Source organism: Clostridium sp. Marseille-Q7071 (genome assembly GCF_965112025.1).
Map to the genome: position 1 here is coordinate 4,592,135 of NZ_CBCOPR010000001.1, position 57,671 is coordinate 4,649,805.

The window sequence follows — 57,671 nt, forward strand, 5'->3', positions numbered from 1 at the left end:
ATCTGCTTTCCTGGAACTGATTCTTGTATAACACGCTGTATATTTCTATCGAAAAAATCTCCCATAAGCTTTACCTTCCATCTTATAATCTATTTGAAAATCATTTAGTGACGGATTACTTTTACAGGTAAATCGTATTTTTTAATCCATCCTTCTATTCTATCTAAATCCTCATTTTTCAAACTTGGGTCGCCTTCTATAGGATATTCCATTCCTAGCTGGTTATATTTATTTACCCCCATCTTATGATATGGAAGTAAATCAATTCCTTTAAAGTTTTTATAATCTTTATATGGTGTTAAAAATTCCATAGTCTTTTCTATTTCATCTTGAGAATCATTTATACCTTTAAGTAAAGGCATACGAATCTTAACGTTGTATTTTTTGCGAAGTAATTCTTGAAGATTTTCTAAAATCTGCTCATTTCTCACTCCTGTTAACTGAAAATGTCTATCAGAATTAATATGTTTAACATCAAACAGGAACAAGTCTGTGAACTCCGCAACTTTAAGTATTGTTTCTAGGCTTGCATAACCACAAGTTTCAATTGCAGTGTTTATCCCTTCTTGCTTACAAGCCATCAAAAGGTTGCAAGCTGCTTCAGGCTGCATTAAAACTTCACCACCACCTAATGTAACTCCTCCGCCAGACATTTCATAGAAAGTTCTATCTTCTTCTATAATCTTTAATAGTTCAGAGATAGTTTTTTCTTCTCCAACTATTGATATAGCAGATTTAAGACAAGCTTCCTCGCACTTACCGCATCCAATACAATCTATATCACGATTAACTTCATGTTTTAGAGTTTCCTTAGAGATGGTATGTATGGAAACAGGGCAAACAGAAACACAAGCGCCACAATTAACACATAAATTACTCTTTAACATAACTCTATGTTTTTTCATCATTCCTTCAGGGTTTGCACACCATTTACATCGAAGTGGACAACCTTGAAAAAATACTAAAGTTCTTATTCCTTCTCCATCATACATATTATATTTTTGTATATTAAAAATCGTCGCTTTTCGTTCGATTATACCTAAATTTCCATTACTCATATTCTTCATTCTCCAGTTTCATTTACTTTTATTTTTAATGTATATCTAACTTTAATCTGTAATCTACAGAACATTTCTGTAGATTACAGACCTTAGAGAATTTTTTTAAAAATTCTCAAGTTACATATTGTTTTTAATTAAAAATGTGTAAGCATAGTTCTACTGATGATCTCATCTTGAACATCTTTGCATAACTCAACAAAGAATGCACTGTATCCAGCAACACGAACTATTAAATCACGATATTGCTCTGGATGTTTTTGAGCTTCTATTAAAGTCTTGTTATCTAAGTAGTTAAACTGTACTTCTCCAAGTTGAAGGGCACATGCACTACGTAATAATGTAATGATTCCTTGCTCTCCTTCTGGTGTATCAAGAAGACCAGATATTAACTTGAAGTTATGAACCATACCTATATTCATATCTTCACAAGACATTTTAGAAACAGATTTTATTATAGAAGTAGGTCCTTTAAAGTCAGCTCCTTGTGATGGACTTATACCATCTGATAAAGGTAACCATGCTCTACGTCCATTTGCTGTAGCTCCAGTCATTTGTCCAAATGGAGTGTTATTTGAGATTGATAGTGTACCATGGCTAAGCACTGAATATAATGTCTTATATTTACGATGCTCTTGTTCAGTAAAGTTAATTAGCTCAGCAGCAATTAAATCTGCATAATCATCATCGTTACCATACTTAGGTGCTTCTAAACAATCTTTTCTTAACTTTTCATATCCAACGAAATCAGCTTTTAAAGCTTCGTTCATTTCTTGTAGAGTATATTTTTTCTCTTCAAATACTAATTTCTTTATAGCTGCCATAGAATCTGTATAAGTAGCAAGACCACTCCATACTACTCCAGGTCCAAAGTTATACATAGCTCCGCCTGCTTCTACACCTCTACCATTTTCCATACATCCTTCATACATCATAGACATAAGTGGTTTTGGTGCAAGTTCTCTGTGAACACGTTGAGAAATTACTGTAGCAACACTTGTCCATTTAGTAATGAATTTAATTTGCTCTTTAACAGCAGCTTCGAATTGTTCATAAGTTTTAAACTGACTTAAGTCTCCCATATCTGGGCATACTTGCTTACCATACCATAGTGGCACACCATGGTTAAGAACAAGTTCTATACATATAGGCCATTGAGTGTATCCTGTAGAAGTCCATTGATATAGTCTTCCTGATTTTTGTGGCTCAACGCATCCCATTAAGCAGTAATCTCTTGCATCTTCTATAGAAACACCTTTAGCTAACATCATTTTTATATGAACATCATCAAAGTGACATGCTGGGAATCCCATACCTGCACGGATAACGTCAACTATCTTTTTAAGATATTTTTGTGGTGATCCTTTGTGTATACGGCAAGCTAAAGATGGTTGATATATCTTAACGTGACGAACTGCGTCCATTAAAAGATATGTTAAGTCATTTGTAGCATCACGACCCTCTCTAGTAACACCACCTACACACATGTTAACGAATGGTTGATAACCTGCGAAGAATTTAGAACCACCTTCACTTGTTATCCACATCATTTCAGACATTTTTATAAGCATACAACCTGATAATTCAAATGCTTCAAAATCAGTCATACGTCCAGCTTCAATATCAGCTTTATATAATGGATACATGTATTGGTCAACACGTCCTATGGACATACCTGTTTGATTTTCCTCAACTACAAGTAATGATTCTATAGTCCAAACTGCTTGAATTGCTTCCCAGTAAGTACTTGGCTTATGTGCTGGAACCTTAGCATTTATTTCAGAAATCTTTAATAATTCTGCTTTACGCTTAGGGTTAGTTTCTTTTGCAGCAAGTTCTGCAGCATAGTCTGACATACGTTTAGCATATATCATAACACCCTCAGCAGTATCAATTAATGATTTATAGAAATATATTTTATCTATATCTTCTGGTTTTTCATAGCTAAGTTCAGCTAATTTTTCTTCTGCTTCTCTTTTTATATCAAGCATACCTTTTTTCATTAATACAACGTCATATCCTGGGTTAGAGTCTCCTCCACCATTTATTGCGTGATATGAACAGTCAGAAACGAAAGATTCCCCTGAAAGCTCCCATACTCCAGCTTCACGATACTGATCTTCGCAGTATTCATCAACTGATTTACCCTGCCAATATGGGAATAACTCTTCACGCATAACTTTCTTATCTTCTTCTGAAATGTAGAATGGATCTTGTGGACGATTTCCTATTGTATCTATTTCATCAACCATCCATCTCCAAGCTATATCAGGAGAAAATGCGCCTGCACGAGGTTGTCCATTTGGAGCTCCAACTATAAGCTCATTGTCTTGAATTACTAGTGGTGCAGTTTCACAGCAGTGTTTAAAACATTTACCACGTAAAACTGATTTAGGTATACCAGGGTTTTCTTTAGCTATTTTAGTGATAGCTCTTGCTCTATGAGTTGTTATTGCTGGAACATGCTTTAAGTAAGTTTCCTTTAACTTAACTAGACGCTCTGTTATTCCATCAGGAATTTGACCGTTATTGTCATGTGCAACATTTAAAGTAGCTGTCTCCTCTTTTGTTATTTCTTTAGAAACACTCTCAAACATTTTCATTAGACTAGCGCGTTCTTCATCAGACATGTTTTTAGTAGCTTCCATAAATATATTTGAAAATTCACGAATATCCAAATTTATTACCCCTCAATCTTTAATGTATTTCATATTTTAAATATGATTTTCTTATTTTAAGTTATCTAGAACTTTTTTCAAAATACTCTCTAACAGTTTATAGTTATCTATTTCATTTGCATTTAATTTGTTATTTGAAACTGTAAAAGTAGAATTTTCTTCATGGCCTACTGCTTTAACAATTTCATCTACTGTACGAACTCCATATCCAACTTTACGGATATATATTAAATTTTTAGGTGAGACATTATCTGAAGTCATCCCTTCACCTGCAGAGCCACTACCTAAAGTCATTGAAGGAAATAAGTTTGTAGTTGCTCCCATACTTCCAAAAGTTCCTGGAGTATTAACAAGTATTCTCCCAACTGGTTTCTTAAGTGCAAATTGATTAATAACTTCTTCATCTTTTGAATGTATAATAAGTGTATGTCCATATCGCTCGCTAAGTAACAATTCTATACATTTCTCACAAGCATGCATCCAGTCTTCTTCTATATAAAAGGCTAAAACAGGGCAAAGCTTTTCTCTTGAATAAGGGTTATTTTTAGAAACATACTTTTGCTCTGAAATAAGAACTTTTACATCCTGTGAAACATCAAATCCAGCATATTTAGCTAAGAATTGTGGCGATTTACCAATCAGTTCTTCTTCAAAACTTCCATCCTTATTAAAAAAGATAGATCCCAGCTTTTCAGCTTCCTCTTTTGTCATAAAGTATCCACCATTTTTAATAAATTCTTGTTTTACTTCAGTAGCAACACAGCTATCAACAACAACTGATTGTTCAGCTGCAGATACAACTCCATAATCAAAGTTCTTACTATCAATAATGTCTTTAACTGCTTGAGGTATATTAGCTGTACGCTCTATGAAAGCTGGACCATTTCCATTGCCACCATAGATTACTGGCTTGCCAGACTTATAGGCTGCATCAAGCATTTCTGCAACTCCTGTATTCATTATAAGAGAAGTATCTTTATGATTCATAAGTTCTAATGAACCACCTGGTGTTACTATATGCAAATATGCAAGAGCACCTTCCGGAAGTCCTACTCTTTCTGCAGCTCTAATCAAAATATCAAGTGTTTTGCAAATTGCGTTTTTAGCTCTTGGATGAGGTGAAAATACAATTGCATTTCCTGATTTAATTGCAATTAGTGCCTTATATATGGTTGTAGATACAGGACTTGTTGATGGACAAAAGGCTATAATAACCCCCATTGGCACTCCAACATCTCTTGTCCTATTTATTTTATCCTCATCAATTGCGCCTACACATTTCATGCCTTTAAGTCTATCTTTTAGATACTTGCATACAAATTGATTTTTGATATATTTATCTTCCCACTTTCCATACTCAGTTTCTTCATTAGATATCTTTGCAAGTTCCTTTAAATGTTTTTCAATTTCTTCAGTCATACATGCAACTATTTCATCAAGTTTTTCTTGTGGGAAGGTTGCTAATTTTCTTTGTGCTTCACGAGCATTTTCAATAAGAATCCTAGCTTCCTGCATGGAGAGTAAATCATTATCAATAATATTCATTTTTCTCTCTCCTTTTATTTATTACTTAGAAAAAATTTTTATTTCCTATTCTGTTATAGGATTTGGAATTGCATATCGTTTTATTATCTTATCAAGATCTTGATGTGGTCTTGGTATAACTATTGAACTATAAAGGTTTCCACCTTCCATGCTTTCAACTGCTGCAACACCAGCTTCTACTGCTGTTCTACAAGCACCAACATCACCACGAACTAATACAGATATATAACCTGATGCAACATTTTCATATCCTATAAGTTCAACATTTGCTGATTTGCACATAGCGTCTGCTGCTTCTAAAGCAAAAACTAGACCAAAAGTTTCGATTAATCCTAAAGCTTCATATCTTGCCATATGTATATCCTTCCCCTTCTATGCATCAATATCGTGTACTGACACAATATCTCCAACTTCTCTAATAGGACGTGGCATAACATTGTGTGCTGTTAATTTTCCAATAGCAGCAGCTGCTTCAGCACCTGCTTCTACAGCAGCTTTTACTGCACCAACATCACCTTTTATCATAATTGTTACAAGAGTTGAACCAATATTTTCATACGAAATTAATTCAACATTAGCTGCTTTAAGCATTTTATCAGCAGCTTCAAGTGCAGGGACTAATCCAATTGTTTCTACAAGACCTAAAGCCTCTTCCCCATAATATCTCATTGATAATTTCTCCTTCCTATTCTTAGCTCAGTATACTTTTTACAACTACATAACTTTTATAATTATGTACATGTCTTCATAATTTTAAATTTATTATATTTTTCCTTTTCAGAAAAGTAAAAATATTCCTTATATTGAAAATCTTCAAATAATTTTACTATCTGGCATGTTACTTCAAGTAAAATTAGCTTATAAAATATACACTAAAAATAATTATTTATGGGATTTACTCTATCTAATTAATCATTGATATATTTATTAATTGTAGCTGCACCTTCTTCATGAGCACGATAATAAACCTTCAACTCTTTATTCTTATCTAATTCAAATCTTGTTTCTTCAATAAGGCCATTTGCTTCTGCTGTCATTAAAGCATTAACTACAGCGTTCTTTTTTAGTGCCTTAAAATTTCCATATTCTCCTTTTAGCTCTTCTATAACATCATTAGCGCAAGCTTCTTTAACTCTAGTAAAATATTTTAAAATTGCATAGTTAAGCGGTTTCATCTATTCTACCTCCATCTTTTTTCTTCTTAATAAATCAAGTGGATTCATAGATATTGTAAGGATACCAAGCATCATTATTACAGCTCCAATCCAAGCTACAGAAGGTAGTGCCCATCCGTCTATTCCACCATATACGCCTAATACTAATAAGCAGAATAGTGGCCCAAAGAAGGAATATGTAGCATTACATGAAGTACCAAGTCCTGCTCCACACATACTGTTTCCAGCATACCATGTCATAAATGTAATGAATGATAACAAACCACTTAAAGCAAACCAAGCCATTGCAGGGCCACTTGTAAATGCTTGTACAACAAGATCAGTAGAAATATTAATTCCACCAGCCATCATTCCAAAAATCGGAACTAAGATGAATAAATTTGCTATACCTGATGTTACTTGACGTATACAAATACCAATTTCAGGGTCAATCATTGCTGAACCATATCCAGCTACACAACCTTCAAATCCCCATCCAAGAGCAGCAATAATAGCTATTAAAATTCCAATTAAAGTGCTTGTTGAAGCACCACCACTAATTCCTGTACTACCAATTAAGAAACTAGCAAATACACATATAGCAATACCAAAAGCCATACGTTTATTTAATTCTTGTTTATATAAAATCTTACCTAATATAGCAGCAATAGCAGGGCAAAGAGCTGAAATTGGAACTACTATTGAACCAGCCATTTGAATAGCTATAACATAAGCAGTACCAGCTATAGGTCCTCCTATAAGAGCTGCCAATATCATAATACGTCCTGGCTTAGTGTTAATACATCTTACAAAATCTCCAAACTTTCCTTTAACTCCTGAGTATAAAAGAGCCCAGATAGCACTACATGTATCGTTTATTGCATTACCAATTGCAGCAAGTAAATATGCTACCACAAATGCTGATAAACCAGCAGTATTAGCGCCATACCAGTCTGCCCAAACTCCTTTAGTCATTCCCATAGTTAGAAATGCCGTATATAATCCATAGGCAAGTCCTGAAAATAAAGCTAGGGATATACCCCTCTTGAAGAAATTGCTTGTTAATTTCTTTTTCGCAGCGATTGCTTCTAAATTTACTGCTTTTGAAACTCCATTCATAAATTAAAACTCCTTTCGCTTATGCGATTAATAATTTTTAAATTTATATTATTAAATATTAAATAAAAATTTACGATGAGTATACTTTAGTGTGATTTAAGTAATATGATTTAAGATTGTTATAATTTGGTACATTCTATTTTCAAACTATTGAACACCTTTTCATTTGTATCTTGTAGGTATTTATTCTTTAATTAGATTATATCCCTTTCCCTTTGGGGCAGAGTCAACATGTATTTTGCAAGAATATTTAAGCAGATTTAAAATCTTATAATCATACTTTCACCTAAAAATTAATCAATAATTAAGAATAATTCGTCAATTTCAAAGCATGCGTTTGTTAAGTAACAAACACAATTAGGCTTGAATTGCAATTAATATAAATTTGCTTTTAAACTCAACGGATAATCTTTATTTATTAATATTGAATCTCCACAAGCCTAGTATTATCAAGCTTTTAGACCTTACCCTACGGTTAATGTTTTCGACATAATAAAACTATTTTTTTCTTCTGACCTTAATCAAAACTTCTGTTACAAATTTATCAAAATTTTTAGTAGTCCAATAATCTGTTACATATCTTTCATAAGATTCTTTAGCACATACATAACCATGTTCTTCAGTCCACTTCTTTATTTTTTTATATGTTTCATCAATTGTTTCATGAGCTCCTATATGATAACAAGCGGCTGCCATCCAACCACCAAATTCAACACATTCTTCTTCTTTACACTTTAAAATAGTCTCTTGCATTATCTTCATTTTATTGCATTTTCCATTAATTTTATCCTCAAAGGATGGGAAATATATAATTACAGGGCCTGTTATTGCATTATTTATATTATCTATATAATTGTTAAACTCTATATTGATTATTGAATCCATATAATCATATTTAAAATCTTGATTTAAAAAAATTAATCTTCGATTATCTATATATTTTATAGCTACATCAGAGACATCGTTTTCAATTACCATCTGTGCCTCAACTATAAGATCATCCCAATCTTTAACGGATCTTAGTTTTAAATTTATTTCATTCTGAAGCTCTTTTAATTCATTAATTTTTCTTCCAAAGCTTTTATGAATAGAATCATAGGTAGTACCTTCTAAAAAAGTTCTCATTTCATCAAGGGTAAATCCACTTTGCTTATAATATTTTATTACTGGTACAGATAATAAAGTTTTCTTACTATAATATCTATAACCGTTTTCATCAGATACTTTATCAGGAGATAAGATCTTCTTTTCATCATAAAATCTCAGTGCTTTTTTAGTTATTTTGCATATTTCTCCAACTTTCCCTATTGAGTATAGTTCTTCTTTCATATTTTAACCCCCTATTTTCTTCATAATTTAAATTATACTTTAAATTATATTTTATCATATTTATTTTTTCAACTTTTCTGAAAAATTAACCATAAAAAAACCACCCATAAATAGGTGGTTTATAGTATAATATTTTATTCAAAAATTTTATCTAAAATTATTGATAAATCTTCTTTTGAGGCTTCTCTAGGATTTACTGTTGTACATACATCCTTAAGAGCTGCATTAATAATTTCTTCTCTTGATGCTTGAGCCAACTCCATATCAGCACCTTGTTCTTTTAATGTTGTTGGAATCATCAATGTTTTTTGAAGTTCTACAATGCTTCTAATTAAATTATTAACACCAATATTTACATTTGGTGCATGTAATTTCAATAATTTGGCAAGCCTTTGGTATTTCTTAGCTGCTATGCTATATTCTGCACGGAAGGTCTCTTTATTTAAATTAGCATTATACTCAATTACATGAGGAAGTATAATTGCATTGCTTCTTCCATGAGAAATATGTAGTTTTCCACCTACAGCGTGAGCTAAACTATGAGTAATTCCAAGTCCAGCTGCATTAAATGCCATACCAGCAAGGCATGATGCATTATGAAGCTTTTCTCTTGCTACTATATCATTTCCATCAGCATAAGCTTGTGGTAAAAATCTAAAGGCTAAAGTAAAAGCCTTTTCCGCAAGAGCATCTGAAAAATCAGTAGCATTTTTTGAAACATAAGCCTCCATAGCATGTGTAATTACATCCATTCCTGTATCAGCAGTTATAGCTTTAGGTACAGATTTAACCAGCTCAGGATCAAGAATAGCAACTGTTGGAAGAAGAGATTTATCTGTAAGAGCATATTTTAATCCTTCTTGTTTATTTGTAATTACTGCATATTCAGTTACTTCAGAACCTGTACCACTTGTAGTAGGTATAGCATAAAATTCTTCTATAGAAGAAACCCCTCCAGTAATTCTTTTGGCATATTCTTTAATTGCCTTAGCTCCATCAATTGATGAACCTCCACCAAGGGCTATTATAATCTGTGCATTACAACTTTGTAACTTTTTAATACCAGCAGCAACAATTTCTACAGATGGATCAGGTACAATATCACTATATATAGCTACTTCACAATTAACAAGTTTTTCTTGTACTTTTGCAGCCATACCTGAAACTTCCATAAATTTATCACATACTATAAGTACTCTTTTATTATTAATTTCATTTAGTCTATCTAAAGACCCTTCTCCAAAATACACATTTGTGCTAATACTAAATTCTTTCATATACATTTCTCCTATTTCAAAAAGTATCAAGATATGAATGAATTAGCTATTCTTTAGTTTAAAAATAAAATTAACCCACAATTATAACAATGAGTAAAGCTTATCATAGGCTTTACTCATTTTATTATAGCAATATTAAATTGATAATACAATACCATTCAATTTTTGAGCTTTACATATTGCCTTTATCTATTATATAAAAATAATAGATAATTACAATAATATCAACGTTTCTAAATAAAAATTCAAGAAAATATTGGATTTTTTACCTTGAAAATATAATGGAATATTAACATAAACTTTATTCAATTGAAAATTGACTATTGGCACTGAAAAATTATCGATACTTCTCTTTTATAAGAGAAGTTTAAAACCTATTCTTTTAAAGTAATACAGTCACTTTTATTAAAAAATTAGCAGATGTAGTTCTCCATAGTATTAGTCAAATTTATTAGTGATCTTCCGAACTATACTGCACCTCAGGGGAACCCTAACGGGCTTCACTACTGTTCCCCAGAGGTGGAAAAACTAGCAATTGTATTGCTAGTTAAAAAAATCTATTCAAAGAAATTATTTTTCCTAAAAATAATTTCCTCCTTAATTGTGAACTGTGAATTGTGCATTGTGCATTGAATTATTGGTTATGAATTAACTTTTTATGTGGTTTATCTATGAATATAATAAAATAAAAGTATAAAATAATTTGTAAAAACAAACCATTTTATACTTTTATTTGTAACATAATACTTAAATTTCTTAAACTTTTATTTTATAACATAATTTCTAAACTTCTTAAATTTTATGGAATATATTGCTGCTCTATTTTTGTTATTTTATTATCTTCAGTATATATCCAGCATAATAGTCCTCTTTCATAATCATCAACCGCTTTCTTTAAAGTTTCATAAGATACAGGCTCTACTTCCGAAGCATTAGATACATCTCTAAGCAAATATTTGCATATCTCAAAAACTGTATTCTCATCAATGGTATAAGTTGCTATTTCATCACTATTATTTCTTATATAATAACTATCTGAAACGTATAACTTTCCAGTATCATCATCACGAATTACCTTCTTACTATTGTCCTTTATTGCTTCATTTAATGCCTCATCATGCATATAAAATTCTACTTCATCTAACGATATATAGTTATCGTTTACCTCTTTAATCCATCCTATTTTCTTTTCTATAACTATAGGATTTATATTTAATTCTAAATTAACAACTCTTCCATATTGTTCAATAGTACCTTGATAGTAAAAACTACCTGGTATACTCGTATCAACATTATTATCCCACTTAATAATTCCATTTACATCTTTACCGTTTATATTTATCATTATATCTTTAGGTAATTCATAGCGATTATTTTTCTTTACTGAATCTTCAAGATTAATTTCCTCAAAGTTTTCTTTTATGCCCTCTAGAATATTTTTCATATTATCAATATCCACATTATTTTCTATAGCCAATTTTATTATATAATAAGCATCATCAAATCTGTTTTTCTCAATATACTTATCTTTTATCTTAAGATAAGTATCTTTATTATTTATCTCCGCAGAAATTGATTCTTCATAAGCTTTTATAGCTTTTTCATAATCACCTTCATTCAGATACTTATTTCCAAGTTCCATACTTTGTTTTACTTTATTTTCTTCTGCTTTAGCCTGTACCCTAACATCGGAGGCTATTGCTACCTCTTTTTCTTTTGGTTCACATGCTATCAAAAATAAGGCAACAGTTAATAATAAAAATAATGACAATAATTTTTTTATAGTATTCTTTTGCATAAATACTCTCTCCTTGCTATATTTAGTCATATTTAAAAATATCAGTTCAGTATGGCTTTGACCTGTTATTTTATCTCCTATGCTTTAAATATTATCACTATGTTTTTACCAACTTTTACAGATTTATTACCAAGTTGTTGCCAACAGAGATAATTTTTATTCTTACCTTAATTAATTGTCCATTATATATATATATTCATTATGCTCTTTTAATATTTCACTTCATATATATACTCCAGATTCTCTACAATTGTGAATTATAACTTGTCTAAATTCTCCGTTGATAAACTTCCACCCCTGGGGTCTATATGAAAACTTTAAATTTTAAACAAAATTAAAATAGCTACAAAAATCCAATCTATAGCTACTTTTTATATAGGCCCCTGGGGTGCAGTATGATATGGTACAGTATCTGCAACATTAAACAATATTTTAATAACATCGCAAATCTCCATAAATTTAGCATAACCTCACTAATTCTTGCTCCAAACTATACTGCATCTCAGGGGAATCCTTATACAATTGAGAATTCACGATGCACAATGCACAATTATGGATATTTCTCAGTAAAAACTGAGAAATTTAGAATTGATTTTCTTTAAAGTTACGCAGTAATTTTTTATAATTAATTTCCTAATCATGACTACGAACAGTGTTCGCCACACAACTAGCAACTGCGCTGCTAGTTAAAAATCTATTAAAGAAATTATTCTGATCAAAAATAATTTCCGTCACAATTATGAATTTTACATTGTGAATTGTAAATTAAAATACCATAGAGATATACATTAAATTTTAAGATAGTTTATCTATAATATAGATATCATCTCAAAGTTAAAAATATGTTACTTTATATATTCAATAATTTTATCAATAAACAATATACCATCTAAATGATCAATTTCATGGCATAAACATTTTGCTAAATCTTTTGTGCCTGTTATTGTGATTTCTTCACCATTTTCATTTAATGCTTTTACAGTTACCTTATATGGTCTTAAAACATAGCCCCATTTATTAGGAATACTTAAGCATCCCTCAATAACTTTTTGGGAGCCTTCCTCCTTAATTATTTTAGGATTGACTAGCTTTATAAGCCCTTTCCCCATGTCAATTACTACAAGTTTCTTAAGAATTCCAACTTGACAGGCAGCTAGCCCACCGCCATTTTCTGTATTATACATAGTATCAGCCATATCATTAAGTATTTGTCTTACTCTATCATCTACTACTTCAACTTCTTTACACTTTTTTCTTAAGACGTCGTCTCCTAACTGTCTAATATTTCTCAAAGCCATTTCTCAAATCTCCTTTATTTTATGTTTTATGATTTTCTTTCACTTTGTTCAAAAAGGAATATCTCCTCAATAGAGCTATTATACAATTTTGCAATATCATAAGCTAGCCAAATAGATGGCTCAAATTTTTCTGTTTCAATTGCGTTAATAGCTTGCCTTGACACACCTACAAATTTTCCTAGTTGCTCCTGAGTAAGCCCAAGAGCTTCTCTAAATTCTCTTACTCTATTTTTCATTTTTCACTTCTCCTATGTAATGTTAACCTTACATCACAACTATATATCTATATAATTTCCATGTCAAGTAAACCTTACATAATATATATATGCCACTCCTAAATTTACTCTATCCCTGAAAATAATTAACACTTGCTGGTATCATCCCTAAAACTACTAAATTCAAAATTCACAGTTCACAATTCACAATTTTAAATTTCTCAGTAAAAGTTGAGAAATTTAAAATTGATTAACTGTAGCGGAGAACATCGTTCTCCATAAAACCCAAATCCATTCCCATTACCAAATATTGAACATATAAAAAATGGCGAACAATGTTCGCCGCTACAAAAATCTATTTAAAGAAATTAATTCATAAAGAATTAGTTTCCACCATAATTTTGAATTGTGAATTAAAATACTTAAGGACGTAGTTATATTCAACTATACATTAAGTTTAAAGGCAATTTATCTATATATACTCTCACGTATTTGTATAAACAATACATAAAATTTTTCTATTGGAAAACCCAATTAGACTGCATATAATGCCCATGCTATAATTTGTGTGAGTTTAGAATAAATTTAAACAAAAAGGGGTTAATTTTTATGGTAGACAAAATAAGTATTAAAAAAGTAAAAGCAGATGCTGAAGAGCACTTTTTTAAAGGAGAATTTTACTGCTCAGAAGCAATAGTAGCTTCTATTAAAAACAATTTTCAAATTGATATGCCAGATGAAATGATTGCTATGGCATCAGGTTTTCCAGTAGGTATTGGCAAATCAAAATGTACTTGTGGAGCAGTTAATGGAGCTGTATTATGCCTTGGATATTTCTTTGGAAGGACTAAAGGAAGCAATCCTCAAGATCCTAGAAGTGTAAAAGCATTGGAATTAGCTTATGAACTTCAAGATTCTTTTAGACAAAAACATAAATGTTTATGCTGTAGTGTTCACACAAAAGGAATGGACATGGCATCTGGCGAACATAAAGCCCAATGTATAAAATTCACAGGTGAAATGGCAGAAAAAGCTGCTGAAATTATAGTTAGAGAATTAAATATTGAAAATATTGATGAATAAGGTGGGGTAACTCTATGGCTCAATTTATAAAGAAAATTCCATTACCTCTAGCTGGAGTCATGTTATCTTTAGCAGCGTTAGGAAATCTTTTATCTTCCTATGGACCTGCATATAAAAATCTTCTTGGAGTATTATCTGCAGCAATTTTGCTATTAATAACTCTTAAAATTTTATTTTATATTAAAGCTGTAATAGAAGATTTGAATAATCCTGTAATTGCCAGTGTAATACCTACTTATTCTATGGGTATTATGCTATTATCTGTATATATTAAAGATATGTCTTTTAATGTTGGACGGGCTATATGGATTATTGGTGTCTTAATTCATATTGGACTTATACTATTCTATACAATAAAATTTGTATGCAATTTTAACATTAAAAAATTATTTCCAAGTACCTTTGTTGTATACGTAGGAATAGGTGCAGCTGGAATAACCGCTCCAGCATTTAAATTAGCTAATATAGGACAGTTTTTCTTCTGGTTTGCCTTTATATCTTTTATTATTCTACTACCTATTTTAATTTATAGAACAGTATTTATTAAAGAGATTCCTGAACCAGCACTTCCTACTATAGCAATTTTTGCTGCTCCTGCTAGCCTTTGCTTGGCAGCATATTTAAATTCTTTTAGTGATAAAAATATGTTCATTGTTGGAATTTTAGCTGTGCTATCATTTATATTATATCTAGTAGTATTAGTAAATTTCCCCAAGCTTTTAAAACTAAAGTTTTATCCAAGCTTTGCTGCTTTCACTTTCCCAATGGTAATTAGTGCAGTAGCACTAAAAGGCACTAATGGATTTTTGATAAAAGCAGAAAAAGGAATAGGATTTTTAAAATATATTATAAAGTTTCAAGAAATAGTAGCAGTATTAATTGTATTCTATGTATTAATAAAATATATAGGATTCTTAACGCAGAAAAAATCAGTTCAATCCAATACAACTATTTCAAAATAAAACTAAGTACCCAAAAATAATATTTTTGGGTACTTTTTTATATATAATTTAATTTTTATTCAAGAACTATTTCTTTCTTATAGAATATCCACTATCTGTCGAATACCTAATAATGAGAATCAATTTGGATCTTATGGCGAACACTGTTCGCCGCTACACAAAATGCATTTATAGTTACAAAGTAATATTATTTATAATAGCAATCCTCATGCCATTTCAATGGATTTTCATCTATGTATTGACATATTTTTTCATATTCTTGTTGATTGCGGATAATATGATCGTGATATGATTTTTGTCAAATTGAAAAACCAATTTGTTTTGTAGCATATTCTTTCATATGTTTTATTATCCTTGATATTGTAGGGGCGAACAGTGTTCGCCAGTTTTCATTAGTATATATAGCATTATCAAATTGTAGCACCATAATTATATGAATATGATTTGGCATAATAATATATTTATCAATTTTAGCATTAGGATAATATTTCGAAATATTATTTATTGAAATATCAACTATATTTCCAATATATGATAATAGAAATCGATTTGGAACTTTTGGAGAACACTGTTCTCCGCTACATAAAATACACTTATTATTTTCAATACATATAGTTATAAAATAATATCCTTCTTGTGAATAATCATAATCCCCTAACCTATTTTGCTTTCTTTTAATCAATTTCCTTAGCCACCTCATCATTTAGATAATAATTCATTAACTAAAATTTTGCCTTCAATTATAAATTTATACATTAAAAAATTAATTTATTTTATAGCATATTCTTTCATGTGTTTTATTATCCGTAATATTGTAGGGGCGAACAGTGTTCGCCAGTTTTCATCAGTATGTCTAACATCATCAAATTCTATCACTATAATTATATGAATATGGTTTAACATAATAATATATTTACCAATTTTAGCACTAGGATAATATTTTGAAATATTATTTACTGAAATATCAGCTATATTTCCAATATTTGATAATGGGAATCGATTTGGATATTATGGAGAACACTGTTCTCCGCTACATTTAATCAATTCTAAATTTCTCAGCTTCTGCTGATAAATATCCACAATTGTGAATTTTGCATTGTGAATTTTGAATTGAATATATCTATATATTTCTAATTTCACAGTGCATATGTTCTTCAGCTTCATGCCCTTCCACCACATAACCTTGTCCTTTGGAACAAAATATAGAGTTAGAGGTATAGTCACTATCCCTATCTTTGTTGTATGCTATTTTCTTAACTACTTCTTCAGTATTATGGCATATATCATACCCCTCAAAAATAAAGCTATAGCTACCTTTTCCTTTAGTTAGAGCTACAAATTCTAGAGGATAATCCATAAAGGTAGATACTGGACCTCTCCCTTTTATTACTGCTCTTTCATTGAGGCTTTCTGGTCCACTGAAAGTACCATGTAATCTTTGTATGTCTGATATAACTTTTCCTACCTCATCTAAATTAATCTCAAACTTAAAATTATAATAAGGTTCTAAAAGTATGTTTTCTGCTTTTTCTAGCCCCTGTCTTAAAGCTCTGTATGTAGCTTCTCTAAAATCTCCTCCACTGGTATGCTTGTTATGGGCCTTTCCTGTTAGCAGTGTGATTTTTAAATCAGTTATTGGAGAGCCTGTAAGTACTCCGTTATGATCTCTTTCAAATATATGAGATGAAACAAGATTTTGATGCCCTAATGATAAATCATCTGCATGACATAAATTTTCAAAAACTATGCCACTATTCCTATCTCCTGGTTCTAACTTAAGATGTACTTCTGTATAGTGTCCTAGCGGCTCAAAATGCCCACAACCTATAACTCCATTATCTATAGTTTCCTTATAGAGAATTTCACAGGGACCAAAATCTATTTCTATTTTAAATCTATCCTCTACATTCTTTTTTAAAATTTCTAATTGAATAGTTCCCATAATATGAATATGTATTTCTTTTAGTTTTTCATGCCATATAACATTTAAAGCTGGATCTTCTTCCTCTAACATCCTAAAACATTGTAATACTTCCTTTACATTTAATTTTTCAGAAAATATTACCTTAGACTTTAATGTTGGTAAGATTTTATAGCTTGTCTTTGTTTTTAACTCTCCAAGGCCTTCTCCAACTTTAGCCTTCGTTAATCCAGTTACTGCAAAAATCTCTCCTGCATATACCTCTTCTACCGACTTAAATTTATTTCCACTATACTTTCTTATCTGACTAACCTTCTCATTAATTTTATAGTCCTCATTTTCATAACATACTTCATCTCTTACCTTTAAAATTCCTTTTAAAGCTTTGATATAAGTAATTCTCACACCTTTTTCATCGTGACGTATTTTATATACAATACCACTAAAATTTTCTTTACTTTCATATTCTGTATAAGTAAGAGTATGCAGGTCTTCTATAAAATCTTCTATTCCAATATCTAAAAGTGCAGAACCACTAAAACAAGTAAATATTTCACTTCGTTTTATTAAATCCCTCATGGTATTTAACCATAAATTAGGATTATAGCCTTCTTCTAAATATATATTAAAAAGCTTCTCATCTCTTTCAGCAATGAACTCAATAAGATCTTCTTTCATATCTCCATTAGCTAAGGATTCATCAATAAAACATGTTTCCATTGATAGTTTTTCTTTTATCTCACTTACTACTCTCTCAATGCTTGCTCCTTGTCTATCAGTTTTATTAATAAAAAGGAAAGTAGGTACTTTATATTTTCTAAGAAGCTGCCAAACCGTTTCCGTATGTCCTTGTACTCCTTCCACTGCACTTATTACTATAACTGCATAATCCATAATTCCTATGGCTCTTTCCATCTCACAAGAAAAATCTATATGACCAGGAGTATCAACTAAAAAATAATTATCATCTTTATAAGTAAAGCTTCCCTCATCTGAAAATATAGTTATTCCTCTTTCTCTTTCTATATCATGGCTATCTAAAAAAGCATTTTTATGGTCTACTCTTCCTCTTTCTTTTATACTGTGAGTATGATAAAGTATCTGCTCTGAAAATGTAGTTTTCCCTGCATCTACATGAGCTAATATTCCAATAGTCTTATTCATAAAAACACTCCTGTCTAAAAATCTATAGTTTTACTTCTATTAATCTATTATTATTTAATCTCTTATAAGTTTCCATATAGCATAGATTATTAGCTGAACTATAGTAATATACAACATAAAATAAAAAAACTCTGATGAAAATACAGAAGTCATTTGTTTTATGGTATCAAAAGGATAGATAATTAAGTCAAGTGTATGCAATCTTAGAAATCTCCCAATATAAATAGCATAACTTGATAAAATAGCTACTACTACAATAAACATATTGCTGCTTATTTTTTTAGTTATATCTCTAATAGATTTATATACAAGTTTTAAAGATAATAACCCCATACCTATACCAAATATAATACCTGTAGAAAGATAACAAAAATATTTCCATACATAAGGATCTGATGTAAATATATAGTCTCTCATAGGGTCAATGTAATCTAACCTTGCTAAATGAAAAAAATCAGTAATCAGATATGGAGCATTAGGATAAAAGAACAACCACAATAAAAATACTACCCAATATAGTAATCTATTGCTCTTTTTTTCTTTATATTTCATGTTACTGATTATCACTGAAAGTTCAAATGGTATGTATACTAATGATAAATTTAAAATCATAAAATTAAATCTATCAATAAATAAAAGACTGACTAGTATATAGCCCCAAAATAATACTCTAAAGGCATATATATTGAGCTTTTCTCTATTCTTTGTCTTAAAATTCTTTAATATTTCCATAGATATTCTCCTAATTAATTTTTTTAAAGTTGTAACTTTTTATTTCTAACCACTAAATTAGTTAACTTTATTGATTTCTATTTATAACTATACTGCACCTCTCAAACTGTTATAAGATTGAGAATTGACTATTGACAATGAAGAATTACTGATACTTATTTTTTATAAGAGAAGTTCTGAATTTATTTTTTTTTAAAGTGACATAGTCACTTTTATTAAAAAATCTATTTGAAGAAATTAATTTAAAAAATTAATTTCAACCATAATTGTCAATTTTCCATTTTCAATTCTCCATTGGTTAAACTGTTCCCCAGAGGTGAAAGAATATATTTAAACATTTAAATAGTTACAAAATAAACTTTTACCATTTATTATTATATTAACATTTTATTTGAAAACTGTATAATACTATTCTCTAATCACTGTTATATTAAAGATATTAAACTAAATTCTCACATAAAAAAATTCACCATATTTCTATGATGAATCTTTATTCTATAAGTCTGTACTTTTTTAACCTAAGAACTACATTTTCTTTAATTCCATTACCTCTTCTTCTGTAAGGTTACGCCACTTACCAGTATCTATTCCATCAATTTTTATATTAATAATTCGAATACGTTCTAGACGTACAACTGTATATCCAAAAGTTTTGGTCATTCTGCGAATTTGTTTATTAATACCCTGTGTGAGAATGATGCGGAAAGTATCTTCTGTAATTCTACTCACTTTGCAAGGTCTTGTTTTAAATCCACAAATTTCAACCCCTTCAGACATTCCTTTTATGAAAAAATCATCAAAAGCTTTATCAACAGTTACTATGTATTCCTTCTCATGTTCATTTTCTGATTCTAAAATTTTATTTGCAAGCTCTCCATCATTTGTCATTAATATCAGTCCTTGAGACGCTTTGTCCAATCTACCCACAGGAAAAATATATTCTTTATAATCCATAAAATCAATTATATTATCCTTCACTTCTTTTGCCGCAGTACAGGTTATTCCTACTGGTTTGTTTAAGGCAATATATACTTTATTTTTTACTGGAATAGGCTCATTATCAATGAGGATAATATCCTCCTCTTCCACCCACTGACCTGGCTTACAAAGTTGACCATTCACTATTATTCTATTTTCTTCAATAAGTCTATTAGCTTCTCTCCTTGAGCAAATACCATAATTGCTAAGAAGTTTATTTATTCTCATTTTAAAATCCTTATCCTTTCACTTTTGCTTATTATATGAACTCTATTTTTTTCTTTAGTTCATATCAATTTTTTTATAACACTTTTATAAAGATACCTTATATTCATTTAGTTCACAATAAAATAATACTACCATTTAATTAGTTTATTAATCTATTTATAATCAATTAATTTTCCACCTATTTTCTCTAAAATAGGTATTAGAATCAATAATAATGTACCAACTGCAATGGTAGATATAATTACTTCATTTAAATTAATAATACTGTTATTTAATGAAGAAATTATAATTAAACTATTAAAGGGCATTATAAGAAGAACTCCTGTAATTAATCCTGGAGAATACTTCTTTAATATAATAGTTAAAATCAAATGAGGAAAAACAACATTAAATATCATTGCTCCCATAAAACCAAAGAAAAAATATTTTAATATTAAATTCTGAGGAAAAAATATAAATAAGCCTGTTGCTAAATATGCTAATATTGTAATTACCAATACAGCAAAATGAAATTCATCACCACTAACTTGCTTACCAAACTTTTCTGTATATCTTGACCACCGTGGTATCCAAAGTGCTTCTTCTATATTATGCAATGTTATTGAAAAAATAAAAAGTAAATATATACTTGGTGTATTCATTATATTTTATACTCCTTTGACCCATATTTTCGTAAGTTAAATATTTTTTATATCTAATTCATATTACTTTTCATAAGTTTTTTATTATTTTATTACCTATTTATTTTAATCACTATGATAATATTTTTAAATATTATTTATTGAAATATTAACTATCTGTTCAATATTTGATAATAGAAATCGATTTGGATTTTATGGCGAATACTGTTCGCCGCTACAATTAGCTAATGGGAAATGAGCAATTATTAAAAATTTTATATCAATATTTAATACGTTACCACGGCTTTTTTGCTTCAAGCCAGCCTTGCTCTTTCCAATAGTTCTTATCGGCCTCATTCCAGCTATTCTTTTTTTGCATACCTTTCATAGCAGTAAATATAATTTTTGTGAACAATCTAGGCTTCAAAGTATTTGATTTTGCCACAGTTTTAGAAATTTTGTCAGCAAGAATTCTAATTTCCTTTATAATTTGATCTTTATTCTTACTATTTACCTCTTCCCAGCTCATAGCTCCAACATTCTTTTTAAATGAAAAGACTCTTTTTAATCCCCAAAAATCCAAAGATTTTTTCATAGTTTTATTAGTGTGTGAGGTGCCAGCACCTGCTGCCGTTGATAAAACTAATCCTATTTTATTGAACATTAAAGATTCAGGTCTATGAGACATCCATATATAGCCAAAATGATCTAACAAGGCTTTCATTTGACCACTAACATCACATACATACACTGGTGATGCTAAAATAATTAAATTTGCTTCAAGCATCGATTGTTTAATATTATTAACTGGCGCATAATGAGGGCAAGTATTTTCTCCTTTTAAAAAACAAGAAAAGCAGCTATTGCAAAAATACGGCATATCCCTTGGTAAGAAAAATTCTGTTACTTGTACATCTGTAAAATTTTTCAAAAGTTCCTGAACACAATTATATGTACTACCTTTATGCATTGTTCCATAAATGACAGTTACTTTCATGATATTATCCCCCTTATTTTATTTTCCCACTATTTTTCTAATAAATATTGTTTAAAATTTACCTAGCAAGTTGAAATATTTTCTTTCCTCTTCCTTGTTATTCTTCATTATAGAAATCATTCCTTTTAAGATTTACTTTATATTAAAATTATAAAATTGAAACTACTATCTTAATAAATTGATATATATTCTAATAACTAAATATTCTTAATTATATATAAAAACTACAATAAGGCTTATTTTTCTGAATCTTACTATAGTATCATTGTCCTTATCAGATTTATAGTTAAATTATGTTATAATAATGTGATGATGTAATTTAATTATAACGAAAGAAGGGGTATGATATGAAAATGTATAAATGTACTATTTGTGGTTATATCTATGATGAATCAAATAATGAAAAATCATTTGCAGAATTAGATGAAAGCTGGACATGTCCTTTGTGTACTGCTCCAAAGAGTATGTTTGAACAAATTAATAATGATAAGTCCGAAGTGAACACATCTATTGGAAGTGAAAACAAGATGGACTCATTAGATTATTTAGGGGAATATACAAGAAATAGTGATGATATAGAAACACATATGGCTATTATACATGAGATGGCTAAAACAGGGAAATCAGTTATATCTCCTATGAGAACACAATTACCTATTATTTCTTGGGATGATATTTTAATCTTAGGGGCACAATTAAATCCATTTCCTTTAAATGAACATGACTCTGTAAATACACAAACTATTATAGGTAAAAAAGCAAAGAAACCTATGGTAATTGAAAGTCCTGTTTATATTACACATATGTCTTTTGGTGCATTATCTAAGGAACTAAAAATAGCATTAGCAAAAGGTTCAGCAGAAAATAAAACTGCTATGTGTAGTGGCGAAGGTGGTATTTTACCTGAAGAAATAGATGCTTCTTATAAATACATATTTGAATATGTACCTAATAAATACAGCGTTACAGCAGAAAACTTAAAAAGAGCAGATGCTATAGAAATAAAAATTGGACAAGGAACTAAGCCAGGAATGGGCGGACATCTTCCTGGAGAAAAAGTAACAGAAGAAATTGCTAAAATCAGAAATAAGCCTATGGGAGAAGATATAATAAGTCCTTCTCGCTTTGAAGAGATTAACTCAAAAAAAGACTTAAAAAAATTAGTGGATGATTTAAGAGAGTTATCTGGTGGAAGACCAATTGGAATAAAGATTGCAGCAGGTCATATTGAAAGAGATATGGAATTTATAACTTATGCAAAACCAGATTTTGTGACAATTGATGGACGTGGAGGAGCAACAGGAGCCAGTCCTAAATTACTTAGAGATGCAACTTCAGTACCAACTATTTTTGCGTTATATAGAGCTAAAAAATATATAGACAAGCATAATCTTGACATTGATTTAGTAATTACAGGAGGACTTAGAGTTTCTTCAGATTTTGCAAAAGCAATTGCAATGGGAGCTGATGCTGTAGCAATTGGTAGTTCTGCTATGATGGCAGCTGCTTGTCAGCAATATCGTATTTGTAATGGTGGAAAATGTCCAGTAGGATGTGCAACTCAAGATGAGAATTTAAGAAGTAGATTTAAAATAGAGAAAAGTGCTAAACGTGTAGCTAATTTCTTAAATGCAAGCTTAGAAGAACTAAAAACATTTGCTAGAATATCTGGTCATAGTGATATTCATGATTTAAGCGTAGAAGATTTATGTACAGCTAATTCAGAAATATCAAAGTATACAAATATTCCTCATGTTTGATATTGAATATAGGGTTCCTTAATGAAAATTTAATTTATGCACGATTTTAATTTCCATAATGAAATTTTTACAATGAATTAAAAATTAAGAATGAATAATGAAGAATTATGGTTAAAACTCCACCGTCAAAGCCTTTGGAGTTTCTTAAAATAAACTTAATTTTAGAAATTCACTAACAGTGAATTTCATCCTAAATTTTTCATTTTTAATTATTAATCCTTAATTTCTAAGGGATTAATCTGTTTTTATACAAAATTTATTTTCCAGGCATATATTAAGTTTTCACATTGTATCCTTATAAAACAAACCCTATGAAAATCATTAATTATATAGATTTTCATAGGGTTTTAATTCTAATATATATTTAATTAATAATTTTTAGCTTCCATAGCAAAATAAGCTTGTGGATGAGCACATACAGGACACATTTGTGGAGCTTCTTCTCCTTCATAGATGAATCCACAGTTTGAACATTTCCATATAGCTTTTTCTTCTTTTTTAAATACTTTTCCTTCTTCTAAATTTTTAAGAAGGGCAAGATATCTTGCTTCATGTTCTTTTTCTATTTTGCCAACTTCTTCGAAAAGAAATGCTATTTTCTCGAAGCCTTCTTCTTTAGCTTCCTTTGCAAATTTAGCATACATATCTGTCCACTCATAATTTTCTCCAGCAGCAGCATCTTTTAAATTTGCAGCTGTATCTCCAATACCATCATGTAACAGCTTGTACCAAATCTTAGCATGCTCTTTCTCATTTCTAGCAGTTTCTTCAAATATTTCTGCTATTTGAACATATCCTTCTTTTTTTGCTTTTGAAGCATAATAAGTATATTTATTTCTTGCTTGTGACTCCCCAGCAAATGCTTCCATCAAATTTTTCTCTGTCTTTGTTCCTTTTAAGTTACTCATAAGTAATACCTCCTACCATCTTTAAAATACATTTGTATAGCAAAGTTTTCCTTTACGTAGATTATAACAAATATATGCTTTTGCTACAACAGTGTGGAGGTTAAAGGTAATTTAATTCACGATGCACAGCTTATAATTAATAAAGAAAATTTGAGTATAATTAAAATGAAAATCCATAATTTTGAAGATTGTAATTTTTTTCTTATGAGTCTAACTTGTGCAAGCTTCTCCCCATATTTTTCAAGTAAATATTTAAATATAAAAAGTAAAGATATTAGTCTAAAAAAGACCCAACTACTACTGTTGAGTCTTTCTTAAAAATTTATTTCAAATTTATTGTGGCGGTATAACTGTTGCAACACCTTCTATTACTACTTCATCTTTCTGATTGAAGCAAGTTGTCTTTATCTTAGCTATATAAAACTTACCCTTATCTGTCATTTCCATTATCTCAGCTTCAGCAGTTATTGTATCTCCTATTCTTGTAGGTTTCTTAAATTTTAATTCTTGACCTAAATATATAGCTCCTGGTCCTGGAAGCCTCATTCCAAGAACTGCTGATATTAAGCCTGCACCTAACATTCCATGAGCTATACGTCCATTGAATTGAGTATCTTTTGCATAAACTTCATTTACATGTGCTGGATTTAGATCTCCTGTAATCCCTGCGAAGCCATATACATCATATTCACTAATGGTTTTACTTATAGATGCCTTATCTCCTATTTTAATCTCCTCTGCTCGCTTTCCTATGAGCCTCTCTTTATTGCATCCCATTTATGACACTCCTCTCCTGTATTTAGTTATTTAAAAACTCTCTAACCTTATCCTCAAAGAGATGGGTATCTAAAACTCCACCCATGTGTCCCTTTTTGCTTTCTATAGTATACAACTCTGCATTTCCACCTAATTCATTAATTCTATCTACAGTTATTTGATTAAACTTATGATACTGTAATAGGTCTTGTTTACAAGGAATCATAAGTACCTTTGCAGTTATTCTTTTTAATGCTTCATCTAATGATTCATATCCTCTTGCTATATCCTGATTCATAGTAGTCTTGCAGGTATATAACCAGCTATTAGCATCTCTAAGTTTAGCTGCATTAATTGAAGCATCATATAGTGCTTTCTCATAGCTAGATAGGTTATTAACTCTCATAAATGGAGCATCTTCTTTACTATTTCTAGGATATGTGTCTTCAAAGAATTCTGGAGTAAATGCTCCCACAACCATCATTTGACCAGCAAGTGCTAATCCTTCCAGTGGTTCTTCCTTGCCATAATAATCTCCGTTATTAAAATTAGTATCTAGTTGTATAGCTCTCATTGCCTGTTGAAGAACACTAAAAGAAGTTATTATCGGATTTTGAACATTAGTTATTACTCCAATACATTTTTCAACCATTTCTGGATAATTTACTGCCCATTGGAAAGCTATCATACCACCTGCTGATGGCCCCATAACAGCCTTAAGTTTTTTTACTCCCATAGAATCAATTAATGCTTTTTCTGCATTGGCAATATCTTTAAAAGATGTACTTGGAAAGCTCATACCATAAGGTTTATTAGTTTTTGAATTAATAGAAGCAGGTCCTATTGTAGTAACCATTGGGTCATTAGGCTGAACATTACAAATATTATCTGTACATATAACAAAATATTTATTTGTATCTACAGCTTTTCCTGGGCCTATAAGTCCATCCCACCATCCAGCAACTACATCACTTTCACTGTACTTTCCCGCTGCATGGCTAGTTGCTGAGAAAAAGTGAGCAACTAATATTACATTATCTTTCTTTTCATTTAATCTACCATAGGTTTCATATCCCATTTTTAGTGGCATTGTATCTCCACACTCAAAAGTAAATGACTCCATTTCGAATATTTTCTTTTCTACTAACATAACCATTATCTCCTCTACATATCTAAATTATTTATTTATATCAGCACCTGTTTCAGGTAGCAGGAATCCACATATTACAAAAGTTAATGAACAAGCTATTGATAAATACATTGCTGGTTGGAAGCCTGAACTATTTACAACCTTAGTTATTATTGTATATAAAATAGTTTCCACTATATATGAAATTGACCAAAACATCCCCATAACCACTGTTAATCTTTGAGGAGTCATTCCCTTTAATTGTTGTGGTATAGTTACAAAGGTTGTCATTGGTAAAAATATCAGAAAACCTAATATAAAGGAACTTACTATAGCTATAGTTGAAGAATTAGTTAAAACCATTAATAAAGCAACTGCTGGAGTTAGAATTCCACAAATCTTAACTACTGGCAATTTCTTTTTACTCTTCTTAGCTAACATTATTCCAAATGGAGTAGCAACAACTCCAGCTACAGCTAAAAGTGTAGATAATAAAGATGGATTTACTGAAACAGCATCATTTAGTGGGAATAAGTTTAACATAACTATGTAAAGTGTTAACCATCCTGAGTAAGCAAAAGCAAATATATAATTAAACTTATCTTTTAACCCCTCTTTATACCCATAAGACTTCTCATTTGTAGATGATTTTGAAGCTATCACGAAATCTTTACCAATTATCATCCATAATATAAATAGTAATAAACTAATTCCTGCAAAAACTAATACTACTGCTTTCCAATTTCCTAGTGCTTTTATTATTGGATCTACCATAAGTAATGCAACTATATTACCTATATTATTTGCTACAGAGTTTAATCCGTTTAACAGTGGTCTTTTTTCAGGCTCAAAATAATGCATAACTATTGGTCCAAAGTATACTACTAGTAATGCTCCTCCAAAGCCCATTATAAATCTCGTTATAATAAAGAATGGAAAGTTTGTTGCAAAGGCCCCTAATCCAACTACTGATATTAACAGTGTAGATAATCCTATAGCTTTTTTCGGTCCTAATTTCATTAAAAACCACGCAGCTACTAAATTACCTATTATTTTAGATATAGTTATTGCATTAGTTACTGCTGATGGTAATGAATCTAAATTAAAAGCTTTCATTATTTCTGGCGTTACCTTTGATCCTGCTAGCCAGGATACGCTGAAAAACATATAAGATAAAAATATTATTGCTTCTATAGCATAGGCTCTTGCTTGACTGGTTTTAACTTCTTGTGTCATTTTTTATTCCCCCTAATTTTTTATGTTTTATTTATAAATAATTTTAAAATATTAGTTTCATTGGTTCATCTTTAAATATTCTCTCATCCATAAGTGCTAAATTTTCATCAATTATAGGCTTAAAATTCATATGTTTTAAGATATCTTTTTCTAAGTCTATACCTGGAGCTATTTCTATAAGTGTTAATCCCTTATCTCTTAATTCAAATACTGCTCTCTCTGTAATGTATGTAACTTTACTTTTATTCTTAATAGCTCTATTGCCATTAAAAGTAATTTGCTCTACCTCATCTATGAACTTATTGGATTTTCCCTCTTGAAGTATTTTAAGTTGTCCATCTACGATCTCAATCTTTAAACCACCAGCAGTAAAAGATCCACAAAATACTACTTCTCTAGAATTTTGAGTTATATTAATAAATCCTCCACAGCCTGCAATTTTGGCACCAAATTTAGATACATTTATATTTCCATACTGGTCACATTGCGCTAGTCCTAAAAATGCCATATCTATACCTCCACCATCATAGAAGTCAAACATATAGGGTTGATCTATAACAGCATCTGGAGTTATGGAAGCGCCAAAATCAAGTCCTCCAACTGGTGTTCCTCCTATAGCCCCTGGTTCTATGGTTGGTGTAAATAGATATTCTTGCTTTTCTTCTCTTAAAACTTCTGCTATAACTTCTGGAACTCCAATACCAAAATTAAGCACATTTTTACTATTATCTAAAAGCATAGCTGCTCTTCTAGCAATAACCTTTCTCTCATTTAATGGATACCTGTCGTTACTCTCATTTATCTTAATATCATTTCTAATGAAGACTTCATTGAATTGAGTTCCAAAGGTTTGCATATGATTTTCCGCATTTTCAGCAACAACCACATAATCTACCAATATGTGTGGTATCTTTACATCTTTAGGACTTAGTGCACCACTTTTAACCACCTTTTCTACCTGTACAATTACTATTCCACCACTATTTTTTGCATTCATTGCCATTGATAGAGATTCTAGAGTTAATGGCTCTTTAGAAAATCCTATATTTCCTTTTTCATCTGCTTCAGTTCCTTTTATTATTGCCACATCAATATTTTGAGTTTTGTAAGCTAAGTATTCTTTATCATCAAAGATTATCTTATCTACTAATTCCTCTTTAGTTATATCATTAAGCTTTCCTCCATCAAAATCTGGATCTACAAAAGTTTCAAGCCCTACCTGACTTATAGTTCTTGGTTTGCCTGCAGCACTGTCTCTTAAAAGTTGAGCAATAACTCCTTGCGGAAAATTATATGCTTCTATTTTATTAGACACTACCAATGGCTGTAGTTTAGGTACTAATCCCCAATGTCCTCCAATTGCCCTTTTAATTAGCCCTTCATGAGCGTAGTGATTTAACCCTTTACCTTTGCCGTCTCCTACGCCTCCAGAGTATATTATTGTTAAATCCTTAGGAAGTAAAGTTTCCAAAAAATTCTTTTCTATTTCTATATGGATTTCTTCTGCAACTCCTGTGCCAATAAATCCACCTATTCCCACATAAGCTCCATTATGTATTAAACTGGCTACATCTTTTGCCTTTATGAATTTTAATTCTTTACTCATTTTTTCCTCCCACAAAATTTAAAACATATTTTTTACATATGTTTTATTCCTTCACCTTGAAATCATTTGAATCTTTATTCTTTTTACTATCAGTATAGTTTTTATTTGAAAATTTTGAAAATACATTTTATTTATATCTGCTATGAAATAAAGTTATCGTTCGTATATTTGTAAAGTTTTCTTAAATAAATAAAAGGCATATTAGAGCTCATTTTAATCTCTAATATGCCTAATTTAACTATTTTACTTCTCTCTTAACAAAATCTATAAAGGTTCTCATCGCATATGATATATATTTATTCTTTTTAATTATCATTCCAATATTCCAAGGTAGCTCTGGGTCCACTATAGATACGCTCCTTATTTCATTAGATTTAAATACCTTTATAATGGATGCAGGTAGTATTGTAATCCCTTCGTTTATAGAAACCATCTCAGCTAAAAAATCCCATTGAGTACTCTTAAATATTATTTTAGGTTCAAATCCTTTAAGTTTGCAGGCTGATATAATTTGATTATATAGCATATACTCTTCACTGAGTATCACAAAATTTTCATTTTTTATTTCTTCTAGTCTTACGGTTTCTCTATCTGCAAATTTATGACTCTTATGGACAACTAACTTGCTTTCCGAATAAATCATAGGAATAGCATGAAATTGTTCTGATTGAAAAGGTAGCATTACTACCCCTATATCTACTTCACCTTCCTCTATCATATCCTTTATTATATTCGCTCCGCCCTCTATTAATATAATCTCTATATCAGGATATGTCTTTTTAAAATTAGATAATAGGGTAGGAAAAATTGCAGTACCTATTACTGGTGGTATACCAACTATTATCTTACCTTTTTGAAAATTAACACTATCGTATAGCTTCTCCAATTCTTTATTAATAGTTTCTAATGCAGTTTCACAGTTATTATAAAAAATTTCACCCGCATCTGTTAGTTTAAATTGTTTACCTTGTCTATCTATCAATTGTACTTTTAAGTCATTTTCCAGATTTTTAATAACCTTGCTCAGTGCCGGTTGAGATAAATGTAAATTATTTGCCGCCCTTGTGAAATTCTTTTCTTTAGCAACCTCAACAAAATATGTTAAATTTCTAATACTCATTTGCTACCCCTTTCTCCAAAATTTTAAGATAACCTAATATTATAACTATTCTTATTACATTCTATCATATCTGTCATAGAGTTATTTATATCTTTCTGTTTTTACTTACTCTAGTAGTGGATCTATGCCAATATTTTAATTATTCATTTTACAATATTTCTTGCCTCCTCCCAAAATACTATTTATAATTAAACCATACTAATTTTTAGGAGGTATTGAAGTGAAAGTTTATAATAAATTAGTAAGAGATAACATACCTGAAATAATAGAAAATACAGGTAAGAAATTTGATATACATTATGCTAAAGCTGAAGAACTTGTTTCACTACTTGAGGCAAAATTACAAGAAGAAGCCTTAGAATTTTCTCAAGATAAAAATTTAGAAGAACTTGCAGATTTAATGGAAGTTATATTTGGGCTTTCTTCTGCTTTAGGATATTCCGAAGAAGATCTTCTAAAGAAAAGAGAGGAAAAGAAGCTTGAGAGAGGCGGATTTAAAGAAGGAATTGTTCTTGAGAGAGTTTATGAGGATTAATAATAAACAACAAAGCACATGATATCTTTTCCTAAATTGTAGGAGTTAGATACATGTGCTTTTATAGTATAATCATATTTCTGAATAATATTTTTATCTACATTGGTTATTTTTATTCATATTTAAAACTATATTCTATACTTTAGCCTTCTTCCTTTTTCTCTAATCTCTCTTTATAGAATCTACTAGTCCTATAATCTATAACACCCTTAAAATGTTCTATGAATATTTTGTTATTTTCAAATTCCTTTAACTCTTCACTTATTGAATAACTGTCCTCATTATCTCTAAAGAATTCTCCTGCAGAGTTTACAAAGGCATCTCTTGGATTTTTAGCTATTTTTAAATACTCTTTTTTCCCCCAAGTCTTATAATCCTTACTAGACTTGTCCTTTAATAAATCTACACTATTTGAAGGTTTGCTATAAAATTCTTTGAAGCTTATGTATATTTCATCTTCTGTTATAGTAAGTTTAAAATCTCCTTCATTATAAAATGCTAAAAGTAAAGGCATTTTATAGGTTTTACTCATAGATGTACTTTCAATTTTCTTTATAAATTCATAAGCTGGAGTGTTTATAAGCTCCTTTTCACCTTCTGTAAGCTCATTTATACTATTTAAAAATCCTAAGTAATCATTGAAAATATTTATTTTAGCATTTGAACGCATATTGTTATAAATATCATCATCCATGTATTTATACATTTGAAGCCTCGTTTGTCTTCCCCCTACTTCAAATTTTACTCTATAAAATTCTTCTATTATCATATCTGTTATTTTCTTTTGTTCCTCTTCCATTTTCTTAAATAAATCTGCTAACCTAAAATCAAAATTTACAATGCAATCTTCTGGATATTCTTCTGCTCTTTGAATATATCTATCTTTACCTTTTGAGTCTATATTTTTTATATCTCCACTTAGAAAAAATGGTATTAAATTAGCTTTTTTATAGTTGCCTATAAAGTCTAATACATTAACATACTTTTTATTTTTATGTCTTCTAAGCCCTCTACCAAGCTGCTGCAAAAATATTGTAGAAGACTCAGTTGGTCTTAAAAACATAACCATATCTACAGAAGTAATATCTAATCCCTCATTAAACATGTCTACAGAAAATAGAACTTTTATTTCTCCATTTTTTAATTTGTTTATAGCTTCTTCTCTTTCCATAGAATATTCCATCTTTTCTCCACTGAGTACAGCATATGCCTCTACTCCATTTTCGGAAAAATACTTCGCCATATAATTTGCATGATTTCTACTAGAACAAAAACCTAAAGCTCTTTTGCTATTATATCTTTTATAATGATTTAATATTAAATCTGCTCTTTTTTCTATCATTAAAGATTTTTCTAACTCTGAATCATCATACTTACCATTTTTAAAACTTATCTTTTTATAATCTGTTTCATCATAAATACCATAATATCTAAAAGGTACTAACCATCCCTTATTGATTGCCTCTTTAAGCCTTACTTCATAAACCACTTCATGATTGCATATTTCAAATACGTCCCTATTATCCATTCTCTCTGGAGTAGCTGTTAATCCAAGTAAAAATTTTGGTGTAAAATACTCTAATATATTGCTATAGTTTTTAGATACAGCATGGTGAAATTCATCTATAATTATGTAATCAAAATAATCTTTTTTAAAGTATTGATGGCTTAAATATTCCTTACGCCCCAAAGTTTGTACCGTAGCAAATAGAATATTTACATCCTTACTCTTTTCCTCACCCGTAAAAAATCCCATATTAGTATTAGGTCTAACACAAGTAAAAGATTCTTTAGCCTGTTTTAGTATTTCTTCTCTATGAGCTATAAATAATACCCTTGAAAAATCTTTTGAATCAAAGGCTGCTAAATAAGTTTTTCCGATACCTGTAGCTGCTACAACTATACCCCTATCGAATCCTTCTTCTCTAAACTTTTTTAGTTTATATAGTGCTTCTATTTGAGCTCCTTTAGGAGTAGGATAATTTATTATTTTATTTTCTTCCTCATTATCCTCAGCTTTTTCTAAATCTAAAAAAAGCTTTGGTCTTTTCCACTTCTTTGAATATCTATCTAATTCATTATCATCTACTATAATAGAATAATTGTTAAAAAGATTTTCAAAGGTGCCCTTATATTTCTTAAAATCTCTCTTATTACCATTCTTAGAAATTCTATAATTCCATTCTATACCACTTGTTAAAGCGGATTTTGAAATATTTGAAGATCCAATAAATATCTCCCCATCCTCTTCATATTCAAATATATAAGCCTTAGGATGAAAGGATTTGTTAGTTACATTATAAAATCTTAAGTCCACTTTGTCAGAAAGTGCATCTTTTAAAAGAAAAAGCGCCTGAGGCTGAGTTATGTTAAGATAGTTTCCTGTAAGTATTCTTATACTCGCACTTCTTTCTATAGCTTCTTTTAAATCCTCTGCTATAAGCTTTACTCCCGATTCCATCAAAAAAGCGACTATTATATCAATATATTTAGCCTTTTTAAAAGCCTCCCTAAGTCTTGGTAAAAGAAAATCACTATCTCCAGTAATACAATTGCTTAAAGTATCTATTTCTTTATGTGCTAAGCTTTCTAAATTAATTGAAGTATCTTTTGTTTTTTCCATAATATAAGTTTCTTTATTAAATTCTTCTATTTTATCTATCCCCATAACTTTACCTTCTATTTAGCAAATTTATAATCATAACTTACTTAATGTTAATTTTATAGTTATTCAATCATCTAAGCTTCTTAATATTTACTTCGCTAATCATTCTTTCTATTCAGATTATTACTATTATTCTACCATAAATAGATAATATTTCATAATATTAGTATGTTTTAGAATGAATATCCTTGTCTAAGCCAAATGATTTACAATCAACTGAACCACCATAATGCTTGCATTTTTATTCATAAACAGTACAACATTAATATCAAATTCATTATATAGTAAATTTAAGGTCAATTTTTTTATTAACATCATTGCAAGACTGAATTATGAAATTTCATATTCATATAAGAATATATCAATTCCTGTTAAAGCACCTTAACTCATACTACTATTAAATCTGTAATAATGTAAATTATGGTATAATGTGAATATCAACAAAATTATTTATACATAAAATAGTATTAATATTAAATTGTGAGGTAAATATGAGTACTCTAACTAAAACGGGCATAAATACTATAGAATCAAATATTGCCTTTAAAACTATTGATATAGTTAATGAAAATTCACTAAAAAATGAAATTCTTAAAGCTAGTGAAACTGGTTTAGTAGATAACTTAATTGATTCAAATTTAGCCTTAATACCAAAGCTAATAATAAATGACTACTCTAAAGGAAACAAAGTTTTAAATGAAATAATCTCTGAATTAACTAAATGTAAGGAATTTCTTATATCAGTTGCTTTTATTACAAGTAGTGGTATAATGCCACTTCTAGAAACCTTAAAATACTTAAGCCAAAAGGGAATTAAAGGTAAAATCTTAACTACAGATTACCTAAATTTTAGTGAGCCTAAAGCCTTAAAAAAACTACTTGAATTTTCAAACATTGAAATTAAATTATATAGCAAAGAGAATTTTCATACTAAAGGTTATATCTTTAAGTATGATGATCACTATAAACTAATCGTAGGTAGCTCAAATCTAACCCAAGCGGCCTTAACTAAAAATAAAGAATGGAATTTAAAAATTTCTTCTTTAGAGAAAGGCTCTTTAACTGAAAATGTTATTAATGAATTTTATCAACTTTGGAGTGAAGCTGATGATCTAACTTTAGATTGGATAGAAACTTATGAAGATATTTATAGAAAGCAAATTGAATATACCAGAAAAAGTACTATTCCTAGACTAGCACAATATAAGCTTAAACCAAATAAAATGCAGATAGCTGCCATACATGGGTTAAATAAGATCAGGGAAGCTGGTGGAGATAAAGCTCTATTAATTTCTGCTACTGGTACTGGTAAAACTTATTTATCTGCTTTCGAATTAAGAAATTATAACCCTAAAAGAGCTTTATTTATAGTACATCGAGAGCAAATAGCTAAACAGGCATTAAATAGCTTTAGAAATGTATTCGGCGATACTAGAAGCATGGGAATTTTATCTGGGAACAAAAAAGATATTGATAAGGATTTTATTTTTTGTACAATTCAAACATTGTCAAAGCCTGAGGTATTTCAGAACTTTAATAAAGATGAATTTGATTATATCATAATTGATGAAGTCCATAGAGCTGGAGCTGATAGTTATCAAAAAGTAACTGAATACTTCACTCCTAAATTTCTATTTGGTATGACAGCTACCCCTGAAAGAAATGATGACTTTGATATATTTAAAATGTTCAACTATAATATTGCACACGAAATCCGTCTTCAGCAAGCTCTAGAAGAAGATTTACTTTGTCCATTTCATTATTTTGGTTTATCTGATATTAATGTTAATGGTACGGGATTAGATGAAAAATCAGATTTCAGCTGCCTAGTAGCAGAGGAAAGAGTAAATCATATTATTGATAAAATTAATTTCTATGGATATTCTGGTGAAAGAGTAAAGGGTTTAATATTCTGCAGTACTAAAAAGGAAGCTATTGAGCTTTCAAATTTATTTAACTCACGTGGATATAGAACAGTAGCTTTAACTGGAGATCATACTGATGCAGAAAGGGAAGCTGCAATTCTACGTTTAGAGCAAAGTGAAATAGACAATTGTTTAAATTATATTTTCACTGTTGATATCTTTAATGAAGGTGTAGATATACCTGCTGTTAATCAAATTGTTATGCTAAGACCAACTAAATCAGCTATTATCTTTGTTCAACAATTAGGTAGAGGTCTCAGAAAAAATGAATTTAAAGAATATGTTGTCATTTTAGACTTTATAGGAAATTATAATAATAACTTTTTAATTCCAATTGCTTTATCTGGTGATAGAACCTTTAATAAAGATACTCTTAGAAAATATATTATGGAGGGTAATAGAATAATACCTGGCTGTTCTACTATTAATTTTGATGAAATATCTAAAAAACGAATATTTGAATCCATTGACGAGGCTAATTTTAATGATATTAAACTTATCAAGGAAAGCTACAATATTCTTAAACAAAAGATCGGCAGAATACCAAGTTTAAGTGATTTTGATACCTATGAATCTATTGACCCTTTAAGAATCTTTGACAATAAAAGTCTTGGTTCTTATTATAAATTCTTAAAGAAATATGAAAGTGAATACAAAATCGAACTTAATGATTCTGAAGAACTATTCGTTGAGTTTATTTCAAAAAAATTGGCTAATGGTAAGAGAATCCATGAACTTATTATTCTCAAATACGCTATTAAATACAAGGTAAATTTAATACATAAATTAGAAGAAGAGTTAAAAGAAAATTATAATATAGACTTTAAAGATAGTACTGAAACTAATGTGGTTAATGTTCTTACAAATGAATTTCTAACTGGAAGTGGAAAAAAGACTTATGCAGAATGTGTCTTCTTAGAAAAAGTGGATTCCGATTATAAAATCTCTAAGTCATTTAAGGCTCATCTTGAAAATGATAACTTTAAATCTATTGTTGAGGAATTAATTAATTTTGGAATAGATAGATACAAAAAATTTTATAGTAATAGATATATGAATACTAGTTTTCAGTTATATCAAAAATATACCTATGAAGATGTCTGTAGATTATTAGAATGGGACAAGGGTGAAGTTCCTCTTAACATTGGTGGATATAAATTTGATAAGACTACAAAAACTTATCCCGTCTTTATTAACTACGACAAATCTAAAGATATTACTGACACTATTAATTATGAGGATAGGTTTGAGTCACCTTCCCAATTAATTGCTATATCAAAGTCAGGCAGAACAGTAACTTCTGATGATATTGTTCGTGCTTATAATACTGAGAATGAAGGTATTGAAATGAGTTTATTTGTCAGAAAAAATAAAGATGATAAAATTTCAAAAGAATTCTATTTCCTTGGAAAAATCAAAGCTGTAGGAAAACCTACTGAATTTGTTATGAGAAATACTAATAAAACAGCGGTAAAAATTAGATACCAATTAGTTACCCCTGTAAGAGAAGATATTTATGAATACATTACTTCATAAAATTACTATAAATTAAAAGTGATAACTACTCATTGCTTAAATGAATTATTATCACTTTTTTCTTATATATTTTTCAATGCGTCAATAACCAAAATATCAGCTGGAACCCACTTTTGATTATCTAATTCATCAAAGGTAATCCATTTAGCATCATTATGGACATTTAGATTTAATTCTCCACCAGAAATTTGGCAAGTAAAACAATGCATAGTAAGATGAAAATTTGGATAATCATAATCTATCGTTGTTAAAAAATCTGATATATTTATATCTAATTCTAATTCTTCCTTTATTTCACGAATAAGTGCTTCTTCTTGAGATTCCCCACTTTCTATTTTTCCTCCGGGAAATTCCCACATATCAACAAAATTACCGTATCCTCTACGTGTAATAAATATTCTATCATCATCTTTGATTATTGCTGCTACTACTTCAATTGTTTTCATATGTTTCTCCCTGTATTACTATTTCTTTAATTAGTTCATATCTTTATTATACAGTCTTTAGAATGTTTCTACAAAATCTTTTTAAGCTTTAATGCTATTTAAATAACCTTTTACCTAGGCGCCTCTATTCTTTCGACTATTTTACTAATGCTTAGCATACTATCTAAATTTTATAAAGTGAAGGCAAAACTAAATTTATTTTCCATATAGACCTTAGATCAGAATAGTTATACTTCTAAACAATTTTCGTAGCGTCACCAAGTACAGCAAATCAGCCAACATAACCAAGGCTGGTTAGTTGTTGACGTTAGAAAGTTACTTTAAGATTAGCTTTTGGAAGTATCTATTTCTGCGACATCCATAATGAAAAATAAATTTAATAGAGCCGTAGCTTTACCATGTGTCATATGACTCAAGCATCATAGGTATAAAATAAAAAATTCACCATATTTCTATGATGAATTTTTATTTTACTGTTCACATTTATCCTATAACCTTTATACTGTATAGAAATTAAAGAACTTCTCTTTCTTTTCTAGTAATTCTTGAAGGTTTCCACTTTCAACTATTTGTCCATTTTCCATATATATTATCTCGTCATATAAGCTTAATAACTCTTCACTCATTTTATGAGTAATTGTAATTAATGTTAGATCTTTTATATTTAAAAGCTTACTTTCTATATCATAGGCTGTTTGCATATCTATAGCTGAAGTACCTTCGTCTAGTACAAGTATTGGTGTTTGTTGAATTAGCGCTCTGGCAATTGCAATTCTTTGCCTTTGCCCTCCAGAAAGATTACTGCCATTTTCACCAACCAAATAATTTAATCCATTGGATGTTTCTTCTATAAATTTATTTGCACCACTTAATTTTAAAACGTTATTTATTTGTTCTTCTGAGAATTCTTTATATAGGCAGATATTATCTTTTATATTTTTATCAAACATATAAACATTTTGATGTATAATAGAAATCATTTTATTTAATTGTTCTATATTTAAATTCTTGATACTATTTCCATCAAATTTTATATTTCCGCTAAAATCAGAATAATATCCAAGCATTAGCTTTATTAAAGTAGATTTACCACATCCACTTCCCCCTACTATTGCATATTTCTTGTTTTTGTCTATCTTCAAACTTATATCATTAATAATAGATCTCCCGTTACCATAGCTAAAAGACAGGTTTGACACCTCTAAATTATTATTAAAGTATGGTTTATCCTTGCCTATAAAATCATTATCTTTATAGGTAGAAAATTCATCAATTCTTTTAATTATAGGTTTAACACTATTAAGCTTAGGAAGATTGCTCATTATCATTATTACTGGATGCACAAAGGTACCTGAAAGTTGAACAATGGCAATAAGCATTCCCATGGTTAAGTGACCCTTTATAACTAAATATGATGATAAAAATATAGCTACAAATTGTGTTCCCATACCCAATGTTTGAGATAGGGATTCATTTATTACAAATATTTTATCAGCTGCAAATTTTGTATTAGCTAAATTATTATTTTCTTCTTCAAATTCTTTACCTATACTCTCTTTTAAATTATATGACCTAATAACATCATATCCAGAAAATATATCCTTAAGTTTAGATGTAAAAAATGATAGTCTATTTGAAAGTTCCAACTGTTTCTCTTCTAATGCTTTTCCAAAGAAACTTGGTACTATAAAAATTAATAGCATACTTATGAATATTCCTAATGTAACCAATGGACTTAAATATAGTAAGAGAATAACTGTTACTACAAACATAACACCATATTGAAAGATTAAAAGCAACGGAACAATATAATTCTCTTCTATTAATTTCATATCATTTGTTAATACTGAAATATAATCCGCTGTATTTTTAGAATTAAAATCCTTATAGTTTCTTCTAAGTATCCCAAAGAATGCCTTGTTTCTTAGCATTTTTAGTAAATTTCTGATAAACATTTTACTTAAAATATCATATATAAAATATAGTAATCCTATTAGAATACCATATCCTACTGAATATATTAATATCCTTTTAAAACCTTCCATATTTCCAGCAGTAACATAATCTATAGTAGTTTGGATAAATAATGATAATCCTACCATAGCTACTGATGATATTAGGCTGAATATAACCGTTAATACTAATAGTAGCTTATTTTTCTTAATACATTCCCTCATAGCACTTCTCCTAATTTAAATAAACTTAATTATATAACCATCTAATTAATTAGATGGTTATATAATTCGTATTATTATCATATTATTAAATTAGATGTTTGTCAAATAAATTATATGATTATCTAATTTATTTAAAATAAAAGCTACGTTAATGAAGTCTGCTGATATTTGATAAAACAAGTAAATATTCTATAATAAAATAAAGAATATTTGTTTGGAGATATTTATATGTCATTAAGAGAATCGCTAACAGAAGCTAATAAATTAAATTCAGTAGATCTACATTGTTTAAAAATTTTTATCAATTCACTTTCGTTATTGTCAGTTAGGAAAAATGAGTATTTAAAATTGTTTATTTCTAATTAATGAAACTTTTACTCATTAAAATATATCAATTTTAGTAAACCTATTATTAACTGACATTGAAAGCTTTACCGAAGAATATATTACTAACATTAAAAATATAAAATTCATAAAGAAATGAGGTGAAACATTTGGCTTTACATTATCAAGAGTACGGTGATAAGAATGCTCCCCTGATGCTATTTTTACATGGTGGTGGAGTAAGTGATTGGATGTGGGATAAACAAATTCAATACTTCACTCATTATCATTGCATTGTTCCAATCTTACCTGAACATGGGTTAAACAATTATGAAATTAATTTTTCTATAAAAGGTAGTGCAGAAGAATTAATTAAATTAATCGAAGAAAAAGCAAATGGAAAGAAAGTAATTCTAATTGGTTTTTCATTAGGTTCTCAAGTAATTATTCAAATACTCAGTATGAAACCAGATTTAATTGATTTTGCAATAATAAATAGTGCTTTGGTCAGACCAACTTTATTCACCAAAAAATTAATAAAACCTACTATTAAATTATCCTTTCCATTAATTAAAAATAGGTGGTTTTCCAAGCTCCAAGCAAAAACATTGTATGTAAGTGAAGACTACTTTGAGAAATATTATGAAGAAAGTTGTCAAATAAAGCCTGACACTCTTGTTAGAGTATTAGAAGAAAACATGTCCTTTGAAATACCTAAAGATTTTAAAAAAGCAAGCGGAAAGATATTGGTTACTGTTGGTGAAAAAGAAAAAGCTATTATGAAAAATTCTGCAAAAGATATTGTAGAAGCTAATTCAAATTGTATAGGAGTGATTATACCTAAAATTGGACATGGAGTTTCTTTAGCAATGCCCAACTTCTTTAATCATATGATAGAAGCATGGATACATGAAGATAGTTTACCAAAGGAGTGTAAAGTGATAAATTGATATTTGTCGTTATTACTGATGTGAGTTTTAATCGAACCAAAAAAACAAAAGGACTTCATAATTATGAGTCCTTTTATTTTAAGTGAAAATCAAAAATATTATTTAACATAGCCAAAATAAAAAAATCTCCCAGTTATACTGAGAGACTCTATTATAATAATGTACTATTAAGTTCATCTATAAATTTTTTTAATCCAATTTTATTTAAATTGTAGTATACCTTACCTTGCTTTTTTTCAACAACAACCATACTACGCTCTAATAATGATCCCATATGGTATGAAACTGTAGCTGGAGTAAGATTTAAAGCTTCAGCTATCTCTAAACTATATTTAGGTCCAGCTTTTAAAAGAGCTATTATTTCTAATTTACTTTTATCACTTAATGCTTTTAATTTTAAAATAAGTTCTCCTTTGTTTCCCATAGAATTAATGCACTCATTGTATGTAAGTTCAAATAATACCCCCACAAAATATGTATTTTTAAATTCAAATAATGAAGTTCCAAATGCTAATGTAGGAATTATATTAATTTTGCTATTATTATTTTTTATAATATTATTTAATACTTCACATTTATCTAAGTTAACATATTTAATATAATTACTTATTAATTTAGATAATGGTTTTTCAACAGCTTTATAAGCTTCATTATAAGCATTTATATTGTCTTCTATTGTTTTAATTAATGATTTATAATACTTCTTAGGATCATTTAAAATAATCATTAACTTCCATTTAGTATTTTCTTTAAGGTCTAATTCTTTTATAAACTCTATTATATTATTTAATGTACTAATAGAATCTATAGTTCTATCTTGTTCAAATTGCTCATTATAAACATCTAAAATTATGGCTTTAAGCTCTTCATTTGTCATATTATCTATGGAATTTATTAAATCTTTATTATTAATTAGAGTAAATGCAATTAACAAGAAAATATCTGTATCATCTTCATCAAAAAAGAATACTTCACTTTCATTAACAACCTTATGTTTATTAAACGTCTCTATATATTTATCAATAATCTTAAGATTTTTCTTTATAAATAGTTCTCCATTAATTCCATTATTATTAAGATCTTTTATTAATAGATTGGTAACTTCATCGTAGTTCTGGCTCATATAAATCAATCCAAATATTTCACAAATGGGATCTAATTTATCAAGTATTTTAATTCCCATATTAATCACTCCCATAAATTAGTTTACTAGAATATCCATATTATATCACAAAAGTTAATTTAATATATCTATCTATAATATTTATAACATTGACCTGTGTAATAACCCCTTTTTCCATTATTTATGGTGTATAATAAACTTTGGGGTTATTTTTTACTACATATGGATGCATGCTTAAATCTTAACTTATTAACCTAATAATTGAAAATTAAGAATTGGGTATTGAAAATTAGAAATGGATTTTTAGTTTCTAACTAATTATGTAGTTTGCGAAGTTGCTTCCAATACTTAATACTTAGAGTTCAAAACTTGTATAGTTATAAAGGTATAAGTCATATAAAAAACACTAGCCTTTATAGTGTTTTATTATTTATTTAAGTATATCTAAGTTAAAAATGTAGTTTATACCTCTAAAATATATCTTTAGGAGGTAGGTAATGAAACGAAAAAATGATTTTACTAAAGGAAGTGTGCCAAAAAGTATACTAAGCTTAGCATTACCAATGACTTTAGCTCAATTAATCAATATACTTTATAACATAGTTGATCGTATGTATATTGGTAGACTTCCAAATGCATCAACTTTAGCTCTTACTGGTATTGGAGTTACATTTCCTATTATTACAATTATAATGGCATTTGCGAATCTCTTTGGTATGGGTGGAGCACCACTTTGTTCTATTGCGCGAGGCAGAGGAGATAATGAAGAAGCTGAAAAAATTATGGGTAATTCCTTTGCTCTTTTGATTATATCTGGCATAGCACTTACAGTATTAGGATTAATTTTTAAAAAACCACTGCTTTTTCTTTTTGGTGCTAGTGATGCTACATTTTCCTATGCTAATGATTATATTAGTATTTATCTACTAGGAACTATCTTTGTTATGATTAGTCTTGGAATGAATAGCTTTATTAACTCTCAAGGCTTTGGCAGAATGGGTATGATGACTATTCTTTTAGGTGCTATTGTAAATATTGTCTTAGACCCTATTTTTATCTTTGTATTTAATATGGGAGTTAAGGGTGCAGCATTTGCTACCATAATATCACAGTTTTTATCATCACTTTGGGTATTAAAGTTTTTAACAGGAAAAAATACAATATTAAAACTCAAATTTAAAAACTTTAAAATAGACTTATCCATATTGAAAAGAATTGTTTCTCTTGGATTATCTACCTTTATTATGGCACTTACTAATAGTACCGTTCAAATTATTTGTAATATTACTTTACAATCTTACGGTGGAGACTTATATGTAGGTATTATGACAGTCATTAATTCAATTCGTGAAATTATTATGATGCCAGTAAGTGGTATTACTAATGGTTCTCAACCAGTCTTAGGATTCAATTATGGTGCAAAAGAATATAAAAGGGTACGAAGTGGAATTAAATTTATGTCTATAGTTTGTATTCTATATACAACTTTAATCTGGCTTGTTTTAAGAATGTTTCCAGAATTCTTTATACGAATATTCAATAGCGAACCTGAACTAATTCAAAAGGGGATTCCTTCAATGAATATCTATTTCTTTGGCTTCTTTGCTATGTCATTACAATTTGCAGGACAATCTACCTATGTTGCCTTAGGTAAATCTAAACAAGCAGTATTCTTTTCACTACTTCGTAAAATAATTATTGTAGTTCCTCTTACTTTAATTTTGCCAAGAATGTTCAATTTGGGAACTACAGGAGTATTTTTAGCAGAACCAATTTCAAACTTCTTAGGAGGAACAGCTTGTTATGTAACAATGTTATTTACAGTTTGGCCATCTCTAAAAGAAGAGAAAAGTGATTGTGTAAATCTATAAAATAACTTTCATTTAAGTAAATAATTTAAAATTAATTTCTTTAATATATTTTTGTAGCGGCGAACATTGTTCGCCATTTTTTATATTTAATATTATTAAATTTTTCTACTTGATTCTATGAATATGACTTACCATAATAATATATTTATCAATTTTAGTATTAAGATGATATTTAAAAATATTATTTATTGAAATATCAACTCTCTATAAAACATCTGATAATAAAACTCAATTTGGATTTTCTGGAGAACACTGTTCTCCGCTACAGTTAAGTAATTGACAATTGTCAATTGTGGAGGAAATTAATTTTTTAAGAATTAATTTCTTTAATGTATTTTTGTAGCAGCGAGCACTGTTCTCCTCTACAGTTAATCAATTCTAAATTTCTCAACAGTTGCTGAGAAATATTCATAATTGTGCATTGTACATTGTGAATTGAGTTAAATGCTTAAATCATGTCCAGCAAATCCTTTATTCTTCCACTTACCTCTCTTAAAGAAAATTGTGGTTATAATAGCTCCCATTGTCCAAGAAACAAGTAATGAAATAAAAGTAGATTCTGGTCTACCTGTAGGATAAGCTGCACTACGGGTTAAATAAGCAATGCCATATGCAACTGGTACACGTAGAACTACTGTAGTAATTATTGAAATCCACATAGGCGTCATTGTATCTCCAGCACCTCTCATTACTCCTAATAAGCTCTGTGTTACTGCCATTGCAATGTAACCTACTGCAAGGATTTTCATCATATGCATACTCAAATCAACTAGTTCTTTAGTATCTGTAAATATTCCCATAAGGTATTTACCAAAAACTAGTATTAATATTGTTATCACAGTAGAAACACTAACAGCAATTATGGTACCATCTTTAGTTCCTTTTTCAACTCTATCCATTTTTCTTGCGCCAATATTTTGTCCAGAATAAGTTGTCATGGCATTACCAAAAGTAAAGTTAGGCATCATAGCAAAAGCATCCACGCGCATAACAATTACATTACATGCAATAACCATTTCTCCAAAGCTGTTAGTTAGTGATTGTACAGCTATCATTGCAATAGAAAATATTCCCTGTGTGAGGCCAGATGGTAGTCCGAGTTTTATAAGCTTACTAGAATACTCCTTTTTTGGTTTTAGCATCTTAAGGCTAAAATCAAAAGTATTTTTCATTCTTGCTAATTTAATAACACAAAGGACTGCTGATATTCCTTGGGCAATAACGGTAGCAAGAGCAACACCTGGAACTCCTAGTCCCAGTCCTGCAACGAACCAAAGATCAAGTCCTACATTTAAAACTGTAGCAATAAGTAAAAAAACAAGAGCTGATAAAGAATCACCAAGTCCACGAAGAACTCCTGCTAAGATATTATAATAAGCAAATCCTGCAATACCAACATAATAAATAATAAGATATTCTGCACACCAATCTATTATAGAATCTGGCGTATTAAGAAAAGAAAGTAATGGACGCGTTACAATAGGACCAATAATCATTATTATTATTGATGCAATAGCAGTAAGTGTTATACAAACACCAATAGTGTGTGATAAATGCTCACGCTCTTTTGCACCAAAATATTGAGCAACCATGATACCTGCACCTGTTGCAATTCCAACAAAAAGTACAAGTAGAAGATTTAATATTGGAGCTGCACTACCAACAGCAGCAAGTGCATTATCACCTACATATCTACCTACAATAATAGAATCTGCAGTATTATAAAATTGCTGAGCTATATTACCTATTAACATTGGTAATGCAAATTCAACAATTCGTTTCCAAGGTGTACCCTCAGTCATATCTTTTGGAGCAAATAGCCCTGAAATTCTCCCCATATCTCTACCCCCTAAGCAAGTCTAATATATAATAATAATTACATTTGACTTAATATTCTGATATTTACATAGTTATTTCGAATATAAATTAAAGTTAGTGTATATTAGATACATTTATCAATTTGAAAAACACTTCTAAATCTTAATATATTTTATAAATTTATTCATTAATCCTCTCCAATCATCTAGAATTTTTTTAAAAGCTATTTTTATAATATTCGTCATAAAAATACTCATTCCTGCAATAATTTATTATATAAATTACTTACAACAATTAGTACTTTTAATTCATTTTACACAAACTTTTTTTACAATCATATTATATTTAACTTAAATGTGTGAAATTCTCTCATCTTCTATAAGTGGGAGATGAATAGCACTTGCCTATATAGGCAACAACTATAATAAACTATAATCAGTTACATTAACTAAAAGGTAGAGTTCCTATGGACATAGTAAGGAAATATATGTAGAATCAAGGAATGAAGTGAGGTGACATTGTGCTAAAAGCTTATAAATATAGAATATATCCTAATGAAGAACAAAAAATATATTTAGCTAAAACCTTTGGATGCAGTAGATTTATCTATAATAAAATGTTAGCAGATAGAATTAAATCCTACGAAGAAAACAAAAATTTAGATATTAAAAAATTTAAATATCCTACACCTGCACAATACAAGACTGAATTTCGTTGGTTAAAAGAAGTTGATAGTTTAGCACTGGCTAATGAACAATTAAATTTAGACAAGGCTTATAAGAATTTTTTTAGAGATAAGTCAGTAGGATTTCCTAAATTCAAAAGTAAGAAAAGTAATTATCATAGTTATACAACTAATAATCAAAAAAATACTGTATACTATTGAAAGTAATAAAATAAAAATACCAAAATTAAAGACTATGATTAAAATAAAACAGCATAGACAATTTGATGGATTAATTAAGAGTTGTACTATATCTAAAACAGCAAGCAATAAATACTATGTTTCTATATTAGTTGATACAGTAAATATTAAATTACCTAAAATTGATAAAAAAATAGGTGTAGATATGGGCTTGAAAGAATTTGCCATATGTTCAGATGAATATAGAGAGCCTAATCCAAAGTATCTTAGAAAATCAGAAAGAAGATTAATTAAGTTACAAAAAGACTTATCAAGAAAGCAAAAGGGTAGTAATAATAGAAATAAAGCAAGATTAAAAGTAGCTAAATTACATGAAAGAATAGCAAATCAAAGGGAAGATTTCTTACATAAGTTATCAATAAAACTAATTAGAGAAAACCAATCTATAGTTATTGAGGACTTAAAAGTTAAGAACATGCAGCAAAATCATAAATTAGCTAAAGCTATAAGTGAAGCTAGCTGGTCAGAATTTAGAAGGATGTTAGAATATAAAGCTGAATGGTATGGGAGAGAATTAGTTATAGCACCTAGTAATTATGCTAGTAGTCAGCTATGCTCTGAATGCGGCTATAAAAATGAAGAAGTAAAAAATCTAGCACTTAGAGAATGGACTTGTCCAAATTGTAATACTCACCATGATAGAGATATGAATGCTAGTAAAAATCTACTGAAATTAGTAATGTAACTTTGGTATTATAATGAGGTTGGTTCGACCTTTTGAGCGTGGGTAAACTTGCTCCGTTGGGAGTATTGACCACGAAGCTACCACTTCAACGAAGTAAGTGGCAGTAGTTCACCTATCTACATTTCTCACATATACCATATATATTAATATCAATACTTCTCACCTTAAAAGCTTTATGATCTTCTCTTTTTAATATTTCTTCTATATCTATCTCTGGAATATAATCTATGATTTCCCCACAGTCTTTACATATTAAATGTGCATCTAACTTAATATCATATGGTGAAATTTTATTTAATTCATATTTTTTAATACCATTATCCAGTGCAATACTCTTAATAAAATCAAATCTTTTAAAGACTTTTAAATTACGATATATTGTTGAAAAACTTGTTAGTTCATTTTTAGATTTTAAGATGTCTTGTAATTCTTTTGGACTAAAATGATCTTTGGGATGTTCTAAAAAATTTCTAGTAACTTCATTCTTTGTACAGTTAAATTCTCACTATTTTTCTTTAGAATATCAAGGTAATAATCTATTGTATCAATCACTTATATCCCTTCTTTCCATTTAAAGTGAATGAAAATACAGAACTTTTTACAATAACTATAAAGAAAATGAGAGGTTATTCAAATTCCCCTCTCATTTCTTTATAGCATATAATACTATTTAAGTTTCTTTATATTTAGCACTCTAGTTGCATTTAAGATTGCAATTACAGATACTCCTACATCTGCAAATACTGCTTCCCACATTGTTGCAATACCGGCTGCTCCCATAAGAAGAACTATAGCTTTTACTGATAGCGCAAATACAATATTTTGTTTTACAATTCTTAATGTACGTTTTGATATTTTCATTGCTGTTGCTATTTTTGATGGTTCATCAGTCATAATAACTATATCAGCTGCTTCTATTGCCGCATCTGATCCAAGACCACCCATAGCAATACCGATATCTGCTCTAGCTAAAACTGGTGCATCATTAATTCCATCTCCAACGAAAGCTAGTTTTCCTTTTTCTGATTTTTGTCTTAATAATTCTTCTACTTTTTCAACTTTTCCTGCTGGAAGCAATTCTGTATATGCTTTATCAAGTGCTAGTTCTTTAGCTACTTTCATACCAACACTATTAGCATCACCTGTTAACATAACAGTTTGCCTTATATCAGCTTCTTTTAATTCACGAATTGCTTTTGCTGCATCTGGTTTCACTTCATCTGCAATTACAATATATCCTGCATATTTATCATCTACCGCTACGTGTACTACTGTTCCTACTATCTCTCCTTTATAGTAAGGAACCTTTATCTTCTTCATTAATTTTGTATTACCTGCATATACTGTCTTACCTTTTACAACTGCTCGAACTCCATGTCCAGAGATTTCTTCAACATCTGTTATTTCAGATTCATCAATTTTCTTATTGTAAGCTTGTTTTAAAGATATTGAAATTGGATGATTTGAATAATTTTCTGCATAGGCAGTTAACTCAAGTAATTTTTCTTTAGAAATGCCTTTTGCATTTATCTCTTGTACTGTAAATACACCTTTTGTTAATGTTCCAGTTTTGTCAAACACAACCATTTCTGTTTCAGCTAATGCTTCTAAATAGTTACTTCCCTTTACTAAAACACCACTTTTAGAAGCAGCTCCTATTCCTCCAAAGAAACTTAATGGTACAGATATAACTAATGCACAAGGACATGATATAACAAGGAATGTTAATGCCCTTGAAACCCAATCGCTAAATGTAGCTCCCTCTATTAAAAGAGGTGGTAATACTGCTAATATAGCTGCTACAATAACAACTGCTGGTGTATAGTATCTTGCAAACTTTGTTATAAAGTTTTCTGAATTTGACTTTTTACTACTTGCATTCTCTACTAAATCTAATATCTTACTTACAGTGGATTCTTCATATCCTTTTGTAACACGAACAGTTAAAACTCCATTAATATTAATACATCCACTTAATACTTCTGAACCTACAGATAAATCTCTTGGAACTGATTCACCAGTTAATGCTGATGTGTCAATCATAGAGTTTCCATCTATAACCACCCCATCTAAAGGGATTCTTTCTCCTGCTTTAATTACAATTATATCATCTATTTTTACTTCATCTGGATCCATCTTTACTAATTCACTGCCACGCTTTACATTTGCATAATCAGGTCTAATATCCATTAAACTAACAATTGATTTTCTTGATTGATCAACAGCATAATTTTGGAATACTTCACCAACTTGATAGAATAACATTACTGCTACACCTTCTGGATATTCTCCAATAATAAAGGCTCCTACAGTTGCAATGCACATTAAGAAATTTTCATCAAATACTTGTCCTCTAAAAATATTCTTAACTGCTTTTAATACAACATCTCCACCAACAATAATGTAACTGATTAAATATAATGCTAATTGAAACTCTGATTTTGCAAGTAATGCTATAGCGAATAATGCCCCACCTAAGATTATACGAGTAATACGATTTTTATTATTCATAGCATTTTCCCCCTCTTTAGATTTTCTTTACAATAATGTCTGGCTCCATTTTTTTAATTACTTCCTTAGACGCATCAATAGCTTCTTCCATTTTGTCATCATCTGCTTCTAAGGTTAACTTTGTTGTCATAAAATCTACTGTTGCATCCTTTACTACTGGTAATTTTTTAATTGCATTCTCTATCTTTGCTCCACAATTCGCACAATCTAATCCTTCTAATCTAAATTTCTTTTTCATAATTAATTCCCCCTAAATTTTATTACTTTATTAATAATTTCTATTGTGTATTTATTATTTAAAATATATATTTCTTTTTTTCTTTAAAACTTACGAACTCTGAATTTTTAAAGTGTGCTATAAAGAATAATTCCACCTAAAACTCCATAGATAATACGCTTTTTATTCTTTATAGCATATCACTTCTATTTAGATTTTCTTTACGATAATATCTGGCTCCATTTTTTTAATTACTTCCTTAGATGCATTAATAGCTTCTTCCATTTTGTCATCATCCGCTTCTAAAATTAATTTTGTTGTCATAAAATCTACTGTTGCATCATTTACTATTGATAACTTCTTAATTGCATTTTCTATCTTTGCTCCACAATTTGCACAATCTAATCCTTCTAATCTAAATTTCTTTTTCATAATTAATTCCTCCTAAATTCTATTGCTTTATTAATAATTTCTATTGCGTATAGATTATTTAAAAAGTATATATTTCTTTTTCCCTTTTTCTTAAAACCTACCAATTTTGAATTTCTAAGTATGCGTAATTTATGAGATATTGAAGATTGTTTATTATTAAGTAGCTTTGCTAGCTCACAAACACACATTTCTTTTTCACTTAATGCATATAAAATTCTGATTCTTGTTGCATCACTTAAAACCCAAAATAATTCTGATAAGTTGCTTAAAATATGCTGATTTAAGTGCTTATCATCTCTTTTGTTTACCATTAGTATAATAATCCTTTCATCAACAGTTGAATGAGCGCTCAACTTATGTCTTTATTATAGTTGAGCAGTCACTCAACTGTCAAGCATAATTTTATAATTTATTAAACAAAAAAACTGTTACAGTTATATCTTGTATAAGTGTTGATTTAAACTTTCCTTTAATATCAACACTTATGCAAGATATTTGTTCTGTAACAGCCTTCTATATCTTTATATTTTTCTTAATTATTTTCTATTTTTCTATAATGTGATCTAATGCTTTTTCTAAAATATCTTTTACATGTTCATCATCAAGAGAATAAAATACATTTTTGCCACTTCTTCTTGATTTTACTAAATGAGCTTCCTTCAGAGATCTTAGTTGATGTGATATTGCTGACTTTGTAACATTTATTAATACTGCTAAATCACATACACACATTTCATTCTGTACTAAAGCACATAATATCTGAATTCTAGTGCCATCACCCATTATTTTAAAAAACTCAGTTAAATTGCGCATTGCATATTCATTTGGCATATTCTTCTTAACTTTATTAAGTACATCAACATGAATTACATTGCAATCATGTGCCTTTATCATATCACTCATTAATAAATCCTCCTGCTAAAGTTAATTATAATTAATATTATGGTGAAGTGATTCCATATTGTCAATTAAATTGCTTATTTGTAGACGGAATTAAACTTTAGATAAGTTAACTAACCATAACTCTTAACTATAATTTACAATTGATAGTATTTATCCCAAAGATATCTTTTATTATATCAAGTATTCATTTTATTATGCAATTTTATATTAATCAATATCTACGTCCTTATGTTAGTATAAGTTCTACAGCTGTTGAGATACTTTAATGGATAAGTATAAAATAAAAAATGGATTGTTACACAACTAGCCTAATTGATTAATTATGTAACAACCCTTTTATATTTAATTATTAATGATTTTGTAGAATTTTTTTATCTTAAACAATTACTTATTTTTTTAGAATTTGATATTAGATTTAGGTATTAATTCTAATTAACCCAAATCCTATAACAACTTACTTATCTTATTGAAAATAGCTTCATTTTCTTTAATTTTTCCTTCATTACCTACTACACAGCAGTAATGTTCATCCATTCCAGATTTAATCATTTTTACATATGATTTTATATCTTCAATAGTTGTGTTTAAAATTTCATCTCTTTCTCTTTGAACATCTTCATAGGTTATATTACAAATATAATCTCCAACTGCTTTTTCACCTTTTTTATCAGGAGTCAATGGTCTATATACTCTACCTACTGTTCCAATTATGAAATTCTCCATATCTTTCTTTGGAAAATCTACGTTTTCCAAGAACTTGTAAGTTTCATTATATACATCTATTGTTCTTGTAAGGTTTGGATCACGATAGGAGAAAAATGCTAAATTGCCATCATTACTCATATCAATGTAACAGCCATAAGCTCCACCTTGAAGACGAACTCTAGGATATAAATATTCACTCTCTAATATATTTTGAAGAACTTTCATCTTTCCTGAATACTTATAATCAAGCTTTGCAAAGTTGAATCCCTTAACTACATATTGTACATTGCTAGCAGTTATTAATCCTTCCACATCTTTTGCTTGTTTGTATTCCAATTTAGGAACTTCACATATAGAGTCTTTAATGTTATCTAAAATTATATTTATATTTGAAAGTAAATTTTCACTTTCAGCTTCTTCTCCAACTATTGAAACAATTAAATTATTTTTATTAAATATAGTTTCATATACCTTTATAAGGTTACTTTTAATTTCATCACTATTATCTTCAAAGTTCTTTTCTAAATTGCATATAAACTCATAATATGAAGCATCATTAATCCTATTTTTATATTCTTGAGCATAGGAGAATTTAGAAAATGCTTTATTCATTGCAATTTCGTGACCCGAATTTATAATCCTCATTTGAAGTTTTGATTTTATCTCTTGAATAACTTGTTTAATTCTATTCATATCATCAAATTTAGTAGTAGTTGTTATTTCATTGATTAACTCTAATAACTTAGGAATATTATCTGAAATTGCCTTTGACTTAATAGTAAATTTAGGATGATATACCCTGTCATTATTCTTCTCAGTATAAATCTCATTTTTAAAGGTTATTCCACCTGTATTTTTATAAACTTCCGTAATAAGCTGAGAGTAGGTTTTTCTTTCTGTATCAACTTCTCCTAAAATATCTCCCAAAAGCCCTAAATAAGGAATATATTTTTCTTCAATAATTTTTCCATCAAATAATAAATTTATATATGCTATTTTATTTGTATTGATATGATGTTTAAGTATAGTTATTCCCTGTTCTTTTATAACTTCCTGAGGAATTTCTTCTGCTTTTTTATCTATCTCTTCCATAGGTAGTTTAGGAATGGTGTTCTTTTCTTCTTCGGTATCAACTTTAACTTGAGCTTCTTGTAATTTTTTATTTCTATCTATAAGCTTTTGTAAATCTTCTTCCGATAGAGAAATTCTATACTTTTCTAGCTTTTCTTCTAAAGCTTTATTTTTTTCATTTTCTAATCCCTTTTTAGGATTTAAAACCACTAATGAACAATGAGAATTTTCCACCATATTCTTTTCGATGAAATTCTCAAAATATCTATCTTTTATAGCTTCTTTTATGTCATTAAGATTCTTTTCATATTTTAAATGAGCAAGTGGATTTCCGTCATATATCCAGCTATTTAGTACCTTTTCATTATATTGAATTCCCTTATTAGCAATTCTCCATGGATCAGCTTCACGAAGATTAAATTCAACTGTATTTATAGCTGCTTGCAACTGATTTTCATCAATACCATTTTTCACAAGCTCTTTAAGAGTACTTAAAACAATCTCTTTAAATTTATCTTTCATGCTGCTATCAGCATTTTTAACAACTATCGGAAATAACATCTGCTTTGTTGGATCCATATTCATTTCATCAATGGTAATTATACATTCACCTATTCCTGCTTTAAGTAGTGCTTCTTTAATAGGAGATGCAGAAGATTCAATGAGCATATTATAAAGTATTTCATTAGTTAAATATGCCTTAGCATCACTTGTTTCCTCAAAGGCAAAACTTAGAGCTAAGAAAGCTTTATTTTTTTCCTCTTCATCTTCACTGATAGAATACTGTGATGTCTTTTCTACCATAGATTTAAAAGCTTCTACATTTTCTATATAAGAAGGTATTTCTATTCTATCGAACTCCTGAAGATACTCATCATTTATAAATTTTAAGCATTGTTCCAAGTTTTGATCTCCGTGCAAGAAAATATAGCTATTAGATGGATGATAAAATTTACTGTGAAACTTTTCAAAATCCTCTTGAGTAAGGTTAGGTATTTCTTCTGGGTCTCCACCTGAAACAAAAGCATAAGTAGTATTTGGAAATAGTGAACTATATATGTCACTACAAATCACTTCCTCTGGAGAAGACAGTGCCCCTTGCATTTCACTATATACTACACCTTTGTAAGATAACTTATTTGTTTTTGGATCAACTTCATATCTCCAACCTTCTTGACGTAATATTTCATGGTTTTCATATATTCTAGGATATAAAGCTGCATCTAAATACACATCCATTAAATTCATAAAATCCTTATGATTTCTACTTGAAACAGGATAAATAGTCTTATCTGTATAAGTCATAGCATCTAAAAAAGTCTTTAAGGAGCTCTTAAGCATGTCACTAAAAGGGTCCTTAGTTTTAAACTTTCTTGAGCCACAAAGTACAGAATGCTCTAAAATATGTGCTACTCCTGTACTATCCGTAGGAGTTGTCCTAAATCCAATAGAAAATAATTTATTATCATCTTCATTTTCTAAATGTAAAAGTCTTGCCCCACTTTTAATATGTTCAAACACTCTAGCTACTGATTGAATTTCATCAATCTTTTCCTGTTCTAATAACTTAAAACCATGATGCATTTCATTAATTTTAAATTGCATATCAATCGTCCCCCCAATTTATATATTAAGACACATTCAAGGAAATAATGAATGAGTATGAATCGTCTATTTTGTCTTATCTCTGTCACCAAAACCTATTGATATAACCACTCAGCGGTACTTGTCGACCTGTCCGAGACAAAATATATACTCATTTTCAATCCATTATTTTCTTTTATTTGCCTAAAATAAAAAAGTCATAGATATTTCTTAGCTAAAAACCAAGTTATCCACGACCTTCTACTTCTATAATATAGAATATAAAAAGTCATAGAGTATAGAGAACTCCATGACTTAAAACATCAAAATAACATTTTTAAAAATTATCATCAAGGCCGTTCCAAACATTATTAAATTTGAATTTACTTAAACTTCTTAAGTTTTTCATTTATAAACGACCTCCTTTTTAATTATTTTTTACAAAGTCATTTTATCATTATTTTACATATATGTAAATACAATTTAGAATTTATCTACTTTTTATCTAATTTTTTAATTTTAAAATAGAAGGATAAATTCTCCTCTAAAATATTAATATCTTTTATCCATTGTCTGTTGACCTATTTATAATTAATAGTTCTCATATAGTTTCGAATTCATTTAAAGTTTTTTTAATTATATATAAAGTTTAAGATTTTTTTAAGCTTATTTTTTTATAATTTGATTATACAAAGAAATAAAATTATAAAAACAGGAGGGAAACATATGGCTATTAAAGCATTTAAGCGTTTTGAAAAAAAGTTCATATTAAATCAAAAACAATATGATGAGTTACTTTTAAAACTAGATAAGTATATGATTCAAGATGAGTATTGTAAATCTGGAAAAGTTTATGATATTTATAATATATATTACGATACGAAAAACAATGATGTAATTAGACACTCTATATCTAATCCTTATTACAAAGAAAAGTTAAGATTAAGAACTTACAGTAATCCTACTAATTTAGACAGCAAAGTCTTTCTTGAACTAAAGAAGAAAATAAATGGGATAGTAAACAAAAGAAGAATTGTTCTTACATTAAAAGAAGCTTATAATTTTTTAGAATTTGGTGAAAGGCCTATTTCAAATGATTATGTAAATAAACAAGTCCTAGATGAAATAGAATATTATCTAAACAAAAATACAGTTTATCCATCAGTTTATATTGGATATACAAGAAATGCTTTATTTGGAAAAGAAGATAGGGATTTTAGAATAACCTTTGACTCTAAAATTACTACAAGACGTGATTTTCTATCTCTAGAGTATGGATGTTTTGGAGCAGATATTTTAGGTAAAAATCGTTATTTAATGGAGGTTAAATTTTTAGGTGCCATACCATTATGGTTTACTAAGATTCTTTCAGAGTTAAGAATATATAACACACACTTTTCAAAATATGGCAATGAATATATGAATTATTGCCTAGAAAATAAAAATAAAAGTATCGAAAGGGGAGCAAAAATATGCTAGATACATTAATTTCATCGACTACTGGAGAATCTTTTACTCTCATCAATACATTAATTATTATTGCATCTTCAATTATACTTGGATTAGCAATTAGTATTACTTATATGAAAACTAATAAAAAAAGTGGATATAATTCTGGCTTTACAACTACATTAATTATGCTGCCAGTTATAATATCAATTATAATACTTCTTGTTGGTAATAACGTAGCTAGAGCCTTTAGCTTAGCTGGTGCATTCTCAATAATTCGTTTCAGAAGTGCTCCTGGAGACCCAAAAGATATCTCATATGTATTCTTTACTTTAGCAGTTGGACTCACTTGTGGTATGGGCTATATAGGTTATGGTGTAATATTTACAACTATCTTATGTGCTTTAATGATTATACTTTCTGTAACAAATTTTGTAGCACCTAAGGGTAGTGCTATGCAACTTAAAATTACAGTTCCAGAAGATTTAAATTATGAACGTGTTTTTGAAGAAGTATTAGATAAGTATACTACTTCTTATGATATTCAAAAAGTAAAAACTAGAGATTTTGGAGCATTGTTTGAGTTAAATTATATGATTTATTTAAAGCCAAATGTGAATCAAAAGAAGTTTTTAGATGAGCTAAGATGTAGAAATGGAAATTTAAATATAACTCTTACTTTTAGTGGCTTTGAAGAAAAAATATATGGATAAAAAAATCCCTTAGATATATTCCTATTGAATACATCTAAGGGATTTTTTTATTTTAAAACTTAATTTTATTTCAAGTTTTAAAGGATAAAAATAAGAGTTATGGAAGCAATTTATGTATAGTTTATGTTAAGTATTTACAATTATCTATTTATATAATAATATAATTAAATAAATGAACAATTGGAATTTATGAGGAAAATAAAGGAGGAATACAGATGTTTGAGTTCAAAGACTTTGATTACTTAACCGATGGTGAGATTGATTTAAAGATTGAAGAAAAAGCACCATTCAATGAGGAAAAAGGCTATGTACCTGCATATAAATATAGAATTACTCTACATGATTCAGATGATAGTATAGGTGCTATTGATATCCGAATCGGGTACAATGAAAATCTATATTACGGGGGTCATATTGGCTATATGGTTGAAGAAC

General features: G+C 29.1%; 47 protein-coding genes and 2 pseudogenes (2 of these 49 running past the window's edge). 12 read left to right on the forward strand and 37 right to left on the reverse strand.

The genetic code is table 11. The features are described 5' to 3' along the window. The 13 genes from ACWPW7_RS21835 to ACWPW7_RS21895 all read right to left on the reverse strand — a co-directional run. Nucleotides 1–65 carry the 5' end (the start) of a BMC domain-containing protein gene (locus ACWPW7_RS21835; protein ID WP_039633150.1) on the reverse strand. The gene continues 289 nt to the left of window position 1, outside the view, so the window shows 65 of its 354 coding nt (coding positions 1–65); it begins with the start codon at nt 63–65; its stop codon lies beyond the left edge, outside the window. 39 nt (nt 66–104) lie between these two features. Further along, nucleotides 105–1,058 (reverse strand): choline TMA-lyase-activating enzyme, encoded by a 954-nt coding sequence (gene cutD / locus ACWPW7_RS21840; protein WP_039633148.1) that lies wholly within the window; start codon nt 1,056–1,058, stop codon nt 105–107. Nucleotides 1,059–1,195: 137 nt separating this feature from the next. Then, complete coding sequence (gene cutC, locus ACWPW7_RS21845) at nt 1,196–3,736, reverse strand: choline trimethylamine-lyase (RefSeq protein ID WP_454055281.1); 2,541 nt, start codon at nt 3,734–3,736, stop codon at nt 1,196–1,198. A 51-nt stretch (nt 3,737–3,787) separates the two neighbouring features. Beyond that, nucleotides 3,788–5,281: an aldehyde dehydrogenase family protein gene (locus tag ACWPW7_RS21850; protein ID WP_454055282.1), complete on the reverse strand. Its 1,494-nt coding sequence runs from the start codon at nt 5,279–5,281 to the stop codon at nt 3,788–3,790. A 45-nt stretch (nt 5,282–5,326) separates the two neighbouring features. Continuing rightward, nucleotides 5,327–5,635, reverse strand: a complete 309-nt coding sequence (locus ACWPW7_RS21855) for a BMC domain-containing protein (protein ID WP_291566290.1) — start codon at nt 5,633–5,635, stop codon at nt 5,327–5,329. Between the two features lie 18 nt (nt 5,636–5,653). After that, complete coding sequence (locus ACWPW7_RS21860) at nt 5,654–5,950, reverse strand: BMC domain-containing protein (RefSeq protein ID WP_454055283.1); 297 nt, start codon at nt 5,948–5,950, stop codon at nt 5,654–5,656. Nucleotides 5,951–6,189: 239 nt separating this feature from the next. Continuing rightward, nucleotides 6,190–6,456, reverse strand: coding sequence for a hypothetical protein (locus ACWPW7_RS21865; protein WP_454055284.1), 267 nt, complete (start codon nt 6,454–6,456; stop codon nt 6,190–6,192). Then, on the reverse strand, nt 6,457–7,554 hold the full coding sequence (locus tag ACWPW7_RS21870) for a hypothetical protein (protein WP_312575124.1): 1,098 nt from the start codon (nt 7,552–7,554) through the stop codon (nt 6,457–6,459). Nucleotides 7,555–8,052: 498 nt separating this feature from the next. Next, nucleotides 8,053–8,883: a MerR family transcriptional regulator gene (locus ACWPW7_RS21875; RefSeq protein WP_454055285.1), complete on the reverse strand. Its 831-nt coding sequence runs from the start codon at nt 8,881–8,883 to the stop codon at nt 8,053–8,055. Between the two features lie 134 nt (nt 8,884–9,017). Then, the gene (locus ACWPW7_RS21880) at nt 9,018–10,160 is read right to left on the reverse strand and encodes a 1-propanol dehydrogenase PduQ (RefSeq protein ID WP_454055286.1); all 1,143 of its coding nucleotides are present in this window, start codon (nt 10,158–10,160) and stop codon (nt 9,018–9,020) included. Between the two features lie 799 nt (nt 10,161–10,959). After that, on the reverse strand, nt 10,960–11,958 hold the full coding sequence (locus ACWPW7_RS21885; protein WP_454055287.1) for a tetratricopeptide repeat protein: 999 nt from the start codon (nt 11,956–11,958) through the stop codon (nt 10,960–10,962). 845 nt (nt 11,959–12,803) lie between these two features. Then, a complete protein-coding gene (gene def / locus ACWPW7_RS21890; RefSeq protein ID WP_454055288.1) occupies nt 12,804–13,256 on the reverse strand; it encodes a peptide deformylase in 453 nt (150 codons plus the stop codon). A 26-nt stretch (nt 13,257–13,282) separates the two neighbouring features. Continuing rightward, nucleotides 13,283–13,492: a helix-turn-helix transcriptional regulator gene (locus ACWPW7_RS21895; RefSeq protein ID WP_454055289.1), complete on the reverse strand. Its 210-nt coding sequence runs from the start codon at nt 13,490–13,492 to the stop codon at nt 13,283–13,285. Between the two features lie 588 nt (nt 13,493–14,080). On the opposite strand from ACWPW7_RS21895, the gene ACWPW7_RS21900 reads away from it, so the two are divergent. Both ACWPW7_RS21900 and ACWPW7_RS21905 read left to right on the forward strand, forming a co-directional pair. Next, nucleotides 14,081–14,554, forward strand: coding sequence for a C-GCAxxG-C-C family (seleno)protein (locus tag ACWPW7_RS21900; RefSeq protein WP_454055290.1), 474 nt, complete (start codon nt 14,081–14,083; stop codon nt 14,552–14,554). A 14-nt stretch (nt 14,555–14,568) separates the two neighbouring features. After that, the gene (locus ACWPW7_RS21905; RefSeq protein WP_454055291.1) at nt 14,569–15,516 is read left to right on the forward strand and encodes a TDT family transporter; all 948 of its coding nucleotides are present in this window, start codon (nt 14,569–14,571) and stop codon (nt 15,514–15,516) included. 298 nt (nt 15,517–15,814) lie between these two features. On the opposite strand, the gene ACWPW7_RS21910 is transcribed toward ACWPW7_RS21905, so the two are convergent. From ACWPW7_RS21910 to ACWPW7_RS21935, 6 genes are all read right to left on the reverse strand, one after another. After that, a complete protein-coding gene (locus ACWPW7_RS21910) occupies nt 15,815–16,198 on the reverse strand; it encodes a hypothetical protein (protein ID WP_454055292.1) in 384 nt (127 codons plus the stop codon). A 438-nt stretch (nt 16,199–16,636) separates the two neighbouring features. After that, entirely contained in the window at nt 16,637–18,601 is a 1,965-nt protein-coding gene (locus ACWPW7_RS21915) for a GTP-binding protein (RefSeq protein WP_454055293.1), read from the reverse strand. Between the two features lie 54 nt (nt 18,602–18,655). Further along, nucleotides 18,656–19,333: a DUF1361 domain-containing protein gene (locus ACWPW7_RS21920; protein ID WP_454055294.1), complete on the reverse strand. Its 678-nt coding sequence runs from the start codon at nt 19,331–19,333 to the stop codon at nt 18,656–18,658. 525 nt (nt 19,334–19,858) lie between these two features. Continuing rightward, nucleotides 19,859–20,539, reverse strand: a complete 681-nt coding sequence (locus tag ACWPW7_RS21925) for a pseudouridine synthase (protein ID WP_454055295.1) — start codon at nt 20,537–20,539, stop codon at nt 19,859–19,861. A 152-nt stretch (nt 20,540–20,691) separates the two neighbouring features. Beyond that, on the reverse strand, nt 20,692–21,180 hold the full coding sequence (locus ACWPW7_RS21930) for an HXXEE domain-containing protein (protein WP_454055296.1): 489 nt from the start codon (nt 21,178–21,180) through the stop codon (nt 20,692–20,694). Between the two features lie 274 nt (nt 21,181–21,454). Then, the gene (locus ACWPW7_RS21935) at nt 21,455–22,156 is read right to left on the reverse strand and encodes a flavodoxin family protein (protein ID WP_454055297.1); all 702 of its coding nucleotides are present in this window, start codon (nt 22,154–22,156) and stop codon (nt 21,455–21,457) included. 347 nt (nt 22,157–22,503) lie between these two features. Here ACWPW7_RS21935 and ACWPW7_RS21940 point away from each other — a divergent pair, with 347 nt between their 5' ends. Beyond that, complete coding sequence (locus ACWPW7_RS21940; protein WP_454055298.1) at nt 22,504–23,916, forward strand: glutamate synthase-related protein; 1,413 nt, start codon at nt 22,504–22,506, stop codon at nt 23,914–23,916. 368 nt (nt 23,917–24,284) lie between these two features. Here the strand turns inward: ACWPW7_RS21940 and rbr are convergent, their stop codons facing one another. The 6 genes from rbr to ACWPW7_RS21970 all read right to left on the reverse strand — a co-directional run bounded on the left by rbr (nt 24,285) and on the right by ACWPW7_RS21970 (nt 30,671). Further along, the gene (gene rbr / locus ACWPW7_RS21945) at nt 24,285–24,824 is read right to left on the reverse strand and encodes a rubrerythrin (RefSeq protein WP_454055299.1); all 540 of its coding nucleotides are present in this window, start codon (nt 24,822–24,824) and stop codon (nt 24,285–24,287) included. 333 nt (nt 24,825–25,157) lie between these two features. Further along, nucleotides 25,158–25,601: a MaoC family dehydratase gene (locus ACWPW7_RS21950; protein ID WP_052268095.1), complete on the reverse strand. Its 444-nt coding sequence runs from the start codon at nt 25,599–25,601 to the stop codon at nt 25,158–25,160. 22 nt (nt 25,602–25,623) lie between these two features. Further along, complete coding sequence (locus ACWPW7_RS21955) at nt 25,624–26,730, reverse strand: alpha/beta fold hydrolase (protein ID WP_454055300.1); 1,107 nt, start codon at nt 26,728–26,730, stop codon at nt 25,624–25,626. Between the two features lie 27 nt (nt 26,731–26,757). Beyond that, nucleotides 26,758–27,945, reverse strand: coding sequence for an MFS transporter (locus ACWPW7_RS21960; RefSeq protein ID WP_454055301.1), 1,188 nt, complete (start codon nt 27,943–27,945; stop codon nt 26,758–26,760). Between the two features lie 43 nt (nt 27,946–27,988). Further along, nucleotides 27,989–29,551 carry an acyl CoA:acetate/3-ketoacid CoA transferase gene (locus tag ACWPW7_RS21965; RefSeq protein ID WP_454055302.1) on the reverse strand — a complete coding sequence of 521 codons (1,563 nt, stop codon included), beginning with the start codon at nt 29,549–29,551 and terminating at the stop codon, nt 27,989–27,991. A 238-nt stretch (nt 29,552–29,789) separates the two neighbouring features. Continuing rightward, nucleotides 29,790–30,671, reverse strand: a complete 882-nt coding sequence (locus tag ACWPW7_RS21970; RefSeq protein WP_039633098.1) for a LysR family transcriptional regulator — start codon at nt 30,669–30,671, stop codon at nt 29,790–29,792. Nucleotides 30,672–30,891: 220 nt separating this feature from the next. Here ACWPW7_RS21970 and ACWPW7_RS21975 point away from each other — a divergent pair, with 220 nt between their 5' ends. Then, entirely contained in the window at nt 30,892–31,206 is a 315-nt protein-coding gene (locus tag ACWPW7_RS21975) for a phosphoribosyl-ATP pyrophosphohydrolase (RefSeq protein ID WP_454055303.1), read from the forward strand. Between the two features lie 142 nt (nt 31,207–31,348). On the opposite strand, the gene ACWPW7_RS21980 is transcribed toward ACWPW7_RS21975, so the two are convergent. Next, a complete protein-coding gene (locus ACWPW7_RS21980; protein ID WP_454055304.1) occupies nt 31,349–33,874 on the reverse strand; it encodes a DEAD/DEAH box helicase family protein in 2,526 nt (841 codons plus the stop codon). 488 nt (nt 33,875–34,362) lie between these two features. On the opposite strand from ACWPW7_RS21980, the gene ACWPW7_RS21985 reads away from it, so the two are divergent. Next, the gene (locus tag ACWPW7_RS21985) at nt 34,363–37,332 is read left to right on the forward strand and encodes a DUF3427 domain-containing protein (RefSeq protein WP_454055305.1); all 2,970 of its coding nucleotides are present in this window, start codon (nt 34,363–34,365) and stop codon (nt 37,330–37,332) included. Between the two features lie 62 nt (nt 37,333–37,394). Here the strand turns inward: ACWPW7_RS21985 and ACWPW7_RS21990 are convergent, their stop codons facing one another. Both ACWPW7_RS21990 and ACWPW7_RS21995 read right to left on the reverse strand, forming a co-directional pair. Further along, nucleotides 37,395–37,778: a (deoxy)nucleoside triphosphate pyrophosphohydrolase gene (locus tag ACWPW7_RS21990; RefSeq protein WP_454055306.1), complete on the reverse strand. Its 384-nt coding sequence runs from the start codon at nt 37,776–37,778 to the stop codon at nt 37,395–37,397. 497 nt (nt 37,779–38,275) lie between these two features. After that, nucleotides 38,276–39,955, reverse strand: a complete 1,680-nt coding sequence (locus tag ACWPW7_RS21995) for an ABC transporter ATP-binding protein (protein WP_454055307.1) — start codon at nt 39,953–39,955, stop codon at nt 38,276–38,278. Between the two features lie 228 nt (nt 39,956–40,183). Between ACWPW7_RS21995 and ACWPW7_RS22000 the strand changes: the two genes are divergently transcribed. Both ACWPW7_RS22000 and ACWPW7_RS22005 read left to right on the forward strand, forming a co-directional pair. Further along, a complete protein-coding gene (locus ACWPW7_RS22000; protein ID WP_454055308.1) occupies nt 40,184–40,321 on the forward strand; it encodes a hypothetical protein in 138 nt (45 codons plus the stop codon). A gap of 128 nt (nt 40,322–40,449) precedes the next feature. Next, nucleotides 40,450–41,229 carry an alpha/beta fold hydrolase gene (locus ACWPW7_RS22005; RefSeq protein ID WP_454055309.1) on the forward strand — a complete coding sequence of 260 codons (780 nt, stop codon included), beginning with the start codon at nt 40,450–40,452 and terminating at the stop codon, nt 41,227–41,229. Nucleotides 41,230–41,380: 151 nt separating this feature from the next. Here the strand turns inward: ACWPW7_RS22005 and ACWPW7_RS22010 are convergent, their stop codons facing one another. Next, the gene (locus ACWPW7_RS22010) at nt 41,381–42,412 is read right to left on the reverse strand and encodes an ArsR/SmtB family transcription factor (RefSeq protein ID WP_454055310.1); all 1,032 of its coding nucleotides are present in this window, start codon (nt 42,410–42,412) and stop codon (nt 41,381–41,383) included. Nucleotides 42,413–42,849: 437 nt separating this feature from the next. On the opposite strand from ACWPW7_RS22010, the gene ACWPW7_RS22015 reads away from it, so the two are divergent. Then, nucleotides 42,850–44,223: an MATE family efflux transporter gene (locus ACWPW7_RS22015; RefSeq protein ID WP_454055311.1), complete on the forward strand. Its 1,374-nt coding sequence runs from the start codon at nt 42,850–42,852 to the stop codon at nt 44,221–44,223. A 440-nt stretch (nt 44,224–44,663) separates the two neighbouring features. Here ACWPW7_RS22015 and ACWPW7_RS22020 read toward each other — a convergent pair whose 3' ends face one another. Next, the gene (locus ACWPW7_RS22020; protein ID WP_454055312.1) at nt 44,664–46,061 is read right to left on the reverse strand and encodes an MATE family efflux transporter; all 1,398 of its coding nucleotides are present in this window, start codon (nt 46,059–46,061) and stop codon (nt 44,664–44,666) included. A gap of 500 nt (nt 46,062–46,561) precedes the next feature. Between ACWPW7_RS22020 and tnpB the strand changes: the two are divergent. Then, nucleotides 46,562–47,651: pseudogene (gene tnpB, locus ACWPW7_RS22025) on the forward strand (IS200/IS605 family element RNA-guided endonuclease TnpB). Between the two features lie 112 nt (nt 47,652–47,763). Here the strand turns inward: tnpB and ACWPW7_RS22030 are convergent. The 7 genes and pseudogenes from ACWPW7_RS22030 to ACWPW7_RS22060 all read right to left on the reverse strand — a co-directional run. Next, nucleotides 47,764–48,075 (reverse strand): annotated as a pseudogene (locus ACWPW7_RS22030) (Fur family transcriptional regulator); the annotation flags it as partial. 242 nt (nt 48,076–48,317) lie between these two features. Then, nucleotides 48,318–50,162 (reverse strand): heavy metal translocating P-type ATPase, encoded by a 1,845-nt coding sequence (locus ACWPW7_RS22035; protein ID WP_454055313.1) that lies wholly within the window; start codon nt 50,160–50,162, stop codon nt 48,318–48,320. Between the two features lie 16 nt (nt 50,163–50,178). Further along, on the reverse strand, nt 50,179–50,400 hold the full coding sequence (locus ACWPW7_RS22040) for a cation transporter (RefSeq protein WP_454055314.1): 222 nt from the start codon (nt 50,398–50,400) through the stop codon (nt 50,179–50,181). A gap of 189 nt (nt 50,401–50,589) precedes the next feature. Continuing rightward, entirely contained in the window at nt 50,590–50,811 is a 222-nt protein-coding gene (locus tag ACWPW7_RS22045; protein WP_454055315.1) for a cation transporter, read from the reverse strand. Between the two features lie 2 nt (nt 50,812–50,813). Further along, nucleotides 50,814–51,122, reverse strand: coding sequence for an ArsR/SmtB family transcription factor (locus ACWPW7_RS22050; protein ID WP_454055316.1), 309 nt, complete (start codon nt 51,120–51,122; stop codon nt 50,814–50,816). Between the two features lie 232 nt (nt 51,123–51,354). Next, on the reverse strand, nt 51,355–51,714 hold the full coding sequence (locus ACWPW7_RS22055) for an ArsR/SmtB family transcription factor (protein WP_454055317.1): 360 nt from the start codon (nt 51,712–51,714) through the stop codon (nt 51,355–51,357). A gap of 444 nt (nt 51,715–52,158) precedes the next feature. After that, nucleotides 52,159–55,095: an insulinase family protein gene (locus tag ACWPW7_RS22060; protein WP_454055318.1), complete on the reverse strand. Its 2,937-nt coding sequence runs from the start codon at nt 55,093–55,095 to the stop codon at nt 52,159–52,161. Between the two features lie 705 nt (nt 55,096–55,800). Here ACWPW7_RS22060 and ACWPW7_RS22065 point away from each other — a divergent pair. From ACWPW7_RS22065 to ACWPW7_RS22075, 3 genes are all read left to right on the forward strand, one after another. Further along, nucleotides 55,801–56,553 carry a VTC domain-containing protein gene (locus ACWPW7_RS22065; RefSeq protein WP_454055319.1) on the forward strand — a complete coding sequence of 251 codons (753 nt, stop codon included), beginning with the start codon at nt 55,801–55,803 and terminating at the stop codon, nt 56,551–56,553. After that, nucleotides 56,547–57,236, forward strand: a complete 690-nt coding sequence (locus ACWPW7_RS22070) for a DUF4956 domain-containing protein (protein WP_454055320.1) — start codon at nt 56,547–56,549, stop codon at nt 57,234–57,236. The genes ACWPW7_RS22065 and ACWPW7_RS22070 overlap by 7 nt, the downstream gene beginning before the upstream one ends. Before the next feature lie 215 nt (nt 57,237–57,451). Continuing rightward, on the forward strand, nt 57,452–57,671 hold the 5' end (the start) of the coding sequence (locus tag ACWPW7_RS22075) for a GNAT family N-acetyltransferase (protein ID WP_454055321.1). 233 nt of this gene lie beyond the right edge of the window; the window shows 220 of its 453 coding nt (coding positions 1–220); it begins with the start codon at nt 57,452–57,454; its stop codon lies beyond the right edge, outside the window.

What these genes read in the sequence shown, in the direction of transcription:
- ACWPW7_RS21930 (WP_454055296.1), bottom strand. Translation starts at nt 21,180, where the DNA reads ATGAATACACCAAGTATATATTTACTTTTTATTTTTTCAATAACATTG.
- ACWPW7_RS21905 (WP_454055291.1), top strand. Translation starts at nt 14,569, where the DNA reads ATGGCTCAATTTATAAAGAAAATTCCATTACCTCTAGCTGGAGTCATG.
- ACWPW7_RS21870 (WP_312575124.1), bottom strand. Translation starts at nt 7,554, where the DNA reads ATGAATGGAGTTTCAAAAGCAGTAAATTTAGAAGCAATCGCTGCGAAA.
- ACWPW7_RS21880 (WP_454055286.1), bottom strand. Translation starts at nt 10,160, where the DNA reads ATGAAAGAATTTAGTATTAGCACAAATGTGTATTTTGGAGAAGGGTCT.
- ACWPW7_RS21920 (WP_454055294.1), bottom strand. Translation starts at nt 19,333, where the DNA reads ATGGAAATATTAAAGAATTTTAAGACAAAGAATAGAGAAAAGCTCAAT.
- ACWPW7_RS21955 (WP_454055300.1), bottom strand. Translation starts at nt 26,730, where the DNA reads ATGTTAGTAGAAAAGAAAATATTCGAAATGGAGTCATTTACTTTTGAG.
- ACWPW7_RS21885 (WP_454055287.1), bottom strand. Translation starts at nt 11,958, where the DNA reads ATGCAAAAGAATACTATAAAAAAATTATTGTCATTATTTTTATTATTA.
- ACWPW7_RS21850 (WP_454055282.1), bottom strand. Translation starts at nt 5,281, where the DNA reads ATGAATATTATTGATAATGATTTACTCTCCATGCAGGAAGCTAGGATT.
- ACWPW7_RS21940 (WP_454055298.1), top strand. Translation starts at nt 22,504, where the DNA reads ATGAAAATGTATAAATGTACTATTTGTGGTTATATCTATGATGAATCA.
- ACWPW7_RS22050 (WP_454055316.1), bottom strand. Translation starts at nt 51,122, where the DNA reads ATGGTAAACAAAAGAGATGATAAGCACTTAAATCAGCATATTTTAAGC.
- ACWPW7_RS22010 (WP_454055310.1), bottom strand. Translation starts at nt 42,412, where the DNA reads ATGGGAATTAAAATACTTGATAAATTAGATCCCATTTGTGAAATATTT.
- ACWPW7_RS21960 (WP_454055301.1), bottom strand. Translation starts at nt 27,945, where the DNA reads ATGACACAAGAAGTTAAAACCAGTCAAGCAAGAGCCTATGCTATAGAA.
- rbr (WP_454055299.1), bottom strand. Translation starts at nt 24,824, where the DNA reads ATGAGTAACTTAAAAGGAACAAAGACAGAGAAAAATTTGATGGAAGCA.
- ACWPW7_RS21970 (WP_039633098.1), bottom strand. Translation starts at nt 30,671, where the DNA reads ATGAGTATTAGAAATTTAACATATTTTGTTGAGGTTGCTAAAGAAAAG.
- ACWPW7_RS21875 (WP_454055285.1), bottom strand. Translation starts at nt 8,883, where the DNA reads ATGAAAGAAGAACTATACTCAATAGGGAAAGTTGGAGAAATATGCAAA.
- ACWPW7_RS21995 (WP_454055307.1), bottom strand. Translation starts at nt 39,955, where the DNA reads ATGAGGGAATGTATTAAGAAAAATAAGCTACTATTAGTATTAACGGTT.
- ACWPW7_RS21915 (WP_454055293.1), bottom strand. Translation starts at nt 18,601, where the DNA reads ATGAATAAGACTATTGGAATATTAGCTCATGTAGATGCAGGGAAAACT.
- ACWPW7_RS21865 (WP_454055284.1), bottom strand. Translation starts at nt 6,456, where the DNA reads ATGAAACCGCTTAACTATGCAATTTTAAAATATTTTACTAGAGTTAAA.
- cutD (WP_039633148.1), bottom strand. Translation starts at nt 1,058, where the DNA reads ATGAGTAATGGAAATTTAGGTATAATCGAACGAAAAGCGACGATTTTT.
- ACWPW7_RS22065 (WP_454055319.1), top strand. Translation starts at nt 55,801, where the DNA reads ATGGCTATTAAAGCATTTAAGCGTTTTGAAAAAAAGTTCATATTAAAT.
- ACWPW7_RS21900 (WP_454055290.1), top strand. Translation starts at nt 14,081, where the DNA reads ATGGTAGACAAAATAAGTATTAAAAAAGTAAAAGCAGATGCTGAAGAG.
- ACWPW7_RS22020 (WP_454055312.1), bottom strand. Translation starts at nt 46,061, where the DNA reads ATGGGGAGAATTTCAGGGCTATTTGCTCCAAAAGATATGACTGAGGGT.
- ACWPW7_RS21935 (WP_454055297.1), bottom strand. Translation starts at nt 22,156, where the DNA reads ATGAAAGTAACTGTCATTTATGGAACAATGCATAAAGGTAGTACATAT.
- ACWPW7_RS22055 (WP_454055317.1), bottom strand. Translation starts at nt 51,714, where the DNA reads ATGAGTGATATGATAAAGGCACATGATTGCAATGTAATTCATGTTGAT.
- ACWPW7_RS22040 (WP_454055314.1), bottom strand. Translation starts at nt 50,400, where the DNA reads ATGAAAAAGAAATTTAGATTAGAAGGATTAGATTGTGCGAATTGTGGA.
- ACWPW7_RS22045 (WP_454055315.1), bottom strand. Translation starts at nt 50,811, where the DNA reads ATGAAAAAGAAATTTAGATTAGAAGGATTAGATTGTGCAAATTGTGGA.
- ACWPW7_RS21860 (WP_454055283.1), bottom strand. Translation starts at nt 5,950, where the DNA reads ATGAGATATTATGGGGAAGAGGCTTTAGGTCTTGTAGAAACAATTGGA.
- ACWPW7_RS21965 (WP_454055302.1), bottom strand. Translation starts at nt 29,551, where the DNA reads ATGAGTAAAGAATTAAAATTCATAAAGGCAAAAGATGTAGCCAGTTTA.
- ACWPW7_RS22070 (WP_454055320.1), top strand. Translation starts at nt 56,547, where the DNA reads ATGCTAGATACATTAATTTCATCGACTACTGGAGAATCTTTTACTCTC.
- ACWPW7_RS22015 (WP_454055311.1), top strand. Translation starts at nt 42,850, where the DNA reads ATGAAACGAAAAAATGATTTTACTAAAGGAAGTGTGCCAAAAAGTATA.
- ACWPW7_RS21895 (WP_454055289.1), bottom strand. Translation starts at nt 13,492, where the DNA reads ATGAAAAATAGAGTAAGAGAATTTAGAGAAGCTCTTGGGCTTACTCAG.
- def (WP_454055288.1), bottom strand. Translation starts at nt 13,256, where the DNA reads ATGGCTTTGAGAAATATTAGACAGTTAGGAGACGACGTCTTAAGAAAA.
- ACWPW7_RS22000 (WP_454055308.1), top strand. Translation starts at nt 40,184, where the DNA reads ATGTCATTAAGAGAATCGCTAACAGAAGCTAATAAATTAAATTCAGTA.
- ACWPW7_RS21980 (WP_454055304.1), bottom strand. Translation starts at nt 33,874, where the DNA reads ATGGGGATAGATAAAATAGAAGAATTTAATAAAGAAACTTATATTATG.
- ACWPW7_RS22060 (WP_454055318.1), bottom strand. Translation starts at nt 55,095, where the DNA reads ATGCAATTTAAAATTAATGAAATGCATCATGGTTTTAAGTTATTAGAA.
- ACWPW7_RS21950 (WP_052268095.1), bottom strand. Translation starts at nt 25,601, where the DNA reads ATGGGATGCAATAAAGAGAGGCTCATAGGAAAGCGAGCAGAGGAGATT.
- ACWPW7_RS22035 (WP_454055313.1), bottom strand. Translation starts at nt 50,162, where the DNA reads ATGAATAATAAAAATCGTATTACTCGTATAATCTTAGGTGGGGCATTA.
- ACWPW7_RS21990 (WP_454055306.1), bottom strand. Translation starts at nt 37,778, where the DNA reads ATGAAAACAATTGAAGTAGTAGCAGCAATAATCAAAGATGATGATAGA.
- ACWPW7_RS21925 (WP_454055295.1), bottom strand. Translation starts at nt 20,539, where the DNA reads ATGAGAATAAATAAACTTCTTAGCAATTATGGTATTTGCTCAAGGAGA.
- ACWPW7_RS21855 (WP_291566290.1), bottom strand. Translation starts at nt 5,635, where the DNA reads ATGGCAAGATATGAAGCTTTAGGATTAATCGAAACTTTTGGTCTAGTT.
- ACWPW7_RS21985 (WP_454055305.1), top strand. Translation starts at nt 34,363, where the DNA reads ATGAGTACTCTAACTAAAACGGGCATAAATACTATAGAATCAAATATT.